This is a genomic window from Goekera deserti (assembly GCF_010685995.1).
In the GTDB taxonomy this organism is placed as follows: domain Bacteria; phylum Actinomycetota; class Actinomycetes; order Mycobacteriales; family Geodermatophilaceae; genus Goekera; species Goekera deserti.
In genome coordinates this window covers 1-57,228 of record NZ_JAAGWK010000022.1, presented here as the reverse complement: position 1 = coordinate 57,228, position 57,228 = coordinate 1, and the positions used below count along the sequence as shown (strand labels likewise).

Annotated in this window: 54 protein-coding genes (1 of these 54 only partly in view); 30 read left to right on the top strand and 24 right to left on the bottom strand. The window is 73.4% G+C overall.

All coding sequences use genetic code 11. The features are described from left to right. Positions 1 to 274, top strand: partial view of a M28 family metallopeptidase gene (locus G1H19_RS15520; RefSeq protein WP_204282687.1) — the end only. Its footprint begins 1,292 nt before the window's first position; the window shows 274 of its 1,566 coding nt (coding positions 1,293–1,566); the start codon falls outside the window, past its left edge; its stop codon occupies positions 272 to 274. A gap of 88 nt (positions 275 to 362) precedes the next feature. Here the strand turns inward: G1H19_RS15520 and G1H19_RS15515 are convergent, their stop codons facing one another. From G1H19_RS15515 to G1H19_RS15505, 3 genes are all read right to left on the bottom strand, one after another. Then, a complete protein-coding gene (locus tag G1H19_RS15515; protein WP_152727341.1) occupies positions 363 to 1,028 on the bottom strand; it encodes a nuclease-related domain-containing protein in 666 nt (221 codons plus the stop codon). 101 nt (positions 1,029 to 1,129) lie between these two features. Continuing rightward, the gene (locus G1H19_RS15510) at positions 1,130 to 2,863 is read right to left on the bottom strand and encodes a putative bifunctional diguanylate cyclase/phosphodiesterase (protein WP_162392367.1); all 1,734 of its coding nucleotides are present in this window, start codon (positions 2,861 to 2,863) and stop codon (positions 1,130 to 1,132) included. A 910-nt stretch (positions 2,864 to 3,773) separates the two neighbouring features. Beyond that, on the bottom strand, positions 3,774 to 4,373 hold the full coding sequence (locus G1H19_RS15505) for a TetR/AcrR family transcriptional regulator (protein WP_202925778.1): 600 nt from the start codon (positions 4,371 to 4,373) through the stop codon (positions 3,774 to 3,776). Between the two features lie 39 nt (positions 4,374 to 4,412). Here G1H19_RS15505 and G1H19_RS15500 point away from each other — a divergent pair, with 39 nt between their 5' ends. Further along, positions 4,413 to 5,102: a hypothetical protein gene (locus G1H19_RS15500; protein WP_152727338.1), complete on the top strand. Its 690-nt coding sequence runs from the start codon at positions 4,413 to 4,415 to the stop codon at positions 5,100 to 5,102. Positions 5,103 to 5,123: 21 nt separating this feature from the next. On the opposite strand, the gene G1H19_RS22675 is transcribed toward G1H19_RS15500, so the two are convergent. Further along, complete coding sequence (locus tag G1H19_RS22675) at positions 5,124 to 5,339, bottom strand: hypothetical protein (RefSeq protein WP_193616464.1); 216 nt, start codon at positions 5,337 to 5,339, stop codon at positions 5,124 to 5,126. A 199-nt stretch (positions 5,340 to 5,538) separates the two neighbouring features. On the opposite strand from G1H19_RS22675, the gene G1H19_RS15490 reads away from it, so the two are divergent. After that, entirely contained in the window at positions 5,539 to 5,886 is a 348-nt protein-coding gene (locus G1H19_RS15490) for a DUF2510 domain-containing protein (RefSeq protein ID WP_152727337.1), read from the top strand. A gap of 269 nt (positions 5,887 to 6,155) precedes the next feature. Here the strand turns inward: G1H19_RS15490 and G1H19_RS15485 are convergent, their stop codons facing one another. From G1H19_RS15485 to G1H19_RS15465, 5 genes are all read right to left on the bottom strand, one after another. Next, a complete protein-coding gene (locus G1H19_RS15485; protein ID WP_202925779.1) occupies positions 6,156 to 8,576 on the bottom strand; it encodes a hypothetical protein in 2,421 nt (806 codons plus the stop codon). A gap of 907 nt (positions 8,577 to 9,483) precedes the next feature. After that, the gene (locus G1H19_RS15480) at positions 9,484 to 9,864 is read right to left on the bottom strand and encodes a hypothetical protein (protein ID WP_162392368.1); all 381 of its coding nucleotides are present in this window, start codon (positions 9,862 to 9,864) and stop codon (positions 9,484 to 9,486) included. Positions 9,865 to 10,492: 628 nt separating this feature from the next. Further along, on the bottom strand, positions 10,493 to 10,747 hold the full coding sequence (locus G1H19_RS15475; protein WP_162392369.1) for a hypothetical protein: 255 nt from the start codon (positions 10,745 to 10,747) through the stop codon (positions 10,493 to 10,495). A gap of 95 nt (positions 10,748 to 10,842) precedes the next feature. After that, on the bottom strand, positions 10,843 to 11,187 hold the full coding sequence (locus G1H19_RS15470; RefSeq protein ID WP_152727335.1) for a hypothetical protein: 345 nt from the start codon (positions 11,185 to 11,187) through the stop codon (positions 10,843 to 10,845). A 293-nt stretch (positions 11,188 to 11,480) separates the two neighbouring features. Continuing rightward, on the bottom strand, positions 11,481 to 12,164 hold the full coding sequence (locus tag G1H19_RS15465) for a nuclease-related domain-containing protein (protein WP_152727334.1): 684 nt from the start codon (positions 12,162 to 12,164) through the stop codon (positions 11,481 to 11,483). A gap of 143 nt (positions 12,165 to 12,307) precedes the next feature. On the opposite strand from G1H19_RS15465, the gene G1H19_RS15460 reads away from it, so the two are divergent. Together G1H19_RS15460 and G1H19_RS15455 are read left to right on the top strand one after the other, a co-directional pair. Beyond that, on the top strand, positions 12,308 to 15,388 hold the full coding sequence (locus tag G1H19_RS15460; protein WP_152727333.1) for a DUF3427 domain-containing protein: 3,081 nt from the start codon (positions 12,308 to 12,310) through the stop codon (positions 15,386 to 15,388). Positions 15,389 to 15,591: 203 nt separating this feature from the next. Beyond that, positions 15,592 to 17,364, top strand: a complete 1,773-nt coding sequence (locus tag G1H19_RS15455; RefSeq protein ID WP_202925780.1) for a DUF2075 domain-containing protein — start codon at positions 15,592 to 15,594, stop codon at positions 17,362 to 17,364. Between the two features lie 37 nt (positions 17,365 to 17,401). Here G1H19_RS15455 and G1H19_RS15450 read toward each other — a convergent pair whose 3' ends face one another. Continuing rightward, the gene (locus G1H19_RS15450) at positions 17,402 to 17,623 is read right to left on the bottom strand and encodes a GIY-YIG nuclease family protein (protein ID WP_162392099.1); all 222 of its coding nucleotides are present in this window, start codon (positions 17,621 to 17,623) and stop codon (positions 17,402 to 17,404) included. A 19-nt stretch (positions 17,624 to 17,642) separates the two neighbouring features. On the opposite strand from G1H19_RS15450, the gene G1H19_RS15445 reads away from it, so the two are divergent. After that, on the top strand, positions 17,643 to 18,119 hold the full coding sequence (locus G1H19_RS15445) for an ABC transporter permease (protein ID WP_235909168.1): 477 nt from the start codon (positions 17,643 to 17,645) through the stop codon (positions 18,117 to 18,119). Positions 18,120 to 18,132: 13 nt separating this feature from the next. Further along, on the top strand, positions 18,133 to 18,900 hold the full coding sequence (locus G1H19_RS15440) for an ABC transporter ATP-binding protein (protein ID WP_152727330.1): 768 nt from the start codon (positions 18,133 to 18,135) through the stop codon (positions 18,898 to 18,900). A 111-nt stretch (positions 18,901 to 19,011) separates the two neighbouring features. Here G1H19_RS15440 and G1H19_RS15435 read toward each other — a convergent pair whose 3' ends face one another. Both G1H19_RS15435 and G1H19_RS15430 read right to left on the bottom strand, forming a co-directional pair. Next, entirely contained in the window at positions 19,012 to 19,398 is a 387-nt protein-coding gene (locus G1H19_RS15435) for a type II toxin-antitoxin system death-on-curing family toxin (RefSeq protein WP_162392370.1), read from the bottom strand. Further along, positions 19,395 to 19,592 carry a ribbon-helix-helix protein, CopG family gene (locus tag G1H19_RS15430; protein WP_152727874.1) on the bottom strand — a complete coding sequence of 66 codons (198 nt, stop codon included), beginning with the start codon at positions 19,590 to 19,592 and terminating at the stop codon, positions 19,395 to 19,397. The genes G1H19_RS15435 and G1H19_RS15430 overlap by 4 nt, the downstream gene beginning before the upstream one ends. A gap of 489 nt (positions 19,593 to 20,081) precedes the next feature. Between G1H19_RS15430 and G1H19_RS15425 the strand changes: the two genes are divergently transcribed. Continuing rightward, complete coding sequence (locus G1H19_RS15425) at positions 20,082 to 20,555, top strand: hypothetical protein (protein ID WP_152727329.1); 474 nt, start codon at positions 20,082 to 20,084, stop codon at positions 20,553 to 20,555. A 40-nt stretch (positions 20,556 to 20,595) separates the two neighbouring features. On the opposite strand, the gene G1H19_RS15420 is transcribed toward G1H19_RS15425, so the two are convergent. Next, positions 20,596 to 21,873 (bottom strand): MFS transporter, encoded by a 1,278-nt coding sequence (locus G1H19_RS15420; RefSeq protein ID WP_152727328.1) that lies wholly within the window; start codon positions 21,871 to 21,873, stop codon positions 20,596 to 20,598. Continuing rightward, on the bottom strand, positions 21,870 to 23,288 hold the full coding sequence (locus tag G1H19_RS15415; RefSeq protein ID WP_152727327.1) for a M20 family metallopeptidase: 1,419 nt from the start codon (positions 23,286 to 23,288) through the stop codon (positions 21,870 to 21,872). Before G1H19_RS15415 ends, G1H19_RS15420 begins: the two co-directional genes overlap by 4 nt. 110 nt (positions 23,289 to 23,398) lie before the next feature. Between G1H19_RS15415 and G1H19_RS15410 the strand changes: the two genes are divergently transcribed. Continuing rightward, a complete protein-coding gene (locus G1H19_RS15410; RefSeq protein ID WP_152727326.1) occupies positions 23,399 to 24,295 on the top strand; it encodes a LysR family transcriptional regulator in 897 nt (298 codons plus the stop codon). Positions 24,296 to 24,326: 31 nt separating this feature from the next. Here G1H19_RS15410 and G1H19_RS15405 read toward each other — a convergent pair whose 3' ends face one another. Next, positions 24,327 to 25,025, bottom strand: coding sequence for a hypothetical protein (locus G1H19_RS15405; RefSeq protein ID WP_152727325.1), 699 nt, complete (start codon positions 25,023 to 25,025; stop codon positions 24,327 to 24,329). 284 nt (positions 25,026 to 25,309) lie between these two features. Between G1H19_RS15405 and G1H19_RS15400 the strand changes: the two genes are divergently transcribed. The 12 genes from G1H19_RS15400 (at position 25,310) to G1H19_RS15345 (ending at position 38,407) form a co-directional block, all read left to right on the top strand. After that, complete coding sequence (locus tag G1H19_RS15400; protein ID WP_152727324.1) at positions 25,310 to 25,567, top strand: type II toxin-antitoxin system Phd/YefM family antitoxin; 258 nt, start codon at positions 25,310 to 25,312, stop codon at positions 25,565 to 25,567. After that, complete coding sequence (locus G1H19_RS15395) at positions 25,564 to 25,989, top strand: type II toxin-antitoxin system VapC family toxin (protein WP_162392371.1); 426 nt, start codon at positions 25,564 to 25,566, stop codon at positions 25,987 to 25,989. Before G1H19_RS15400 ends, G1H19_RS15395 begins: the two co-directional genes overlap by 4 nt. Next, positions 25,986 to 27,446: a DUF2397 domain-containing protein gene (locus G1H19_RS15390; protein WP_162392372.1), complete on the top strand. Its 1,461-nt coding sequence runs from the start codon at positions 25,986 to 25,988 to the stop codon at positions 27,444 to 27,446. The genes G1H19_RS15395 and G1H19_RS15390 overlap by 4 nt, the downstream gene beginning before the upstream one ends. Beyond that, the gene (locus G1H19_RS15385; protein ID WP_152727322.1) at positions 27,443 to 28,675 is read left to right on the top strand and encodes a TIGR02678 family protein; all 1,233 of its coding nucleotides are present in this window, start codon (positions 27,443 to 27,445) and stop codon (positions 28,673 to 28,675) included. The genes G1H19_RS15390 and G1H19_RS15385 overlap by 4 nt, the downstream gene beginning before the upstream one ends. Further along, on the top strand, positions 28,672 to 32,742 hold the full coding sequence (locus tag G1H19_RS15380; protein WP_152727321.1) for an SbcC/MukB-like Walker B domain-containing protein: 4,071 nt from the start codon (positions 28,672 to 28,674) through the stop codon (positions 32,740 to 32,742). Before G1H19_RS15385 ends, G1H19_RS15380 begins: the two co-directional genes overlap by 4 nt. Then, entirely contained in the window at positions 32,739 to 33,959 is a 1,221-nt protein-coding gene (locus G1H19_RS15375; protein WP_162392373.1) for a TIGR02679 family protein, read from the top strand. Before G1H19_RS15380 ends, G1H19_RS15375 begins: the two co-directional genes overlap by 4 nt. Positions 33,960 to 34,847: 888 nt before the next feature. Continuing rightward, complete coding sequence (locus G1H19_RS22670) at positions 34,848 to 35,288, top strand: hypothetical protein (protein WP_202925782.1); 441 nt, start codon at positions 34,848 to 34,850, stop codon at positions 35,286 to 35,288. A gap of 402 nt (positions 35,289 to 35,690) precedes the next feature. Next, complete coding sequence (locus G1H19_RS15365) at positions 35,691 to 35,903, top strand: hypothetical protein (protein WP_152727320.1); 213 nt, start codon at positions 35,691 to 35,693, stop codon at positions 35,901 to 35,903. Positions 35,904 to 36,068: 165 nt separating this feature from the next. Further along, positions 36,069 to 36,647 (top strand): DUF6318 family protein, encoded by a 579-nt coding sequence (locus G1H19_RS15360; RefSeq protein ID WP_152727319.1) that lies wholly within the window; start codon positions 36,069 to 36,071, stop codon positions 36,645 to 36,647. Between the two features lie 77 nt (positions 36,648 to 36,724). Next, positions 36,725 to 37,561: a PKD domain-containing protein gene (locus G1H19_RS15355; RefSeq protein ID WP_152727318.1), complete on the top strand. Its 837-nt coding sequence runs from the start codon at positions 36,725 to 36,727 to the stop codon at positions 37,559 to 37,561. 48 nt (positions 37,562 to 37,609) lie between these two features. Then, complete coding sequence (locus G1H19_RS15350; RefSeq protein ID WP_152727317.1) at positions 37,610 to 38,017, top strand: hypothetical protein; 408 nt, start codon at positions 37,610 to 37,612, stop codon at positions 38,015 to 38,017. 240 nt (positions 38,018 to 38,257) lie between these two features. Further along, positions 38,258 to 38,407: a hypothetical protein gene (locus G1H19_RS15345; RefSeq protein ID WP_162392374.1), complete on the top strand. Its 150-nt coding sequence runs from the start codon at positions 38,258 to 38,260 to the stop codon at positions 38,405 to 38,407. Positions 38,408 to 38,432: 25 nt separating this feature from the next. Here the strand turns inward: G1H19_RS15345 and G1H19_RS15340 are convergent, their stop codons facing one another. After that, a complete protein-coding gene (locus tag G1H19_RS15340) occupies positions 38,433 to 38,966 on the bottom strand; it encodes an NUDIX hydrolase family protein (RefSeq protein ID WP_152727316.1) in 534 nt (177 codons plus the stop codon). A 43-nt stretch (positions 38,967 to 39,009) separates the two neighbouring features. After that, a complete protein-coding gene (locus G1H19_RS15335; RefSeq protein WP_235927932.1) occupies positions 39,010 to 39,609 on the bottom strand; it encodes a LysE/ArgO family amino acid transporter in 600 nt (199 codons plus the stop codon). Positions 39,610 to 39,766: 157 nt separating this feature from the next. Between G1H19_RS15335 and G1H19_RS15330 the strand changes: the two genes are divergently transcribed. Next, on the top strand, positions 39,767 to 39,979 hold the full coding sequence (locus tag G1H19_RS15330; protein ID WP_152727314.1) for a hypothetical protein: 213 nt from the start codon (positions 39,767 to 39,769) through the stop codon (positions 39,977 to 39,979). A gap of 130 nt (positions 39,980 to 40,109) precedes the next feature. Here G1H19_RS15330 and G1H19_RS15325 read toward each other — a convergent pair whose 3' ends face one another. Beyond that, entirely contained in the window at positions 40,110 to 40,703 is a 594-nt protein-coding gene (locus G1H19_RS15325) for a hypothetical protein (RefSeq protein ID WP_162392375.1), read from the bottom strand. 164 nt (positions 40,704 to 40,867) lie between these two features. Here G1H19_RS15325 and G1H19_RS24625 point away from each other — a divergent pair, with 164 nt between their 5' ends. Then, on the top strand, positions 40,868 to 42,901 hold the full coding sequence (locus G1H19_RS24625; RefSeq protein ID WP_152727313.1) for a sensor histidine kinase: 2,034 nt from the start codon (positions 40,868 to 40,870) through the stop codon (positions 42,899 to 42,901). Then, entirely contained in the window at positions 42,898 to 43,527 is a 630-nt protein-coding gene (locus tag G1H19_RS15315) for a response regulator (protein WP_174278070.1), read from the top strand. Before G1H19_RS24625 ends, G1H19_RS15315 begins: the two co-directional genes overlap by 4 nt. A 9-nt stretch (positions 43,528 to 43,536) precedes the next feature. Here the strand turns inward: G1H19_RS15315 and G1H19_RS15310 are convergent, their stop codons facing one another. The 3 genes from G1H19_RS15310 to G1H19_RS15300 all read right to left on the bottom strand — a co-directional run bounded on the left by G1H19_RS15310 (position 43,537) and on the right by G1H19_RS15300 (position 47,888). Further along, a complete protein-coding gene (locus G1H19_RS15310; RefSeq protein WP_202925783.1) occupies positions 43,537 to 45,858 on the bottom strand; it encodes an esterase-like activity of phytase family protein in 2,322 nt (773 codons plus the stop codon). A gap of 91 nt (positions 45,859 to 45,949) precedes the next feature. Next, positions 45,950 to 46,828, bottom strand: coding sequence for a hypothetical protein (locus tag G1H19_RS15305; protein WP_235927933.1), 879 nt, complete (start codon positions 46,826 to 46,828; stop codon positions 45,950 to 45,952). A gap of 112 nt (positions 46,829 to 46,940) precedes the next feature. Then, positions 46,941 to 47,888 (bottom strand): DUF808 domain-containing protein, encoded by a 948-nt coding sequence (locus tag G1H19_RS15300; RefSeq protein ID WP_162392376.1) that lies wholly within the window; start codon positions 47,886 to 47,888, stop codon positions 46,941 to 46,943. 194 nt (positions 47,889 to 48,082) lie between these two features. On the opposite strand from G1H19_RS15300, the gene G1H19_RS15295 reads away from it, so the two are divergent. Further along, positions 48,083 to 48,970: a glucose 1-dehydrogenase gene (locus G1H19_RS15295; protein ID WP_162392377.1), complete on the top strand. Its 888-nt coding sequence runs from the start codon at positions 48,083 to 48,085 to the stop codon at positions 48,968 to 48,970. A gap of 4 nt (positions 48,971 to 48,974) precedes the next feature. Here G1H19_RS15295 and G1H19_RS15290 read toward each other — a convergent pair whose 3' ends face one another. Further along, positions 48,975 to 49,574 (bottom strand): TIGR03086 family metal-binding protein, encoded by a 600-nt coding sequence (locus G1H19_RS15290; RefSeq protein ID WP_235927934.1) that lies wholly within the window; start codon positions 49,572 to 49,574, stop codon positions 48,975 to 48,977. Between the two features lie 202 nt (positions 49,575 to 49,776). On the opposite strand from G1H19_RS15290, the gene G1H19_RS15285 reads away from it, so the two are divergent. The 5 genes from G1H19_RS15285 (at position 49,777) to G1H19_RS15265 (ending at position 55,004) form a co-directional block, all read left to right on the top strand. Then, the gene (locus tag G1H19_RS15285; RefSeq protein WP_152727312.1) at positions 49,777 to 50,190 is read left to right on the top strand and encodes a hypothetical protein; all 414 of its coding nucleotides are present in this window, start codon (positions 49,777 to 49,779) and stop codon (positions 50,188 to 50,190) included. 104 nt (positions 50,191 to 50,294) lie between these two features. Further along, positions 50,295 to 51,104 (top strand): class F sortase, encoded by an 810-nt coding sequence (locus G1H19_RS15280; RefSeq protein WP_235927935.1) that lies wholly within the window; start codon positions 50,295 to 50,297, stop codon positions 51,102 to 51,104. 39 nt (positions 51,105 to 51,143) lie between these two features. Further along, a complete protein-coding gene (locus G1H19_RS15275; RefSeq protein WP_152727311.1) occupies positions 51,144 to 52,364 on the top strand; it encodes an SfnB family sulfur acquisition oxidoreductase in 1,221 nt (406 codons plus the stop codon). A gap of 90 nt (positions 52,365 to 52,454) precedes the next feature. Continuing rightward, the gene (locus tag G1H19_RS22665) at positions 52,455 to 53,096 is read left to right on the top strand and encodes a hypothetical protein (RefSeq protein WP_202925784.1); all 642 of its coding nucleotides are present in this window, start codon (positions 52,455 to 52,457) and stop codon (positions 53,094 to 53,096) included. Between the two features lie 75 nt (positions 53,097 to 53,171). Next, entirely contained in the window at positions 53,172 to 55,004 is a 1,833-nt protein-coding gene (locus tag G1H19_RS15265; protein ID WP_235927936.1) for a glycoside hydrolase family 15 protein, read from the top strand. Here G1H19_RS15265 and G1H19_RS15260 read toward each other — a convergent pair. Both G1H19_RS15260 and G1H19_RS15255 read right to left on the bottom strand, forming a co-directional pair. Continuing rightward, entirely contained in the window at positions 54,982 to 55,662 is a 681-nt protein-coding gene (locus tag G1H19_RS15260; RefSeq protein ID WP_162392378.1) for a GNAT family N-acetyltransferase, read from the bottom strand. The genes G1H19_RS15265 and G1H19_RS15260 overlap by 23 nt on opposite strands. 207 nt (positions 55,663 to 55,869) lie before the next feature. Then, positions 55,870 to 56,199 (bottom strand): HNH endonuclease signature motif containing protein, encoded by a 330-nt coding sequence (locus G1H19_RS15255; protein WP_163638836.1) that lies wholly within the window; start codon positions 56,197 to 56,199, stop codon positions 55,870 to 55,872. Between the last annotated feature and the right edge of the window lie 1,029 nt (positions 56,200 to 57,228).

The window sequence follows — 57,228 nt, the reverse complement described above, 5'->3', positions numbered from 1 at the left end:
CGCCGAGCAGCTGAAGACGCCGGAGGAGGCCGCCCTGTTCGGTGGGACGGCGGGGGTCGCCTACGACCCGAACTACCACTCCCCCGGTGACACGATCGCCAACGTGAGCACCGAGGCGCTGGGGATCAACAGCAAGGCGATCGCCTTCGCCACGCTGACCCTGGCCGACGACCCGACCCCGCTGGTAGTCGGCGACGAGGTCAAGGGCACGAGCCACGCCGCCGGCCACGGGAACTCCGCCGGCCGGTACCAGGGCCACCTCGCCGTCGAGTGACGGTCGGGGCGAGCTGACGGCGGGGCCGGACACCGACGGGTGTCCGGCCCCGCTGCCGTCCGGGGCGCCGTGCGGCGGCCCCGCGGGGTCAGGCCGGCGGCAGCCGGTCGGCGAGGTGGGCGGCGAGCAGGGCCACGGCCTCCGGCGTCAGCGGGCCGCCCACGTTCAGCCGGCGGGCCACGCCGCGCGGCCCCAGCACCGGGACGCCGGCGATCCACTGGGTCGCCCACGGCAGGTCGGCCACGTCGAAACAGAACGCCGGGTACACCGGCACGTCGGTCTCGGTGGGCACTTCGGCCGCCACCAGCCGCAGCGCCTCGGCCTGCCGCTGCAGCGCGGTGAGCAGCGCGGAGCGGTCGCGGCCGCCGACCACCAGGTGCTCGCCCAGCCCGGTGGAGCGCCGCACCCGCACGGGCGAGCCGGTGTACTGCCGCACGTCGACGACGTGCACCCCGCTCGGCGTGACCGCGAGGACGTCGACGACGCCCTCCCGCCCGGCGCCCAGGCTGCGCCGGAACATCAGCCGGACGTCGGGGCCGCACCGGCGGGTCAGGGTCTCCGCGGCGGCCCGCTCGGTGTCGGCGCCGGGACGGAAGACCGCCGTCGTCGCGGGCTCGGCCTCGGGCACCAGCAGCAGGTCGCCGCGGCGGGCGCGCCGGCGCTGCGCCCGCTCCTCGCGGGCCCGCCTGCGCTGCTCGGAGACGCGGTGCAGGGAGGCGGCGGGGGTCGCGGCGCTCGGGCCGTTCTCGATCACCGGACCAGTGAAGCGCCTGTGTGCAGGCGGCGTCTCCACCCGGTAGGAGGAGTGGACGCATCCGTTCGGTGGAGCCGGCTCGCGGATCTGCGGACGACGGGTCAGCCGGTGGCCCGGGTCAGCTCGCCGTCCCGGCGCTCCAGGGTGGCCTGCAGCTCGGCCACCGGCATGGGGCGCCCGTGCAGCCAGCCCTGCTCGAAGGTGCAGCCCACGCTGCGCAGCAGCAGGTCCTGCTCCGGCGTCTCCACGCCCTCGGCGACGACGTCCATGCCGAGCGCCCCGGCGAGGGCCACGATGCTGCGGAGCATCTGGGTCCGGCGCGGGGAGGTGGTGATGGCGGCGATGAACGAGTGGTCGACCTTGAGCACGTCGATCGGGAGGGTGTCCAGCCGGCTCAGCGAGGAGTAGCCGGTGCCGAAGTCGTCGATGGCCACCTTCAGGCCCAGGTCGCGCAGCGCGTGCAGGGTGGCCACGGAGGTCGCGGACTCGGCGTCGAGCAGGCTCTCGGTCACCTCGAGCACCACCTCCTCGGCGGGCCAGCCGGTGTCGGCGAAGACGGCGCGCACCCGGTCGGGGTAGGTGGGGTCGGACAACTCGATGCCGGACACGTTGACCCCGACGCGCAGCCGGCGTCCGGTGGCGGCGTGCAGCGCGGCCAGCTGGGTGCAGGTCTGGCGAAGCACGTGCTCGCCGAGGGCGGTGATCAGGCCGTGCTGCTCGGCGACGGCGACGAACTCCGACGGTGACACCGGCCCGCGCTCCGGGTGGGTCCAGCGGGCGAGGGCCTCCACGCCGACGACGTCGTCGGTGGCCACCTGAAGGATCGGCTGGAAGTGCACGGCGACGTCGCCGTGGGTCAGCGCGACGGCCAGGTCGCGGGCCAGGTCGGACACCTCGCCGCCGTCCAGTTCGCAGCGGCCGCGACCGGCGGCCTTGGCGGCGTACAGCGCCTGGTCGGCGCGGCGCATCAGCTGCGCGGCGCTGTCGCCGACCACGTACTCGGCCACCCCGCAGGACAGCCGGATGTCGGGGTGCAGCGCGCACAGCCGGCGCACCAGCTCCAGGGCGGCGGGCCCGGGGACGCCGGGCAGCAGCAGGGCGAACTCGTCGCCGCCGTGCCGGGCGAGCACGGCCGAGGGCGGCAGTGCGCGGCGCCAGACGTCGGCGACCTCGCGCAGCACCGCGTCCCCGGCGTCGTGGCCCTGCGTGTCGTTGATGGTCTTGAAGTTGTCCAGGTCGAGCAGGGCTGCGGACAGCCGCTCACCGGTGCGCGGCACGGTGACCATCAGCTCGCGCAGGGCGTCGTCCAGGCCGCGGCGGTTGCGCAGGTCGGTGAGCGGGTCCCGGCTGGCGCCGGAGGCGCGGACGACCAGCTCACGGGTGACAACACCCAGCGCGATCATGATCACGTCGAGGGCCAAGGTGGTACCCCAGGACACCGTGCCGTGGGCGAGCAGCGCCGCGGTCACCGCAGGCAGCCAGACGGCGAGGTGCGTGGAGGCGACGAGGAAGCTGAAGAAGAAGTACACGTCGATGATGACGAAGGACATGATCGCCGCGCAGACGACCGCGCTGGCCGGGTCGGGGCTCACCGAGACAGCGGCGAGGATGAGTCCGCCTCCGCCGGCCAGGGGCAGGTGGAAGACGTTCCGACGCCAGCGCAGCCCCCAGCGGTGCGCGACCGCGGCGGCGAGCACCGCGCACAGCGAGAGGCCCGCGAGGACCTCGCGCCCGTACCCGGCCGAGCCGGCACCCAGCGCCACGAGCGAGCCGGTGACGCCACCGAAGAGGAAGAACACGCTCAGCGTGCGCGCCATCACGCGTGGCGTCGCCACGTCGGGGGCTCGTCGTCGGCTCACCGAGGAGGGATCGACGCCCGTGCCGAGCTTCTTGACCGTTCGGCGGAAACGGCCGGATGCGTCACCCACTGCGGGTGAGGGAGGCGCCCGGGAGCGCGGCCGGTCGGCCGGGCTCGGTGGTGTCGACGACCGGCGGACGTGTCGACGGTGGACCGATCTCTGTCGAGGACGTCGCCATGTCCGCTCCCCCATGGGCGCCGGTCGGCGCCCCCCGCCGACCTACCCACCATGTGACGCGGGTCATGCGCCGGTGTCCCGTCCGATCAGGGTGTCCATGGGCTCCTCCTCGCTGGCCGCGTTCCTCAGCCGGGTCCGTCGCACGCCGATCGCACGTGGCCGGTGGTCGTGACCACGACGGTGCAGGTGGGTGACGTGCCGGCCGGCGCGCACGCCGGGCTGCGGCCGACGTACCGCGGCGGCAGGCCCTCCATTGTCCGACCCCGTGCTGCGCGAGCTCACCCGGGAGGTCCTGCCGATGCGGCCGCCCGGCTGGACCACGTCCCGGACGCCGGTGGCACCGCGCTGGGCTACGGCCGGACGAGGATGAACGGGCGGGATCAGGGTTGAGTTCGGGCGCCGACCGGCGGACAGTGGTGGTCACCGCCCGGACGGGCGGCCCCACTGCGTCCGAGGACGCGACACGGGCCACGGCACCTCACGCCGTCCACTGTGGATCTCTGCTGTGACTGCAGCACACCCATCCGTTCGCACCGCACCGTCGTCGGTGGCGCCGTCTACTGCTCGCCGCTGTGCTGGCGGTACGCCGCCGGCCTGAAGCGGCGGCCGGCCGCCCGGCCGCCGCGGCGGTGACACCGCCCCGCCTCGTCGAGCACGTGGCGGGGCTGCCCCGCGGGCCGACGCCGTACGTCGTCCCGGCGCACCGTGGTCAGCGGTGCGCCGGGGCGAGCACCCGCCGGACGGTGTCCAGCAGCATGTCCTGCTCGGCGGCGGCGAGGAAGCCGGTGTCGGTGGCCAGCCGGCCGAGGAACCCGTCGAGCACGACCAGCACCCAGGCGCACAGCCGGGCAGCCGGGACGTCGACCCGGACCTGCCCCGTGGACTGCGCCGCCTGGACCCACGGCAGCAGCCCGTCGGCGACGGCGGCCTCGTCCCGCGCCAGCGCGGCGGCCACCTGCTCGTCGTTCATCACCGCGCCGACGGCCTTGACGAATCCGGCCACCCGCGGGTCGGCGTACCCGGCCGCCGCGTGGATGACGTAGTCGTCGAGCACGGCGGCGTCGGTGCGGTGCTGCTGGGCGGCGAACCAGGCCACGGTCTCGGCCGTGCTCAGCTCGAGGATGGCCAGCAGCACGTCGAGCTTGGCCGGGAAGTAGTGGAAGAAGGTGCCGGAGCCGATGCCGGCGGTGCGGCAGATGGCCGCGGTGGTGGCGCGGTCGAAACCGTCCTCGGCGAAGCGGGTCAGTGCCGCGTCGACGATGGCGAGCCGCCGCGCGGCGTACCGGACCGGGTCGATCGTGCGTGCCACGGCTCGCCTTTCCTGGAGTGGTCGCTCTATCATCCACGCGTGACGTCGCTGCGCTCACGGAAGGCACCCGAGCGGTGGCTGCTGACCTGCGACGGCCGCGAGCACCGGGTCGAGATCACCGAGGTCCGCCTGCGCCGCCGGGTCGGCTGGCTGGTCGACGGCACCGAGGTCGCGGCGACCACGACCAGCGACGAGCACGTCGTCCTCAACGGCGGCGAGCACGGTGCGGTCGGGGTCAGGCTGCCGCGCTTCACCGGTCCCGCCCGGCGCATCACCTGGTGGTCGCCCGACACGAGGCCCGGCGCCGTGGCCGCTGCGCACACCGGTCTCGGCGGCACCGACCTGGACCCCGAGCCGGGGTCGAAGGCGGCCGCTCGGGAGGCGTGGATCCGCGCCCACCCCAACCTGCACGCCGCCCGGCACGCCGGAGGCGCCGTCCTCGGCGTCGTGCTGCCGTTGGTGGTGCTGTGGCTGCTGGCCCAGGTGTCGCTGCCGGCGATCCCGTGGCCGGACTGGGACTTGCCGTCCATCCCGTGGCCGGACTGGGACCTGCCGACGATCCCGCTGCCCGACTGGGACCTGCCCGAGCTGCCCGCGTGGGTGCGGGAACTGCTGGACAAGGCGACGTACGTGGCCCCGGTGCTGGTGGCGTTCGTGGTGGCGCGGGCCGAGGTGAGGCGGCGGCGGGCGCAGGACCAGCGGAAGCAGTCCGCGGAGCGCGGCGCCTGACCGACGTGGCGTCGGGAGCGGTCAGAGCGCGGGCTCGCACGCTCCCGCGCCGAGCTGCGCCAGGCCCGCGAGGTCCCCGGCGGCGAAGTCGTGGACGGCGGACTGCTCCGGGTACATGAGCTCGCCGGGGTCGCTGACGTGCGCCCCGCGCAGTTCAGTCCGGACAATGAGGCCGGGCGCCGAGCGCTCGCCGTAGCGGTCGGACTGGTGGGCTTGCCACTGATTGCTGGAGTGCACGAGCAGCTCGCCACAGTCGGCGAACCGCAGGCTGGCGAAGGGTGACGCGGCCCGCGAGCCCTCTGAGCTGCGGCTCCCATGGCCCCAGCGGACCCGGTCCCCAGGTCACCAACTCGGGTCACTTGAGCGTGTCCAGTGGGCTAGCACATCTGGAGGAAGCAGCACCATGTCGTCTCACACGTAGGAACGAGAGGACACGATGGGCATCCTGCGCAAGACCATGTCGATCAGCACTGCGGGCATGATCGGCTACCGCAGCAAGGGCGAGCGTGCCGTGAAGTACGCCAAGCAGACGCGCAACGCTGCGCGAGTCCAGGTCGTGCAGACCGGCGTCATGATCGAGAACCAGCGACAGATGATCAACCAGAACGATCACGCCAACGTGCGCGAGGCAGTGCGGGACATGCGCGGCGAGCTGGGCGCCCCGGCGCCCGTTCCGGTCGTCGCTCCGCCCGCGGGCTTCTACTCGGACCCGCAGGGAGATGCTTCGCTCCTGCGCTGGTTCGACGGGCTGCAGTGGACCTCCATGACGAGGCCGCGCGACTGATTCTCGCGTCGCGGGGGGGTGACACTTGTCGGCGCGCGTGAATCGGGAGACGGCGGCGTTGCTGGTGCCGCCCGGCAGTACTCGTCGATGGGCGAACCATCGGGCCACGTGCCGATTGCGACTCGGTTGTCGGCTCTGCCCACCCATCTGTGGGCACAAGGGAGGCAGTACACCTGAGGAGCCGTCCGACGTCCCGCAAGTCCATCAGGCGTCGCGACCGGACCTGCGCTCACCGATGCCACGCTGCCAGATAAAAGGTCATCTCTTGGTCACCGTCGTCGCTTCGGTCGCTTTCGTCGCTTCGAGGCGGGGCCCCGCTGCCCGCGTGGCGGTGCTTTCGCGAACGTCTCGTCGAGACTGAGGAGTGGGGACGTCGCGATCTCGATGTCCCGCTCCGGCGATCGCGGTTGGGGTTCGCCGCGATACTGGGACGTCGCGATCGAGCCATCCGGTCGGTAGATGAGGAGCAGTGCCCGGTTGGATGCGGTCTGGTACTGCTTCGCTTCGATGTAGTCGACGAGGTGACCTACCGGCACGCCCGCTCTAGCAACGGCCAGTGTCAGCAACCATGATCCGTAGGGGGTTGTCCCGTGGGTTGTGAGGCTTCGTTCTCGGTCAGCGGTTCGCGCCAGTCGTCGAACCGTTTTCAGCGACTTGCCGATGTGGCGTTGCGAGCTGCGACTGAGGCTCACCAGATCAGCACCCGTTCGTAGCCATCCAGGCCACTGCGCTGATTCGCTCGCCGCGAGATAAGCCTCGACCCACGGTTCTTCTCGGCGCGTCGGCTTCGGAGCGGCCCGGTGGGAAGTGCCTTCTGTCGAGTAGATCCACGCGTCGAGCGGATCGGTCAGGGTTCCGAGGTGGACCCGCCCCTCATCTTCAAACCGTCTGATCTCAGACGGTCGCACCCGCCGCAGAACGGGGACCTGCGCACTAACCTCGTCCGGATCCGGCTCGAAGAACATTCCACCGGTCATGAACCACATCAGCATGTCCAACTCGTCGGCGCCGACGACCATGGTAGCGAGCTTACGGCCCCGCCGTCGTCGCACGTACTCGAGGAATTGAGCGGGATGGTCAATGGTGCGACTGAAGACGATCAGATCGTGAAGACTTACGATCCACGGCACGTCGGTCGTTGCAATGACCCCCTGCTGGGCCAGTTCGTTCATGGCGAGCGACAGTGGCCCCATGTCGTCGAGCATTACGACGACTGAGTGGATCTCCTGAACGGCGGACAGATCGAGCCAACTGCCGTCGCTCGCCCACACGCCATTGTTGGACTTGACGAGCGTCGCCAGGCGGTTCGCCTGCGTGTTGGCTTCCGACAGCGTCTTCTGCAGGTCCGCGGCCAGACGTTGCGCGTTGCCACTGCGCGCTTTCTCGGTAATCGATCCCGCCTTCACCTCGACGCACAGGGCCACGCCGTCTACGATGAAGAGGAGATCGGACTCGAAGGTGCGTCCTTCACCCGCGACCGGCGTGCGCCCACTAGCGAACTCGGCGTGGTCTGCGGGGTCGACGGGGCCGAGGTAATGCTGCCCAGTCCAGCGCGGCTGAGCTCCGCCTAACAGCCGGCCGATCGTCGATCCGGTCATGGTTTCGGAGAAGGCCGCCCGTCGACGCACGTATTTGTCCCAGGCCGGCGCAGCTCTCCCGCCCGCGGCTGCCGCAGCGAGAAAGCCCCTCTCGAGGTTGCGGCGCAGTTCGTCCTCAGCCATGAAGCCATTGAGGATCAGGTATTCGTCACCGTCGCGAATGCTCCCGCCCGGACCGGTGGTCCTCCCGAGACGATATCGGTCGACCATACCGGGTTCGGTCGTCTCGGGTCGAGCAGTTGCAAAGAATTCGAGAATGCGTCGAGCCGAGTCCTGCTCAATACCGGCGAGAGCTGACACATCGGCCGACGATACCGCGCCGAAGAGTCGACACTCGTTCAACATCAGATTGTAATCTCGTCGAGCCGCTTCCGCCTCGAGCTCGGTCGGGTTGACGCCAGACTGGACTAGGTCGCCGATTCGGTCACGCGCACCGAAGAAGCGTTGATTGAATAGCTGAAGGGAAGCTGTTCGGGTTAATCGCATCACATCAACCGTGAAGCCAAGCACGTCAGCCATGATCTTGCTTACTGTGGGGTCTTTGAGCAGTCCGGAGTTCAGCTCTTCGGCAACGGACTGGTACTGACGGCCCCTCACGGAGAGTTCGTACCCCAGGAACTCGCCGGCGAGCGATGCGAGAGGCAGCTTCGACAGGCGACCTCGGAAGACGGCGAGGGTCCGACAGCAGTCGACAATTCTGCCGGCTAGACGCATCGCCTCTGCGCAGTCAGGTTGGCCAGAATTCTGTCCCGTTAAAGGCGTTCTCGGCAGTCCCATTCCAAGGAGGACAAGTGCAATGACATCCTGGGCGGCTTGGGAAGTTTCCACAGTGGTTTCTGATTCATGCGACTGACTGAGCTCCCAAGGGCTGACGGCATGGCGGATGAATGCAAGCGTGTCGAAGGAGTCCCGCCCGCGCAGGAGAACCTCCAGTGCGTGTCGACTCGTTTCAATCTCGCGTTCGATGTTGGCGAGAACGGTCTGCACGTCGGACGCCCCATCCGCCAGGCCCTGCAGCTCGTCCAGCGCGCGCGCCGTCCTAGTGACCAGACCCGGTCCGACGAGCTCGATACGGTGGTTCTCCCGGCTCATGCGCCGAGACTCGCAAGAGGGTCCGACAGTTTCGACCTCGGCGTTGCGGAGGAACCGACAGCCACGCGCCGGCCAGGAACGCCTGAGCCGGTGGTGACGCGCCGTGAAGCGGCGGGCGGCGCCCGGGATGACCTGGAGGAGTCGCGTCCTGCCATCGCGCGCCGCGAGGTCCCTTGCGGTGGTCGGCAGCCGCACGGAACGTCCAACGCCTTTCGAGGTGACCAACGACCATAAGATCCTGAAGGGACGCGATGTCATCTCGACTTCTCACGACTGAGGACGCCGCCGCGTAAATTCAAACAAGCCCGGCCACGGCCTGGTACTGGCGTCACGCCGAGATCGGACCGGCGGGGGTCAAGGTGGGCCGCCGCGTGCTCTGCGAGGAGGTCAGTGCGACCGGTGGTGGGAGACCAAGGGCGCGGCGTCGCCGCACGGCACTCGCTGAGCCGATCGAGCCGCCATCGGCACGTCACTGCCTGCGGAGGGCACTGTCAGCTTGGCTGCCGCACTTCCACCCGGTTTCCCTTAGGTCGGCGACCCAGGGCCTCGTATTCGGCAGCTGCCCAAGCACAGCAGGGTGTCATCCATGCTGTTGCGCCGCGGGAAACGTCGAGTGTCGTCTGCCACTCAGGGGGCCAGGACGTAGATATGCGCGTGTGCTGAGCTGATTCCCCCCGGGTTGGCTAGGCCAGCGCGGGATTGACGTTGGTGCGCCGGTTCACGAAGCCAGCGGGTGACCCCAGTACACAAGCAGGTCTTGGTGGCCGGGCGCATGCGCTAGGACGTACTGGCGGAAGGCATCGACTTCCGCTGCGTCAGATTCGTACCTCTCGTAGAACTGGGTTGCGATCCCATGCGAGAGCCAGTATTCCTCCGTGCTTTGCCACGCGATGGACGTGGCCGCAACTCACGCCCCGAACGGTGCCCCGGCCGGTGGATGTGCGTCACCGAGCACCTGGACGCACCGCTCGAAGGCGGGGAGCTTCATCTGGTCTAGGTAGACGCTGTTGGCCAGGACATTGATCGCCCCGCGTTGACGGCGGAACGACTGGCCGAGCAGCACGACCGGTAACGCGAGCGCCACAGGCAGCAGCCAGGGCGCGACGTCCCAACTAAGTTGGCCGAGCAGCCCCGCCAACGGGGCTGACACGCCGCGCCGAAACTCGCTCTCGGAGTTGAGTCGATCGAACTCCTGCGCCTGCCCGGGCGAGTTGATCTGCAGCTGTGGCGCGACGCCTCCAAGGCGGTGGATGAAGGCGTCCGTCGGGAAGAGCGACGCGATGGACATCGGCGCCCCGACTGCAGCGAAACTTAGCTGCGATGGCGTTGTACAGGAGGCTCGGCGCGCTATCTGACTCCTCCCTGAACGTGCTCCGCAGGCGCCAGCTGAGGTGGACGAGCGGCTGGAGCTGACGACCTGACGGCCGAAGTAGACGTTCAGGGTCATCGACGGGTTGGCGTGACCGAGCTGATCGGCGACCTGCCGCGGGGGTGATCCCAGCCTCGTCGAGCCGGGTGGCCACCGTCTTGCGGAAGGTGTGCGGGGTGACCCAGGACCAGGGCCCCTTAGTGCAGCGCACCCGGCGGCCCGCCGGCGACGTGCTCGTCGCCGGCAGGAAGCCGGTTCCGTCGAATACCTCGCACAAGAAGGAGTCCAGCAGCTGGCGCAGGTCACCGGAGACGCTGTTCGGGTCGCGCAGCGTCCCGGCGAACGGCGCCGGGAAGACCAGCTCGGTGTCCGGCCGGTGGGGTGACGCGAGCCGGCGGCGCACCATCTCGATCGCAAACTCCGGCACCGCAATGATCCGCCAGCCGGCGGCGGTCTTGGTCCGCGGCTGGACGACCATCCCCTGCTTGGGCACCCGCACCGCGGTCGCGATGACCTCCCAGGTGCCGGCGTCCAGGTCCAGCAGCGGTCAACCGGCGGTCTCCGCCGTCCGCAGCGACACCGCCTCACCGATCCGCGCACCGGTCGCGAGCATCCAGTCGACGATGTCGACGACGTCCAGCTCGTTAGCCCGGGCACTCCCCCGGAACAGCTCGACCAGCCGGGTAGTCTGCTCGACGATCAGCGCCCGGGGTGCCTTCGTGGCGGTGGTGTCGATCCGGACGGTGGCGTCGCGCACGGGTTTGGCACCGACGGCGCCGTCGTCGGTGGCCTGGGAGAACATGCCGGACAGGCAGGCGCGGGCGGTTTTGGCCGCACCGGCCCGCTGGCCTTGGCGATCGCGGTGAGCGCGCGGCCGACCCGGCCGTGGGTGGCCTCCTACAGCGTCAGCTGGCCGAAGGCGGGGAGCACCGAGGTGCGGATCACCGAGCGGTAGGTGCGTTCGGTGCCGGTGGACCAGCCGTGGTGCGCCAGCCATGCCTCGACGAGTGCGGACACCCGGGAGCTCGCGGTGATGACCCCGGCTCCCCCGGGCCCGCGGCGGGCGGGCAACTCGGTCTTCAGCGCCCGCTCAGCGGCAGCGCGGCTGACACCGGTCTTGGAGACCAGCCGGGTGCGGCCGTCGAAGTCCCGGAAGCGGGCGCGGGCCTGAATCTCACCGCTGGGCAAGAGCAGGAAGCCGATCTTGCCGAACGTGCCCACCGGCAGCGGTGGTCGTCCCATGCGGCACCTGCCCTCATCGGTTTCCGATGAGTTGATGACGCCTGGTTCGAAGCTCCAGAGCTATATGCCCTGGTCAGAGCTCCCTCGATAGGACTTGAACCCAAAACCCGTCGAGTAGAAGCGTGCTCGATCTCGAATAACTCTTTAGCGCCTCCTGCATTGATCTCCTGATCATGCACGCTCAGGCGCGTCAGTTGGTCGACGATCAACACTTGCTGCGCGTCGCCGAACGAAGCACGGCCTTGGAGTGCCCCAACAGCGTCTCAAGGGGCCCTATCGATTCCCCTGTGGCCTCAGGCGACCGGCAACTGCACTGCAAGATGTCGGGTCATAGACGCGCGGAGTGTAGGTCCCAGCGAGCCAACCGAGTTGAGCCGCTTAGCGAGCCCCTTGGCCCCGAGTACCGCGACCCCTTGCACTTGTTTCGCGAAAAGGGGCAGATCTGAACCTACGAAGCAGAGCGCGAGGTGCAGAGGCACCACGTCGGACCACGGAAGGGTGGACAGGGCATCCCGGACTGCGTCCTCTTGGCGCTTGACTGAGGCGAGAAGCCGAGTCTGGTCTCGACCGTTGACCATCAGCTGCTCGGTGACAAAGCTGATCAGGCCACCCGTGCGCCGCACCCGCACGGTTGCTCTTGCGTACTTCTTCACGTCGATGACATGCACACCGGTCGGGGTCACGGCGAGCACGTCGATGTCTCCGTCCCGACGACCTGCCCCCAAGCTGCGGTTGAAGAGCAACTGCACGTCGGGCCCACACGCGCGTCTAAGCCGCTCGGCGACCAGGGCCTCGCCTTCCGCACCGCTCCGGAAAGCCGAGATGGTGCCCGGCTCTCGTTGAAGCGCCAACATCAGGCCGCCGATTCGGGGGTGCCTGCAGCGGACCGCTTCCTCCCGCGCAAGACGACGGGCCTCATAGGTGCGGAGAAGGGAACCGCCGGGTGTCCCGGGGTCGATCTGAGTCGTGTCGAGCACGCACTGAGTGAACTGGTGGACCGGACGGTGGTCATCACCACGCCGGATGAGATGCTGACGGTTCGTATCAGTGCCATTACTTGGAGCGCGAAATCGGCCCTGGCCGCCGCCGGGGGCGGCGGCTCGGGCAATCGGGGGATCACATGTCGGACGTAGAGCCGGGCATCTACGAGCACCTGATGACGCGGGGGCTCGCCCGTCGACTGGAGGCGGTGGACGGCGAACTCGTCGACCGTGGGGAACTGGATGCCGCGGACTCCCACGTCGCGCTCACGCGTCACCTGTCCGGCCTCGTCGCGCGCGCACTCCGGTCCGTATCCGGGCAGGGCATCAGGGCCCAGGTCGAACTCACCAACCGCATCGCCGACGCAGTGCGACAGGCCTCAGGTCCCGAGCTCATCCCCCAAGATGACGACGTCAGAGCGCCCGGCGAGCAGCTTCTAGCGGTGGCGACGCCGCGGACGACCCCGGCCCCGGCAGTCTTCCCGGTGCGCCCGAAAGTGCCGCTCAGCACCAGTGCGTTGCTGATCAACGGCCGCGGACAGCCCCGCATCGGCTATGAGGTCGAGCGGGAGCTGGCGTCAGCCGACTCGGTGGACCTGTTGTGCGCGTTCATCACCTGGCACGGCGTCCGCGTGTTGGAGCAGGCACTCGACGAGGCACAACGCCGCGGAGTCCGACTGCGCGTCATCACCACCACCTACATGGGCGCAACGGAACGACGTGCCGTGGATCGCCTGGTCGCTGCCGGAGCCGAGGTCCGGATCTCCTACGAGACCCGGACGACGCGCCTGCACGCCAAGGCCTGGCTCTTCCACCGGAAGAGCGGCTTCTCCACCGGCTACGTCGGCTCGTCCAACCTGTCGCGGACTGCGCTCATCGACGGCCTGGAGTGGAACGTCCGGTTGTCCGCCGTCGAGCAGTCACACCTGCTCGAGACGTTCGCCGACACCTTCGAGACCTACTGGCACGACGCGTCGTTCAAGCCGTACGACGGCGACGAGTTCGACCGGGCCCTCGCCGTCGAGCGCAGTGGCCGCGGCGACCAGCCGACCGAGCTGACGTCGCTCGACGTCCGACCGTTCGGCTACCAGCAGGAGATTCTGGAGGCACTGGACGCCGAGCGTCTGGTGCACGATCGGTGGAAGAACCTCGTCGTGATGGCGACCGGGACGGGCAAGACGGTCGTGTCCGCGTTGGATTACAGGGCGCTGCGCGCTGCCGGTCACGCCGAGACGGTGCTGTTCGTGGCTCACCGCAAGGAGATCCTGACCCAGAGCCGCTCCACCTTCCGGCAGGTGCTGCGGCGCGGTGACTTCGGTGAGCTGCTCGTCGACGGCCACAAGCCCACGCAGTGGCAGCACGTCTTCGCCTCGGTGCAGTCACTCGCGCAGCTGGACCTCTCGACGATGCGGCCGGACCTGTTCGACCTGGTCGTCGTCGACGAGTTCCACCACGCGGAGGCGGCCACCTACCGACGACTGCTGGAGCACCTGCAGCCGAAGGTGCTCGTCGGGTTGACGGCGACCCCCGAACGCACAGACGGCACCGACGTCCGGCGCTGGTTCGACGGGCGGATCGCCGTCGAACTGCGACTGTGGGAAGCACTGGAGCAGGGGCTCCTCTCACCGTTCCAGTACTTCGGCCGGCACGACGACGTCCCCCTGGACAGCGTCACCTGGCGCCGGGGCAAGGGCTACGACGTCGGCGAGCTGACCAACCTGTACACCGGCAGCGACGCTCGGGCCCGACTGATTCTGCAGGCGGTCCTGGACACCGTCAGCGCCCCGCAAGCCATGAAGGCTTTGGGCTTCTGCGTCAGCATCGAGCACGCTTCGTTCATGGCCGAGCGGTTCTCGGCCGCCGGCATCCGCAGCCTCGCCGTCACCTCGCGCGACAACTCCGACGCGCGTGCCGCGGCGCTGAGAGCGTTGCGCGACGGGAGCGTCAACGTGCTCTTCAGCGTCGACCTGTTCAACGAGGGCTTCGACCTGCCCGAGATCGACACGGTTCTGTTCCTGCGCCCCACGGAGAGCGCGACGGTGTTCCTCCAGCAGCTCGGACGGGGGCTGCGACTGTCGCCGGGTAAGGCTTGCCTGACGGTGCTCGACTTCATCGGTGCCCAGCACCGCGACTTCCGGTTCGACCGTCGCTTCCGCGCCCTGACCGGGGCGTCGCGCCGGGGGCTGGAGCGTGAGGTCGAGCTCGGGTTCCCCACCCTGCCCGCCGGCTGCTCTGTCCAGCTCGACCGGGTGGCGCAACAGGTGGTGCTGGACAACATCCGCCAGTCCCTGCGCTTGCCCTGGCCCGAGCTGGCGCGCGAGCTGTCCTCTGTGCCCGACACCGGGCTGGCTGGTTTCCTCGACGAGACCGGGCTGGAGCTCGAGGACCTGTACCGCGGGCAGAGACGCAGCTGGGTCGATCTGCGTCGCAGCTCTGGTGTGGAAATCAGCCCGCCCGGACCCGACGACGACCGGCTGCGCAGCGCTTTCGCGCGGATGTTGCACCTCGATGATCTAGAGCGACTGGACCAGCTGGTGCTGGCGCTCACCACGGGACGGATGCCCGAGGACGAGCGCAGCCGCCGCCTGGCCGCGATGCTCCACTTCGGTCTCTGGGGCTCCGGTGAGGCGTTCCAGTCCACGAACTCGACTCTGGAGCGACTGCTCGCCGACCGTGTCCGTGCATCCGAACTGCGCGAGCTCGCCGAGCTCATGCGGACACGCATCCACCGCGTGGCGCCGACGACGCCCGGCGCCCGACCGCTGCACGTACACGCTCGCTACAGCCGAGAGGAGGCACTCGCGGCGTTCGGCATGACGAACCTGGCGGGCACCTTCGGGTCGGGCGTCCGCTGGGTGCCCGACGAGCGGGCCGACCTGTTCTTCGTGACCCTGACCAAGACCGAGGGCCACTTCTCCCCCACGACCATGTACGCCGACCACGCCATCACGCCGACGCTGTTCCAGTGGGAGTCACAGAACACCACCACGGAGACGTCGCCGGTGGGCCAGCGGTACATGCGACACCGGGAACAGGGCAGCTCAGTGCACCTGTTCGTCCGCGAGACCAAGACACAAGACGGCGCACTGGGGGTGCCGCCTTACCTCTACGCCGGCCCGATGAGCTATCAGTCGCACACCGGCAACCGACCGATGCGCATCGTGTGGCAGCTCGACCACGAGCTGCCGGCCGACGTCTTCCACGCCGCGCGAGTCGCCTGAGCACCCACCTCGACGCCGTCTAGGGTGACCGGCGAACGCGGTACGACAGGCTTCCGAACCATGGACATGCCCCCTCCGCACGATGACTTCGTGCTGCCTGGGGACTGTCCTTGTCACTGCTCCGTACGTCTGCCGCCGGCCTGGCGACCCTTGCGGCGTCCGGTCGCCTCGGGTCGACGCTGGCCGATCAGATGCGTCATCGGATGAGCCGCAGCCCGTCGGCGTCCGAGGTGCGCTCGTGGGACGCCAGCCTCGGCGCGCTGGCCGCCGACCTCGCTCAGGCCGACCTCCAGGGCGTCGAGGTCCTGCTCGAGTACCAGCTCCCGTTGTCCAGCAAGCGGATCGACGTCGTGCTCGCCGGCCAGCACCCCCGCACCGGTGGCCCGTCGTACGTGGTCGTCGAGCTCAAGCAGTGGACGGCAGCGACCCTGTTCGAGGGTGATCCCGAGCTGATCCTCCAGCCCAGCTACGGCCCGCGACCGGTACTGCACCCCGTCGCTCAGGTCCGCGCCTACGGCGAGTACCTGCTGGACTTCGTCACCGTGCTGCACGGGACCACCGACGTGCTGTCCGGCGCCGCCTACCTGCACAACGCCACGGACGAGCGGGTCGACGTCCTGCGCAGCTACCCGCAGGACGAGCTCGGGCGACTGTTCACCGGTCGGGACCGTGGCGACTTCCTGACCTACCTGCAGTCGCGTCTGTCACCGGTGAACGCCGCCGTGCACGCCGACCGGCTGTTGCGCTCCCCGCACGCGCCCAGCAAGCAGTTGCTGCGGGTGGCCGCCGAGGAGATGCGCACGCGCGAGCAGTTCGTCCTGCTGGACGAGCAGCGAGTCGCCTTCGACCTGGTGCTCCACGAGGTGGAGAAGGCGCGCCGCGGCGACCACAAGAGCGTCGTCATCGTGGCCGGAGGCCCGGGCAGCGGGAAGAGCGTCATCGCACTCTCCCTGCTCGGTGAGCTCGGCCGCCGGGGGATCAGCGCTGCGCACGCCACCGGTTCGCGCTCGTTCACCCAGACGCTGCGCAAGGTCGCCGGCCACCGCGCTCCGCGCACCGCTGCCCTGTTCCGGTACTTCAACCAGTTCATGGAAGCCGACCGGAACGGCCTCGACGTCCTCATCGCCGACGAGGCACACCGCATCCGCGAGACGTCGGCCAACCGGTGGACCAAGGCCGAGCTGCGCAGCGACCGACGCCAGATCGACGAGCTGATCGACGCCGCACGCGTGCCGGTGTTCCTGCTCGACCAGAACCAGGTCGTGCGGCCCGGGGAGATGGGCACCATCGAGGACATCGAGAAGCACGCCCGCGAGAAGGGGCTCGACGTCCACCACATCGACCTGTCGACCCAGTACCGCTCCGGCGGCAGCGCCCAGTACATCGACTGGGTCGAGAAGCTGCTCGGGCTGCAGGCCGGGGGCCCGGTCGCGTGGACGGGCGACGAGCGCTTCGACGTCCGGACCGCCCCGTCGCCGTCGGCCATCGAACAGGCCCTGGCCGAGAAGCTCGCAGCGAAGGAGAACGCGCGTATCGCGGCCGGCTACTGCTGGCCGTGGAGTGACCCGCAGAAGGACGGCAGCCTGGTACCTGACGTCCGTATCGGGGACTGGTCCCGGCCGTGGAACCTCAAGGGCGACCGCTCGGTGGGAGATGCCCCGCCGGCCGCCCTGTGGGCCAGCGACGAGCGGGGCTTCGGGCAGGTCGGGTGTGTCTACACCGCCCAGGGATTCGAGTACGAGTGGAACGGCGTGCTCATGGGCCCTGACCTGGTGTGGCGCACCGACCGCTGGATCGCCGTCCGGTCGGCCAATCGGGATCCCGACTTCCGCAGCGTGACCAAGGTCAGCGACGCCGACTTCGACCTGCTCGTGCGCAACGTCTACAAGGTGCTCCTCACCCGCGGTCTGCGCGGCGTCTACCTGCACTCCACCGACGCCGAGACCCAGCAGAAGCTCGAGTCGCTCGTCACCTGACGAGAACCGGCCGGGGGCGCGCGGGGCGGCAGCGGCCTCAGCGTTGCGTCCCCTTCGCTGCCTCGCGCCAGCGTCGCCGGGCCTGCCGCACGTACTCGTACGCCGGGTGCGCCGTGTTGTCCGCCTGGTTCAGCGGAGGCTGGAGCTCGTCGATCACCGCGGCCTCCACCGTCCACGGCTCCGGGTGCTCCGCCCACGTCAACCGCAGTGTCCCGTTCATCCACTCCGACAGGTGCGCCTCGTCCTCCGGCACGAGCACCGGGCGGGGGTTCGACCCGATGATCAACCTGTTCTGGCCGGTGCCGGCGACCGCCTGGGTGCCGCTGGTCGCGCTGCTCATCGGCTACGGCGACCAGGCCTCGATCTTCCTCATCACGCTGTCGGCGTTCTTCCCCATCGTGCTCGGCACGATCAGCGGCGCCCGGCAGGTGCCCGAGCGGCTGATCGAGGCCGCCCGCATGCTCGGCACGTCCGGCGTCGGGGTGCTGATGCGCGTGGTGCTGCCGGCCGCCGCCCCGGCGATCGTCAACGGCATGCGGGTGGGGCTCGGGCTGGCCTGGGTGATCCTCGTGCTCAGCGAGACCACCGGCGTCCCGACCGGCCTGGGCTCGACGATCTTCCTGGCCCGCGACGTCGTGCAGACCGACCAGATCGTCGTCGGGATGATCTGCATCGCCGTCGCGGGGTTCCTCTCCGACCGGCTGCTGACGCTGCTGTTCCGCCTCGTGTTCCGCGACCGCCCGCTGATCAAGTAGAGGACGACGAGCCATGGGCCGCACCGCCGACGTCCGCGTCGAGCACCTGACCAAGCGCTACGGCGACGTCGTCGCGATGGCCGACGTGTCGCTGACCATCCCCTCCGGTGAGTTCGTCGCCGTCGTGGGTGCCAGCGGCTGCGGCAAGAGCACGCTGCTGCGCATCCTCGCCGGCTTCGAGCGCGCCACCGAGGGCGTCGTCGAGGTGGGCGGGGTGCCGGTCACCGGGCCCGGCCCCGACCGCGGCGTCGTCTTCCAGGACTACGGGCTGTTCCCGTGGCTGTCGGTGCGGGAGAACGTCGCCTACGGCCCGGCCCGCAAGAAGCTGCCCAAGGCTCAGGTGCGCGAGGTCGCCGACCGGTTCATCGCCGCCGTCGGCCTGACCCGGTTCGCCGACCGCTACCCCGGCCAGCTCTCCGGCGGCATGCAGCAGCGGGTGGCCATCGCCCGGGTGCTGGCCAACGACCCCTCGCTGCTGCTCATGGACGAGCCGTTCGGCGCCCTGGACGCCCTCACCCGGGGCGACCTCCAGACCGAGCTGCGCCGCATCCACATCGAAACCCGGACGACGGTGGTGTTCGTGACGCACTCCATCGAGGAGTCCGTCTACCTCGCCGACCGCGTCGTGGTCATGACCGGCGGCGCCTCGCACGGCGTGCCCGGCCACATCAGCCGGGTGGTGACCGTCGACCTCGCCGACCGGGACGTGACCTCACCGGCCTTCAACGCGGTCAAGCGGGAGATCGCCGAGCTGGTGCACACGGTGCCGGCCGCGGTCTGATCCCCCACCCGAAGAACGCTCGCGGTCGGCTGCACCCGCCGTCCTCGGCGCAGGCGCGAGTACAGCTCTTCGTGTCCGCTGACGCCCAGGAGTGGCCGCTGCTGGCCGGCGTCAGCTCTGGCGCAGCTCCGCGGAGCCCTCTCGGATGCGGGCCGCGATCTGCCCGACGTCGTCGAGTCGGCCGGTCGCGATGTCGATGATGAGGTCGTAGGCCTCATCGTTGGTGAGCGTCAGCCGCCGGCCGTTGACCCCCAGGAACGCGATCAGCCCACCGAGCGCCAGGCGTTTGTTCCCGTCGACCAGGGCGTGGTTGCGGGCGAGGGAGTGCACCAGCGCGCCTGCCTTCGCCTCCAGCGTGGCATACGCGTCGGCGCCGAATGCCGTGGCGCGTGGGCGGGCGGCAGCAGCGGCCAGCAGGCCCGCGTCCCGCAGTTGCACGTGCATGCCCGTGGCCCGATCAGCGACCAGCCGCAGCTCCGCGACGGTCAGGTAGATCACTGGCCGAGCCGCTCCAGCGCCTCGGCATAGCGAGGTAACTCGCTGTCCAGAACGCGGTCCAACAGCTCAGCACGACTGTGCACCTCGACGTACTCGCGGATCGCCTGGCGGGCCACGTCCTGCATGGAACGGTCCTCCAGCTGGGCTTGTCGACGCAGGGCGTCTGCTTCCTCGTCGGTCAGGCGCAGGGTCATCGGCACCCTTGGACGGTATCAGCCATGACACCGCGACGTCGGGGTCGGCGACGAGACGTCCGCTCCTGTGGAGCACGCACCCGGGCCCCGGCGATCTGCTCGTGACCGGTCAGCGTCGTCGTCTCGGGGACGCGGCCCCAAGCCGGATCGGTCATGACCCGCGGGTGCCCCGCCGGCCAGGTGCGCCAACCGGTGGAGCAGCACGGCCTGCGTCGAACGAGTCATCGGGCATCCCGGATGAGTCAGGTGCGCCGTCCTCCCGCGGCGGACGCCGATAGAGCGGTACGAGACCGCATCGCACCGCATCCACGTACCACGGGGGACGACATGACCACACCACCCAGCCAGCCGCAGCCTTGGGACGCGCCGCCGGCCTGGAGCCCGCCCACGGCGCCGATGGCCCAGCCGTCCTGGGCACCGCCGCCCGGCGGCCAACCCCACCCCGGGCACGGCCAGTGGCCGGCACCCACCCCGCCGAAGAAGTCTCTGGTGAAGCGACCCGGCTTCTGGGCGGTGGTCGCGATCGTCGTCGCCATCGGTGCGGCGGGCAACGCCGGCAAGGACGACGCGAGCACGGCCACCGCGCCGGCGCCGACCAGCACGGTCGCGTCGACCAGTGCACCTGCTCCCAGCACGCCCGCTCCCCTGCCGCCCGCGCCGACCAGCCCGGTGGCCGTCGCGCCGCCGACCGTCGTGCCCGCACCGACCACCGTCGCGGCACCCGTCGTCGACTTCCTCATGCCCGACCTGGTGGGCCTGGACCTCCAGACCGCGCAGAACGTGATCCAGACCAACGGCGTGTTCCTGTCGCTGTCGCACGACCTGCTCGGGTCGCGGGCGCAGCTGCTCGACTCCAACTGGATGGTCTGCGACCAGAACATCGCCGCGGGCGAGCGGGTCACCGGCGAGGTCGAGGGCACCATCGACCTCGGCGTCGTGAAGCGCGAGGAGCCCTGCCCCTGATCGCCGCAGCCGGCGCCCGCCCGGCCACCGTCCCCGACCGTCAGTCGCGCTGCGGCTGGCGGTTGCGGCAGGCCCACACCGCGGCCAGGCTCGCCACGGCCGCGACCATGACCCAGAACGCCGGCGCCGCGGCCGTCCCGGTGGCGCCGAGCAGGAACTGCGCCACCAGCGGCGTCGCCCCGCCGAACACGGCGACACCGATGTTGTAACCCACCGCCATCCCGGTGGCACGCACCCGCGTCGGGAACAGGTCGGCCATCAGCATGCCCAGCGGCCCGTAGTAGGCGCCCTTGAGCAGCGCCATCAGCCCGACCACGACCACCAGCACGCCCAGCCCGGGCGTGGAGACCATCAGCGCGAACAGCGGGTAGATGAGCAGCAGCGTCGCCGCCGCGCCGGGCAGCATGATCCGCGTCGGGCCCGACCGGTCCGACAGGTGACCCGACAGCGGTGACACCACCAGCAGCACCAGCCCGCCCACCAGCGTGGCCACGAACCCGGCGGAGTCGGCCAGGCCCAGGGTGTTGATCGCGTACGTCGGGATGTAGCTGATCATGTAGTTCAGGCAGGTGGTCACCGCCAGCGCGCCGATGGTCAGCAGCACCGCCACCTTGTGCGCGGCCAGCACCTCCCGCACCGGGGTGCGCGGCTCGGTGTCGGCCTGCGCCGCGGCGGTCGGCTCGGCCTCGGGCACCCGCCGGCGGATGTAAATGCCCACCGGCCCCACCAGCAGGCCCACCGCGAATGGGATGCGGAAGCCCCACGACTGCAGCGCGTCGTCGCTCATCAGCGTGGTGAGCAGCGTGCCGATCACGGCGGCGAGCAGCGAGCTGACGGCCTGGCTGGTGAACTGCCAGCTGGCCGCGAACCCGCGCCGGTGCGGCAGGTGCTCGACCATCATCGCCGTGGCGCTGCCGAACTCCCCGCCCGCGGCGAAGCCCTGCACCAGCCGCGCCACCAGGATGCCGATCGAGGCCCACACCCCGATCGAGGCGTACGTCGGCATCACCACGATCATCAGCGTGCCGAGCACCATCAGCGCCAGCGAGAGCGACAGCGCCGGGGTGCGCCCCACCCGGTCGGCGTACCCGCCGAGTACCAGTGCCCCCACCGGGCGGATCAGGAACGACACCGCGAACGTGCCCAGCGCGAGCAGCAGTCCCACCGCCGGGTCGCTGTCGTCGAAGAACGCCCGCGACACGTACACCGCGAAGAACGCGTAGACCGCGATGTCGTACCACTCCAGCGCGTTGCCCACGCAGGCCGCGGCGATCACCCGCGTCGGGCTCGGTGCCGGTCGCGTCCGCACGTCGCTCATCGCGTGTCCTCCTGGTCGTCGAGCGGGGACGGCGGCCAGGTCGGCAGCTCCCCTAGGTCCCACCACAGCCCGGCCATGACCAGCAGCGACTCCCGCACCAGCGCCGCGGGCAGGTGCTCGTCCGGCGCGTGCTGAGCGCACCCGGGGTAGGAGTGCGGCACCCACACCGTCGGCAGCCCGAGCACCTCGACGAACGGGTTGTTCGGCAGCGACCCGCCCAGGTTGGGCAGCAGCGCGGGCGCCGTCCCGGTGCTGCGCCGCAGGCTGGCCAGCGTCCACGCCACCCACGGGTCGTCCGGGTCGAGCCGGGTCGGGGCCATCGTGTGCTCCACCTCGACGACGACGTCACCGAAGCCCTCGGCGTCCAGGTGCGCGCGCACGGCGCCGCCCACCCCGGCCACGTCGGTGCCGACGACGCAGCGCAGCTGACAGTGCGCCCTCGCTGACGGCGGGATCGCGTTGACCGGGGCGTCGGGGTCACCGGCGGTCATCGCCAGCACCTCCAGGGTGTTCCAGCCGAACAGCCGCTCGCTCGGCGTGAGCCCCGGCTCGCCCCAGTCGGGGTCCAGCGCGGGGCTGTCCGGGCCCTGGTCGACCGGGACGTCGGCCAGCGCGGCACGCACCGCGTCGGGCAGTGTGGGCGGACGCAGCGCCGGCACCCGCAGCGCGCCGCGGGCGTCGACCAGGCTCGCCAGTGCGTGCGCCAGCCGCAGCGCCGGGTTGACCAGCACCCCACCCCAGTTGCCCGAGTGGTGCGCCTGCGCCCGCGGCTGCACCCGCAGGGTCAGGTTCACCGAGCCGCGGGTGCCCAGGAACACCGTCGGCCGGTCGGCGGCCACCCGTGGGCCGTCCGAGCCGATCAGCAGGTCGGCGGCCAGCAGCTCGCGCTCGGCGGCGCACAGCTCGGCCAGACCCGGGGAGCCGGACTCCTCCCCCATGTCCAGCAGCAGCGTCACGTTGTAGCCCAGCCGGCCTCCGCGGGCGGCGAGCACCTGCTCCAGGGCCAGCAGGTTCACCGTGTGCTGGCCCTTGTTGTCCGCCACGCCCCGGCCGTACCAGCGGCCGTCCTCGACGGTCACCTGCCAGGGGTCCAGCCCGGCCCGCCACTGCTGCGGGTGCGCGGGCTGCACGTCGCCGTGGCCATAGGTGAGCACCGTGGGCAGGCCGGGGTCCTCCACCCGGGTGGCCACCAGGAACGGGTGCCCTGGGGACAGCGGGTTCTCCAGCACCGTCGCCGTGAAGCCCATCGCCTCGACCGCCGGCACGATCTCCTGCGCCAGGTAGGCCCGGAGCGCACCGGCCCGCTCCGGTACGGCGCTCTCGGTCGGGTGAGCCACCCGCCGGCGCAGCTGCTCCAGGAACTGCCCGGAGTCGAAGGTGGCCACGGCGCCGTCCAGGGCTGCACCACGGGTCATGCCCGACGACCCTGCGGCGTCCTCCCGCGCCGGGCAAGACCCCGCCCCCTGCCGATGCGTTGTGCAACCGTTGCCGGCGCGGCAACGCCGCAGCTCAGTAGGGTGAGCCGGTGCCCCTCGTCGACCCGGCGCTCAGCTACTTCCTCGCCGTCTACGGCACGTCGTCGGTCAACGAGGCCGCCCGCCGGTTGTTCGTCGCGGCGTCGGCGGTCAGCCGCCAGCTCGCCCGGCTGGAACGCGAGGTGGGCGCGCCGCTGTTCGAACGGCAGGCCACCGGCGTGGTGCCCACCGCGGCCGGGCACGCCTTCGCCGGCTACGCCCGGCGCGCGGTCGCCGAGGCCTCCGCCGTGGTCGAGGAGGTGCAGCAGCGCCGCTCGACCGGACCGGTGGTGCGGCTGGCCGCCAGCGACGGGCCGGGCCACGACCTGGTGCCCCGCGTCGTCGCCGCCACGCGGCAGCGCTCCCCCGCCGTGCGGTTCGCGCTCACCCTCACCGCGCCCGGGGCGGTCACCCAGCGCGTGCGCGACGGCGCCTGCGACCTCGGGGTCACCTTCACCCTCGCCGCCGACCCCGATGTGCGGGTGCTGCACGCCCAGCCGGCACCGCTGGTCGCCGTCGTGCGCGCGGACTCCCCGCTGGCCGGGCGCGCCTCCGTGGCGCTGACCGAGCTGGCCGGCCACCCGCTGGTGCTGCCGCCGACCTCGACCACCAACCGGGCCCTGGTCGACCTGGCCGGTGCCAGTGCCGGCTGCGTGCTGGAACCCGCCTTCGTGTGCGACACCTCCACCGCCGCACTCCGCTTCGTGCGCGACGCCGGCGGGGTCGCCGTGCTCGGCCGGGTGTCGCTGTCGAGCGCGGCGGACGGGCTGGTAGCCGTGCCGCTGGACGGCGCGGAGCTCTCCCGCCGCTCGCTGCAGGTGCAGGCGCAGGCCGGCCGGCAGCTGCCCCCGGTGGTGCAGCGTTTCGCCGACGACCTGGCCCAGGCCCTGGCCGCGACCGACTGCTGAGCGCCGGCGGCAGGACGCCCGCTGACGACGGTCAGCCGGTGGTCGCCCAGTCGGAGCCGGTGAACGGCGGGGCACCGGGATCCGATCGACCCTCCAGCCGGACCAGCAAGCGCAGACGGGCGCCGACCTCGGGCCCGTTGACGCGCAGCACCATCACCCGAGCGCCCTCGACAGCATGGACGTAGTCCAGCAACGCGTCCGGGACGTACCCGAGGGGCTGACCTCCGCCGTCGACGATCAGCAGGGCGTGCGGGTTGCTGGCGTTCCCGGGCTCGAGCCGGATACCGAGCACCTCGCCCGTGGACAGCCTCCCGGCCCGCTCATCGGCGCCCGGCACGAAGCGCATCCCGTGCACGAGGAATGTGCAGTGCGTGTACCCGTCGGAGGCGACCTCCGGGACGGGCAACAGCATGATGCCGTCGCCGGCCCGCTGACCTCCCGATCGGGCCAGGACCTCCAACGGGGTCACCTCGTCGGAGAGGTCCAGGGCCGCCAGGAACATCGGGTGCTCAGGCCGCCGCGGATCCATGATGCGTTCGGCGAACAGCGGGAAGAGGCCCTCCGACCGGTAGACGCGCCCGCTGTCGGACAACCCGAGGAAGGCGCGGAATCCGTCTCGCTCCACCGCCGATCGCAGGTACTGGAAGGTGTACTCGACCGTGGCGTCCTGCACGGAGGCCCCGAGAAAGCCCACCGGCCGATAGAAGCCGGCAGCATCCTTCTCGGTCACCAGAAGTCGACGGTGAGTGACTTCGGCGGAGGGGCGGGCCGCAGCGACGTCCTCAACAGACATCAAGCACCTTCCTCCGGTTGATCGCCAACAACTGCTCGCAGAAGCTACGAGCACGGGCTGACATTCTCGGGATGCCTGCCAACTGGGCTCCGTAGTCCGCAGGCTCCAGGTCGGACAGCCGGGACCACGCCCTGGCAGGCACAGACCCGGGTGTTCTCCCATGGACATCACTGCTCGACGTGGCTACTTTCAGGTTCACGATCTAGCCACCAGGAGGCGGGATGACATCGGTGGGCATCAAGGAGCTCCGCGACGGGCTGAGCCGGCACCTGGCCGCTGTCCGGGCCGGGCACACGGTCACCATCACCGACCACGGCCGCCCCGTCGCGCGGATCGTCCCGATCGACCAGCCGACGACGCTCGAGCGGCTGATCGCCGAGGGCGTCGTCCGACCGCCACGCACCCCGAAGCGCCCGGCACCCGAGCCACTGGACGTCGGCGTCTCCCTGTCGGACCTGGTCGCCGAACAGCGCAGGTGATCGTCTACCTGGACACGTCTGCCCTCATCCCCCTGCTCGTCGCCGAGCCGGCGAGCGCCGGCTGCCGCCGGATCTGGGACGCGGCCGAGACGGTCGTCTGCTCCGAGCTCGGCTTCGTCGAGGCGGCGGCTGCCCTTGCTCAGGCCCACCGGCTGGGCAGGCTGTCCACAGCCGAGCGCACATCGACGCTGCGCGGACTGGACGAGAGGTGGGACCAGATGGTGGCTCTGCCCGTCGACATGCCGCTCGTCCGTGCCGCCGCTGGGCTGGCGGTCGAGCACGGGCTGCGCGGCTACGACGCCGTGCACTGCGCGATGGCTCTCTCCCATGCCGATGCCGGCATCGTCGCCGTCAGTGGGGACAGGGCACTGCTCGATGCATGGGAGACGAACGGCCTGACCGTCGTGGACACGAACGCATGACAGCACCCGACGACGCCACGACCCGCCTCACGTTGTACCGGTACGTCAGCGGCGCCGAGCAGACCGTCGAGTACCTGGCGGTCATGAGGCTGTTCAGCTCCGGCCTGCTCATCGACCTGTCCGCCACCGAGATCACCGACCGGCTCGGCGGGCAGCTCGACGTCGACACCGTCGAGGACCGCTGCGACCAGCTGGTCCGCTGGGGCAACCTGGTGCGCTCGGTCCGGGACGCCCGGGTGCGCACCATCGCCGACTGGCAGCGCGCCCGCACCCGCTACCAGATCTCCAAGCTCGGGGGCCGGGTCCACCGCCAGGTCGAGGAGCTGCTGGCCACCACCGAGGGCGCCCGCGAGGTGGCCCGCGAGCTGCTGGCCGGCACGGCCGACCGGCTGGTCCTCATCCGCCGGCTGGCCACCGCCGAGCCGGCCGACCCGGAGAAGCTGGCCGCCGAGGTCACCACCCTGTTCGGCAACCAGCGCACGTTCCTGGACAGCCTGGCCGACTTCTACGCTTACCTGGCCACCGTGCTCAGCCGCTACGACCTGGCCGGCGAGGAGTACGCCACCTTCAAGGGCGTGCTGCTGGACTACGTCGACCTGCTCGGCTCCGACGTCGGCCGGCACGCCCCGCTGGTCGTCGACGCCCTCGCCGAGCTGCAGCCGCACCTGCCCGCCGTCCTGGCCCGGCTGGCCACCCTGCCCGGCCTGGCCGGCGGCACCGCCGTCGAGCGGCTGCCGGGCCGCACCGGACGCGACTGGGCCGAGTTCGGCTCCTGGTTCACCGACGGGCACGGCCGGTCCGGGCCCGAGCGGCTTCGCTCGGCCGCCGAGCAGGCCCTCGGCCAGCTGCTGACCAACGCCAAGCGCATGGTCTCCTCCGCCGGCACCGGGCTCTCCCGGCGCGACGACCTGCTGCGGCTGGCGTCGGCCTTCAGCGCCTGCGACGACGAGACCAGCCACCGGCTGTGGGCCTCGACGTTCGGTGCCGCCCCCGCCCGGCACCTGTCCCTGGGCATCGAGGACGATGACGGGCACATCCCGCCGTCGACGTCGTGGTGGGACGCCCCGCCGGTCGACGTCCCGGTGACCGTGCGGGAGCAGGGCGATCGGACCGCCCGGGGTCGCTCGGGCCGGGTGCCCGACCCGGGCCTGGACCGGGCCCGGCTGCTCGCCGAGGCGGAGGCCGAGGCCGCCGCCCGGCGCGCCGCAGCGGCCGAGCTCACCGCCGCCGGGAGGCTGCACGGCGCCCGGCTCTCCCCCGCCGCCCGCGACCTGCTGCTGGACCAGCTCGCCGCGGTCGTCGCCGTCGACCAGCTGCTGACCGGTCCCTCCCGGCGCTCGGACGCCGACCTGGGGCTCACGCTGCACGTCGAGCCCGGCCCGGACACCGTGGTCGACTCCAGCGACGGCCGGACGACCGTGCACGGGCTCTCCCTGTCGATCACGGTGGGCACGTGAGCCGGTCCGCCGTCACCACCTCCGACCACGACGCCGCCGAGCGCCGGACGGCCGCCCGGGCGCTGCTGGCGACCCCCGTGCTCACCACCGCGCGGCACCCGGAGACGATGCGACTGGTCCGCCGGCACGCAACCGGGCTGAGGGTGCTGTTCGCCACCCAGCTGGGCTACCAGCTGGTCGTCGAGTCGACGTTCGCCCGCCTGCTGAAGACCCCGCCCGCACCCGGGTTCCCCGCCGCCCCCGCCCGGCGCGCCGACCGGACCCCGTTCACCACCCGCAGCTACGTGCACCTGTGCCTGGTCGGGGCTGCGCTGCTGGCGCCGTCCTCCGGTGAGCAGGTGCTGCTGAGCTCGCTGATCGAGCAGGTGCGCGCCGACGCCGCCGGCCTGGGCCTGGACATCCCCGACACGCTCGCGGAGCGCCGGTCACTGGTGGCCGCCCTGGACCTGCTGGTCCGCTGGGGCGTGCTCACCGAGACCGACGGCAGCACGAGCAACTGGGCCGAACGCAAGGACGAGGCCCTGCTCACCGTGCACCGCCCGCTGCTGCCCCACCTGCTCACCGGCCCGCTGCCCGCTCAGCTGGACGCGCCGACCCTGCTCGCCGGGACGGCGGACGACCCGCCGCGCCGGCGGCTGCGTCGGGTGCTCGCCGAGCACCCCGTCGTCCCGCGGGAGACCCTGGACCCCGAGACGGCCGACGTGCTGTCCCGGGAGCGCCGCGAGCTGGCCCGTCAGCTCGACGAGGCCTTCGGCCTGGTGCTCGAGACGCGCGCCGAGGGCGTGCTCGCCCACGACCCGGAGGCCTCCCTGAGCGACCTGACCTTCCCCGGCACGGGCACGGTGCCGCAGGCCGCCCTGCTGCTGGTCGAGCACCTGGTGATCGAGCACCTGCCCGACCCCGATGCCCGCGACGCCACCGGTGCGCACCCGGCGTCGGTGGCCGTGCCGTGGGCGGCGGTCGACGCCGGGCTGGCGCACCTGCTCGCCCGCTACGGCCGCGGGTGGGAGCGGCGGCTGCGGGAGGACCCACCCGCGCTGCGCGCCGCGGTGCTGGACCTGCTCACGTCCCTGTCGCTGACCAGCGTCACCGGCGACGGCGTCCTGCTGCACGCCGTCGCGGCGCGCTACCGGACCGAGGTCACCCACCACCGCGCCGCGGCGCGACCCGAGCCGCCACCGGTCGACGAGCCGGGCCTGTTCGACCTCGACCCGGAGGGGTCGGCATGACCGCGCGGTGGCGGCTGCACCGGGCGGGCATCCAGAACGTGTGGCACTACTGGGACACCGAGTTCGTGCTCACCGGTGGCCGCATGGTGCTGCGCGGCACGAACGGGTCCGGCAAGTCTCGGGCCCTGGAGCTGCTGCTCCCCTTCCTGCTCGACGCCGACCGGCGCCGGATGGACTCCAGCGGCTCGGGCCAGGTCGCCCTCGACCGGCTGATGCGGGTGGGTGGGCCGGAGTCCGGCAACCGGGTCGGCTACCTGTGGCTGGAGCTGGCGCGCACCGACGGCCGCGCCGAGCCCACCGGTTTCCTCACCCTCGGCGCGCACCTGCGCTGGTCGTCCGGCGCGGGCACCGTGAAGGTGCACTGGTTCACCACCGAGCGCCGCGTCGGGCACGACCTCCCGCTGCTCGACGCCGACCGGCACGCCCTGCCCCGCGACGACCTCGCCCGCCTCATCGGCCCGGACCAGGTGACCGACTCCGCCGACACGCATCGGGAGCGGGTGCGCCAGCAGGTGTTCGGGCTCACCGACGCCAGGGCCGAGGAACGCTTCGACGGCCTGACCCAGCTGCTGCACACGCTGCGCTCCCCCGACGTCGGCAACCGGATCGACGAGGGCCGGCTGCCCGCCCTGCTCTCGGACGCGCTGCCGCCGCTGTCGCAGGCCACGCTGGACGCCGCCGGCGCCAAGCTCGACGAGATCTCCGAGACGCGCGCCCTGCAGGACCGGCTCGAACGCGGCGTCACCGACCTGGAACGGTTCCTGGCCGCCTACCGCCGCTACGCCCAGGGCGAGCTGGGGGCGGCGACCGCCCGTGCCCGCACCGCGACCCGCGAGCGCGTCCGCGCCGAGCGTGCCGCCCGCACCGCCGAGGAGGCCCGGGTGCAGGCCGAGGCGGACGCGGCCGGCGCCGCCAGCGCCCTCGGCGCGGCCACCGAGCACCTCACCGAGGTCGAGGCCACCCTGCGCGGACTGTCCGAGTCCGCCGAGCACCGTGACCTGCTCGAGCGGGCGCGCACCGTGGCCGCGCTCCGCCGGACCGCGGAAGGGGCAGCCGGACGGGCCGTCTCCGCCCGGGCCGCCGAGGACACCGCCGCGGCGGCCGTGGTGGGCGAGACCCGCGATGCCGCCGAGGCCGCCGCCCGCGCCTCGGGCCAGCTGACCACGCTCGCCGAGCAGTGCGCGGCCGCGGGCCTGCCCGATGCGCTGCCGACCGGGCTGCCCGCGCGGGTGGTCGACGTCCCTGGGGCCGGTGACGCGGTACGCCTCCGTCTGGACGCCGACCCTGAGTCGTTCCGCCGCCCCACACGCGCCGGCCTCGACCTCGGCGACGTCGACCCGGTCGCGGTTCAGGCCGGCGCCAGCGCCGTGCGGCAGGCCGCCGCGGAGCGCCGCCAGCTGCTCGACCTGCGGGTGACGGAGACCCGTCGGCTGTCCCGGCAGCTCGTCGAGGTGCGGGCCGCCGAGCAGCGGCGGGACGAGGCGCAGGCCCGGGTCCGGGACGCCACCGCTCGACGCGGAGCGGCCCGGGAGACCGTCCGGTCGGCGGCCGACGATCTCCGTGCCCGCTGGCTCGGGTGGGTCCAGACGCCGGAGACGACGCTGCACCTCGACGGCGTCGACTGGGACGCGACCGCCGTCGGCAGCTGGCTCGCCCAGCCCGCACCCGACGAGGAAGTGGACGGTTCCGCCCTCGACGGTCTGGACCGGGCAGCCGCGGACGCAGCGCGCGGTGCCACCGAGCGCCTGCTCACCACGCGCACCGAGCTGCGCCAGCAGCGCGCCGGGCTGGAGCGCCGCGCCGACGAGCTGGCCCTCCGGCGAGCGGACCTGCTGGCCGAGAAGGACCCCGAGCCCGACCGGCCCGGGTGGGTCGGCGCACCGAACGGGGTCGCGCTGTGGCGGGTCGTCGACTTCGCGGCCGGAACCGGGCCGGACGACCAGGCCGGCGTGGAGGCGGCGCTGATCGGATCAGGGCTGCTGACCGCCGTCCTCACGCCCGACGGTGCGGCCAGCGCCGGGACGGGTGACCTGCTGGTGGACGCCGCCGGACCTCTCGCCGGGCGCCCACTGACCGAGGTGCTCGTCCCCGACCCGGGCAGTGGTGTGACCGTCGAGCAGGTGACCGCGGTGCTGTCCCGGGTCGCCTGGGACGACCGGTCCGGCACCTGCTGGCTGCACCCCGACGGCAGTTTCCGGCTGGGCGTGCTCACCGGCCGGCATGCGGTCCCACACGCCCGGCACATCGGCTCCACCGCTCGGGCACGGCACCGCAGCGAGCAGCTGGCCGCCCTCGAGCGGGAGCTGCGGGAGGTCGCCGAGTCCGTCGCCGGGGTCGACGACCTGCTCACCGCCCTGGCCGACGACCTGGCCGGGCTCGACCGGCTGGTGGCCACCGCGCCGCGCAGCGGGGACGTGCGCGACGCCCTCGCCCACCGACGCAGCACGGAGCGGGAACTGGACCGGGAGTCCGACGCCGCTTCCCGCCTCGAGCGGGCCGCGGCCGAGGTGCGCGTGGCCTGGGACGCCGACCAGCAGCGGCACGTCGACGCCTGCGCACGGCTCGGGCTGACCGCCGACGAACCGGTGCTCACCGCGGCCCGGGACGGTGCCGGGCAGGCCGTCGCCGCGGCCACCGCTGCGGGGGCGGGCCTCGCCGAGCTGATGCGCGCCCTGGGCCGTGTTGCGGCTGCCGGCGCCCGCGCGGACGCCGCCGCCGCCGAGCGGAGGAACGCCGAGGCCGGGGCCGAGCGGGAGCGCGCCGTCTGGCACGAGGCGGCGACCGCGCTGGCGGCCGCGGAGCTGGCCGCCGGGCTGGACGCGGACACCGCACGCGCGGAGCTGCGGGCCGCCGAGCAGGCGGTCACCGCGGCCGACGAGGCCGTGCGCGGCGCCGAGGCGCAGCGGCTGGCGACCTACCGGACCCAGATCGAGGCCCAGGCGCAGGCGCGCACCGCCGAGGACGCCGCCTCGGCGGCCCGCGCGGCCGCCGACACCGCGGAGCAGTCGCTGCGCTCCCTCGCGGGCCTGCCCGGGTTGGCCGAGAGCGCGGGCCTGGGCAGCGTGCCCGTCGACGGCCCGCTCGTCGACGTGCTGCTCGCCGGGCTGCCCGATCCACTGCCCGAGCCGGACCTCGACGGCTACCAGCGGGCGCTGCGCGAGCTGGACAAGCGGCGCGACCCCGCCGACTACGACCTGCTGACGTCGGTGGTCGACGGGGTCAACCTGGTCGCCATCGCCGAGGCCACCGGACGGCGCACCCTCCCGGCTGCCGTGGCCGAGCTCGTCCGGCGGCGGGACCTGGGTCGGATCGCGCTGACCGAGCGGGAGCAACGGGTGTTCACCACCTTCGTGCTCGGCTCGGTGGCCGACGAGCTGCGCCAGCAGCTGCTGTGGTCGACCCGGCAGGTGGAGCTGATGAACGAGCGGCTGGCGGGCATCCGGACCAGCCACGGCATCGGGGTGGAGATCCGCTGGCCGCTGGCCGACGACGCGGGTGGGACGGCGGCCCGGATCGAGCAGCTGGTGCTGACCCGGGCCTCGGCCCGGTCGGCCGACGCCAACGCCGAGCTCACCGACCTGCTTCGGGCGCGGGTGGAGGAACAGCTGCGCACCGACCCCGCGCAGGGCTACGCCACCGCGCTGCGCGCGGCGCTGGACCACCGGTCCTGGCACACCGTCGACGTGTTCATCCTCGGGCCCGGTGCCGGGGAACGGCGTCGGATCAGCCGCCGTGCCCGCCTGTCCCAGGGCGAGACCCGGGTGGTCAGCTACCTGGCCCTGTTCGCCGCGGCCGACGCGTTCTTCACCGGGCTGCCCGACGACGGCGCGCTGCGGCTCATCCTGCTCGACGACGCCTTCGCGAAGGTCGACGAGCGCACGATCGGTGAGCTGATGACCCAGCTGGTGCGCCTGGACTTGGACTTCGTGATGACCGGTCACGCCCTGTGGGGCTTCGGGCCCGGCGTTCCGTCGCTGGACGTCTACGAGGTGCGCCGGGCCGAGGGCACGTCGGCGATCACCACCCGGGTGCACTGGGACGGCACCACCCGGCACGTGTTCACGTGAGCGAGCCACTGTGGGCGGAGCTGGCCGATCCGGCGCTGGGCCCGGTGTGGTCCGCCGTCCGGCGCCGGGTGGAGGCCACCGGGCTGCGTCCGGTCGGCACGGTCACCGTCGCGCTCGACGACACCGCCGCGGACCTGCTCGGCGGGCTGCTCGGCCGGCGGGTGCTGCCCGGCCGGCGGCAGGTGGTGCTCGCCGACCTCGACGCGGCACTGCGCGCATCGCCGGCCGCGGTCGGGCTGGTGGAGGTCACCGCCCGGCTGCTCGGTCCGCTGCGCGACCGGGTCGCCGAGCGTCAGGTCTCCACCGACGCGCGGCGGGGAGCCGAGCACGGCTGGGCGGCGATGCTGGCGGCGGCCGGGCTGAGCGAGGAGCCGTGGGCACCGGAGTGGACGGCGGGGCTGCGCGCAGCCGGGCTGGTCGGTCCGTCGTCCCAGGAGGCAGCTCGGATCGCGGTAGGCGCCGTGGCGCTGGTGCTCGCGGACCCGTCCCCACGGACCCTCGGGGAGCTGGCTGCCCTCGTCGCCGGCGACGCGCACGGCCTGGACCCCGGCCGGCGGGCCGGGGTGATCGCCCTGCGGGGACTGGCGGCGGCGCGTGGCGAGCCGGCCCCCACCACCGCGGGCGAGCGGACCCGGTCGTGGTCGCTGGCCGGGGTGCGCACCGACGACGTGTCCGGGACGGTCCTCGTCCTGGGGTGGCAACCGCCCGGGGCGGACCGGTGGGCAGGCATGATGCGCGATCGGGCGGACCTCGGGCTGCCGACCCACGTGACGCTGCGGGAGCTGTGTGCCGCGCCCACCCCGTGGGCCGGCGCCGACGACGTCGTGCACGTCTGCGAGAACCCGCAGGTGGTGCAGGCCGCAGCCGACCGGGGGGCACCCGGCCCGCTGGTGTGCCTGCAGGGCAACCCGTCGACCGCCGGCGCGCTGCTGCTGGACGGCCTGCTGGCAGCGGGAGCCCGGGTCCGCTACCACGGTGACTTCGACTGGCCGGGACTGGCCATCGCTGCCCGGGTGCTGGCCCGCGGCGCGGCACCGTGGCGACTCGGCCGGGCCGACTACCTGGCTGCCCTGCCCGACCGCGGCGTCGGCGTGACACTGACCGGCAGCGCCGTCGCCACGCCCTGGGATCCCGGGCTGCAGGCGGCGATGGCCGAGCGAGGTGTGGCGGTGCACGAGGAGGCGGTGCTGACGACGCTGCTCGAGGACCTCGCCTGACCGCTGCCGGGTCGTCGTCGGACAGGCCCGGAGCACGGGACCGGCCCGCCGACCGTGCGATGCGCACACCGCTGACACCGCTCCCTGGGTGCGCGGCGGTGGCCGAGCTGGTGCCGCCGGGCCGACGCGCCTCGCACAGGACTGCACGTGACGACCCGCTGAGCTGAGAGTGCATCGGGCGCCGGCCGGGCGGCGGGTCGACGTCGACGACGCCTGGATCGCGGCCTGGTCCGGCTGCCGTCGATCGTCACGGCACCACGCTGCCCACCCGATGTGCGGACACCGGCGGCCGTACTTCGCACATCACCGGACAAGTGCGGATGAGCTCGTCCGGTGATCGCAGAAGGCGCGGTGTGGCCGTCGATCGGTGGCCGCGGCGTGCCCTGGCGCCCCAGCCTGCCCGACGACGTCGTGCCATGCGCCGTCCGGCTGCGGCACGTGGGCCCTACCGGGCTGCCGTCGTCCCGGATGTCTCGCGGCTGCACCCGCCCTGGACCTCGCGACCGCCCGGGCCGCGGACGAGGCCGTCGCCGAGATCGCCCGCTTCGACAGCCGGATCGGCACGGACCTCGCCGCTTTCGGGTCCATCCTGCTGCGCACGGAGTCCGCGTCGTCGTCCCGGATCGAGCGGCTGACCTCGGGCGCCAAGGCCATCGCCGTCGCCGAGCTGGGCGCGCCGTCCACCCGGAACGCCGGGTCGGTCGTCGGGAACGTGCGCGCCATGCAGGCCGCGCTCGCGCTGTCCGACGCCCCGACCGCCGACTCCGTCCTCGCGATGCACGACGCCCTGCTGCGCGAGGTGGAGCCGGCCATCGCCGGCGCTGGCGCACCGGCCGAGCACTGGCACACGCCCTGCTCCGCCATCACGGGGTCACCCGGTCGGTCACCGTGCCCGTCTCCGCCGGCCTGCTCGCCGACGTCGACGGGGACTTCGCCGCCCTCACCGCCTACCGCGCCGGCGACCTGACACCGATCGTGGACAGTTTCACGCAGGGGACGCTCACGGCCATCACGAACGCGGCGCGCCTCGTCGAGGAGCTGCGCACGATCCGGGCCGGCTGGGACGCCGCCGTGCGCGCCCGCTCCGGTGCCGGCGCCTGGCGGGTGGCCGACCTGCTCGTGCGGCAGCCCGTGCTGGGCGCCGCCACGATCGCCCGGGAGGTGGGCATCCCCGCGCAGAACGCCGTCCGGGTGATCGAGCCGCTCGTGACGGCCGGGGTGCTGACCGAGTTCACCGGCCGACGGCGGGACCGCAGGTGGCAGTCCTGTGAGGTGCTGGACGCCCTGGACGCCTTCGCCGCGCGGGCCGGGCGCCGGACGACGGGCTGACCCGCGGCACGGGCGACCGTGGCGTCGACGTTCCCGCGGGAACGTGCCCGGTGCCGCGCCACAGACCGGATCAGCTCGACGAGGGCGACAGTCGTCTCGGCCCGGAGCTGCGCGAGGGTCGATCCGGGCCTGTGGACAACCGGAGCGGGGACCGGGCCTCCTCGGCCAGAGTGCTCGACCATGACCACGCTCCCGCACCCCACCACCCCCGTCACCTCCGACGCCGAGCTCGCCGCGCGCTGAAAGGGGCTGCTGCAGCTGGACGGTCCGCCGTCCGGGCGCACGCTGTTCCTCAGCTGGCTGCGCGCCGACGGCACCGCCGTACCCCTGCTGATCCCGCTCGAGGACCTGCCCGTCGAGCCGGACCGGGCCGCGCTCGCGCACCTCGTCGAACTCCACACGATGATCGCCGAGTCCGAGGACGTCGACCCGGACGAGCTGCACCTGGCGATGTGCCTGGAGCGGCGTGGTCCGGCCGGTCCCTCCCCCGACGACCACGCCTGGTCCTCGGCGGTCGAGGCGGTGCTGCGGGGCGGGGTCGGTATCGACTGCAGCCTGCACGTCGGGAACGGCCGGACCGCGGTCGCCGTGCTCGGCCGTGCGGACTGGCCGTGACCGGCCGGACGCCGCCCTCCGCTGAGTGGGTGCGGGCAGGGCGCCCGATCGGGTGAACCTGGCGGCGTGAGTCCACAGCCTGCAGGTGAACGGCCCGGACCGAGCGCCGGCGTCCGTAACCTGCCCGGAGGACTGGCCGGAGACCGAGCACCGGGAGAGCACCTGATGACGCAGCGCGGCACGGCACGGGCAGCGGCGACCCTGCTCCTCGGCATCGCACTGCTGGCGGGGTGCTCCACCGAGCAGCAGGCCAGCCAGACCCTGCCGGAACCGACCACCGCCGAGGCGACACCCACGCTCACCGCCCTCGGACCACCCGACTTCCCGATGCCGGCCGAAGCGCGGGAGCAGACCCCGGAGGGCGCGGCGGCCTTCACCACGTACTACATCGAGCTCTACAGCCGCACGCAGCAGACGTTGGACACGCAGTACATGCGGGCGCTCAGCGCAGGCTGTACCTCGTGTGACCAACTGATGAGCTTCATGGACGGCGCAGTGGCTCAGGGCCAGAGCCTTCGAGGCGGTGAGACCGAGGTCATCGCGATGTCCGATCCGGCGGTGAATGGCGCCACTGCCGATGTTGCGTTCTCAGTGGACCAGGCGCCTCTGGACATCGTCGATTCCGCCGGGAACGTGATCGACGGAATGTCGTACGCAGGCTCCAACAACCCGAGCAGCGGCGCCATCCTCGCGTGGGACTCTGCCCGATCCACCTGGATCATGCAGCAGCTGGACATCGGATGAGGCGGCTGCTTGTCGTTGCCACGTTGATGCTTGCTCTTGCAGCATCGGATCCCGCGACGGCGCAGGCGGTTCCACAGTTGCCATGTCCCAATTTCGACTGCCTCAAGAAGCGGGTCACGGGCGGCAGCATCTACCTCTCAGCGGAAGACGTCACGCCCGCCAGCGACGGCATGCGCCGTGCCAGCAACAGTCGCTCTCCTGGCCCGGCCCTCTACCGCTGGCGGTTGGCGTCGCCCTGCCAGATCCGCGACGAGACGGTGGGCGCGTGCACGCCGGCGGACTTCGTCGACTGCCCGGACGTCCCCGACCGCGTCGTCGTCTACTACGTCGTGCAGCGCCAGCGACTGGCCCAGGCCGACGGCACACCCGTCGACGGCACCCTGCCACCCGACGGCGGAGCCCCCGGTACGCCGTACGGCCCTTGGATCGGCGACGGCCAAGGCTGTATCGACGTCACCGACCTCAACCCACCACCGTCCCCCGACGAGGTGTTCCGCTACTTCCAGGAACTCCCCCTACCGGAGCTCACCGCCCAGCAGCAGCCACCCGGCAACGCCCTCGTCGGACTCCCGGTCATCTTCTACACCACCGACCCCGCCACCCAGACCTACACCGTGGACATCCGCGGCTTCACCGTCACCATCCTCGCCACCGCCCGCACCTACACCTGGCACACCGGCGACGGCACCGACCTCACCAGCACCGACCCCGGCGCGCCCTACCCCGACCAGACCGTCACCCACGACTACCGCGCCGGCACCTACACCGCCTCCCTCACCACCACCTGGGGCGGCACCTACACCGTCGACGCCGGCGCCCCCGCCGACGTCCCCGGCACCACCACCACCGACGGACCACCGACCACCTTCACCGTCCTGCAAGCCCGAGCCGTCCTCACCGACCCCTACGACTGACAGCGAGGCGACGACCACCGAGGGCCGGGCGACCGTAGGCTGCGGTCCGTGTCCGTAGCGGTGGCCCTCGCCCGGCTGACGGCTGCGGCGGATGACGGCAGCCTGGCCGACCTGGCACGGGACTGCCGAGCCGAGCTCGTCACCGTCTTCGGCAGCGCCTTGCGGGACGCCGTGCTAGCCAGGGACATCGACGTCGCCGTCTCGTTGCCCCACGGCAGTAGGACCCTGCTCGCGCTGCACGGAGCACTCGCCGACCTCACCGGCAGCGATGCCGTCGACGTGCTCGTCCTGGACGGCGCGGGTCCCACCGCACGCTTCGCGGGCCTCGTCGGGGCCCAACCGCTGTACGAGGCGCGACCCGGCTTGTTCGCGACGACGCAGATGGCCGCGGCGCTCGAGTTCTACGAGACGGCATGGCTTCGCGACCTGGACCTTCGCCGGATGGCTGGTCTGTGACGCCGCGCAGGCTGGACACCGGTGTGGTGCACGCCCGGCTGGCTGCACTGCAGGAGCTGGTCGACGCCCTGCAGGTGATCGCAGATGTCGACGGCCACCGGCTGCGCGCCGACGTCGTCGTCCGCCTGGCCACCGAGCGTGCACTCACCGCCGCGGTCGACCTGGTCGTCTCGGTCTGCGGCCACATCGCCGCGAGCACCGCAGCGATCGTGCCGGACACGTACCGCGAGGTCGTACGTCTTGCCGGTTCGACTGTTCGTGCTGCCGGTGCTGCTCGGCGACGGCACCCGGCTGTTCAGCCACCCCGGGGGCCAGCAGGTGCAGCTCGAGCGGACCCGGCTCACCGAGCTGACCCACTCCACCGCGATGTGGTTCCGCGTCGTCCGCTGAGCAGGGCCCCGGCCACCGGGTCGGCTCAGACCCCCAGGTGGGCCAGGGCCTGCAGCAGCAGGTGGCTCTGCCCGTTGGCCAGCTCGGCGAGCACCGTGGGCTCGCGCACCTCCAGCGGGGAGAACCAGGTGAGCTCCAGCGCGTCCTGCTGCGGTGCGCAGTCGCCCTCCACCGGCACGACGTAGGCCAGCGACACCGCGTGCTGGCGCGGGTCGTGGAACGGCGTGACGCCCGGGGTCGGGAAGTACTCGGCGATGGTGAACGGCTGCGGCGCCGGCGGCACCCGGGGCAGCGCCAGCGGGCCGAGGTCCTTCTCCAGGTGCCGCAGCAGCGCCGCCCGCACCCGCTCGTGGTAGAGCACCCGCCCGCTGACCAGCGACCGCTTGATCTGCCCGTCCCCGCCGACCCGCAGCAGCAGCCCGATCGCCGACACCGTGCCGTGGTCGTCGACCCGCACCGGCACCGCGTCCACGTAGAGGATGGGCAGGCGCTCGCGGGCGGAGTCCATCTCCTCCCGGGAGAGCCATGAGGTGCCCGATGCCGTCGTCAGCTCCGTCATGTGCACTGTCTATCCGACGCCGCGACGCCGGCGGTCCGCCGGGTCAGCCGACCAGCAGCGAGGCCGCGATCCCGGTCAGCAGCACCGCCGTCACCAGGTCCAGCACGCGCCAGGCCGCCGGGCGGCTGAACAGCGGCAGCAGCACCCGCGCTCCGAAGCCCAGCGCGGTGAACCAGACGACGCTGGCCAGCACCGCGCCCGCTGCGAAGGGCCAGCGCTGCTCACCGTGCGCCACGGCCACGCCGCCCAGCACCAGCACGGTGTCCAGGTAGGCGTGCGGGTTCAGCCACGTCACCGCCAGGCCGGTGCCGAGCACCGACCACCGGCTCGCGCCCCCGCCCGCCGCCACCGACGCCACCGGCACCGGCCGGGCCACCCGCCGCAGCGCCAGCACCGCGCACCCGAACAGGAAGCAGGCCCCGCCCACCCGCAGCACGGTGACCAGCCACGGCGCGCCTGCGATCACCGTGCCGGACCCCACCACCCCGGCGGAGATCAGCGCGAGGTCCGACACCGAACACAGCACGACGACGGCGCCCACGTGCTCGCGCCGCAGCCCCTGCCGCAGCACGAACAGGTTCTGCGCGCCGATCGCCACGATGAGCGACAGCCCCAGCAGCAGACCGGGGACGACGGCGATCACGGGTGCCTCCAGACGAGGTGGTGGGGTGGTCCGAACGCTGCTCCGCCGCGCCGGCGCTGCCATCGGCGCAGCCACCTACCGGACCTCGGGGCCAGCACCGAGAACCGGTGTCCCGGCTCGGTCACGACCGGGCCGGTGACTGCCGAGGAGGACGTGCGTGAGAACCCGATTCGGCTCGCACGGGGACGACCCCGCCGCCGACGACGCCCTGGAGAGCTGGATCCGCGACCTCGGCACCGCCGACCCGGACGGCTCCCCGCCCGCCGAGCACGACGCCCCGGAGCACGACTGCGCGGTCTGCTGCGGCACCGCGACCGGTGAGATCTGGTTCGGCCCCGGCGGCAGCCTGCCCGGCCGGCTCAGCGCCTGACCGGACCACCCACCCCGGCCGGCCCCAGCCCCGGCCGACCCCAGCTCCGCGCCGGGTCGGGCTCCGTGCCGGGTCCCGCTCCGTGCCGGGTCCGGCTCCGTGCCGGGTCCGGCTCCGTGCCGGGTCCGGCTCAGCCCACCGGGACGGCGGTGCGGCTGCGCCGGCCGGTGACCAGCGCCCAGCCCAGCACGCTGTACCCCAGCGCCGCGGCCACCTCCAGCACCGCGGCCGGCCAGGCGTCCGTGACCACCGCGACCACCACGACCAGCACCGTCGCCAGTGCGAACGGCAGCGGGAACCAGCGACGCCAGCCGGTCCACCGGCGGGCGGTCAGCACCGTGACACCCAGGCCGAGCAGGCCCAGCTGCTGGGCCAGCCCACCGGCCGGGTTCAGCGGGTTCTCCTCCGCGGCCACCGACGTGAGCGCCTCCACCGGCACCGCCGCGGCCAGCAGCACCCAGCCGGCGGCGAGGAACAGCGGCCACACCCGGGCGACCGGGCCGTCGCCCCCCGGGCGGTCGCGGTACAGGCCGACCGCGAGCACCGCGTGCCCGAGCATCGCCAGCACGATCAGCGTCTGCTCCACGGCCACGTGCGCACCGGGGTCGCCGAGCCGGAAGTCCCCGATCCGCTCCCAGCAGACCATCGCCGCGTAGAGCAGCCCGGCCCCCACCCCGACCCACCCGGGGTCGAGGGCCGGTCGGGCGGTGTGGGGGTCGGTCATGGCGTCCTCCTCGGGCGGTGCCGGCCTCGTGCCGACACCGCCGAGCCTGGACAGCCGGCGGCGCCACCGGCAGGGACCGCGCTCCCGGCCCGACGGGAGGGTCTTCCCGCCGGACCGGGAACAGATCCCTGCCACGGGCGGTCGCGGTCGGCCACGATGACGGCGTGCCCCACCCGACCCCCGATGACGACGACACGCGAGCGCACCGGCGCGCGCCGGTGGCCGCCGCCGCGGTGGCCGGGCTCGACGTCGTCCTGCTGCTGGGCTCGGTGGGCACCTGGCTGGTGCGGCAGGTGCCGCTGGCGCGGCTGACCGAGGACTACCTGATCGGCAACGCCGCGATCGGCACCGGCTTCGCCGTCGGTGGGGCGCTGATCACCCTGCGGGTGCGGCGCAGCGTCGTCGGCTGGCTGATGCTCGGCGCCGGCACCCTGTACCTGGTCGCCACCGCGACCGGCACCTGGCTGTACCAGCGGCTGGACGCCGGCCTGGACGGCGCGGGCACCCGCGCGCTGGCCGCCGTCCACCTGGTGGTGTGGATGCCGGCGATCGCGCTGCTGGTGCCGCTGGCCGTGCAGCTGTTCCCGACCGGCCGCCCGCTGAACCGCGCCTGGACGCCGGTCGCGGTGCTGACCGTCGTCGCCGGCGTCGGCTTCAGCGTCGGCTGGGCGCTGGACCCGGTGCTGATGACCGGCCTCGGCCTGGCCGACGACGGCCCGCTGGTGGACGACGTGCCCCGCTGGGTGCGCACCGCGGTGTCGATCGCCTCGCTGGCCGGCGCCAGCATCCTGGCGTCGCTGCTGGCGCCGGTGGTGCGGCTGGTGCGCCGGCCCGGCGAGGAGCGGCTGCAGGTGCTGTGGCTGGTCTGGGCGGTGGTGGTCGCCCTGGTCGTCGCGGTGCCCAGCTCGGCCGCGGACGTGCCCCCGCCGCTGGTGCCGCTGGTCGTCCCGCTCGTGCCGCTGGCCATGACCGCCGCCGTGCTGCGGCACCGGCTGTACGGCATCACCGTGGTGGTCAACCGCACGCTGGTGTACCTGGCGCTCACCGCCACGCTGCTGCTCACCCACCTGGCCGTCGTGCAGGGAATGGCCGGAGTGCTCGGCAGCGCCGGGGCCGCCCAGGTGCTGGCCACCGCCGTGGTCGCGGTCGGGTTCGCCCCGGTGCGGGCGGTGCTGCAGCGGGCGGTGGACCGGTGGCTGTTCGGCTCCGGCGCCGACCCGTACGGCGCGCTGTCCGACCTGGGCCGCCGGCTGCAGTCGTCGCTGTCGCCGGAGCAGGTGCTGCCCGCGATCGCCACCACGGTCGCCGACGCCCTCAAGCTGCCCTACGTGCAGGTGCGGGCCGGGCGCCCCGGCGACCAGCCGCTGCGCACCGTGGAGCTGGGCACGCCCACCGGGCCCACGGCGGAGTACCCGCTGACCGACTCCGGTGCCGTCGTGGGTGCCCTGGTGGTCGCCGCGGACGCCCGGCCGCGCGGGCTGGGCGGGCCCCGGCACGAGCTGCTCGCCGACCTGGTGCGGCAGGCCGGCCCCGCGGTGCACGCCGTGGTGCTCACCGAGGAGCTGCAGAGCTCGCGGGAACGCACCATCACCGCACTGGAGGAGGAGCGCACCCGCATCCACCGCGACCTGCACGACGGCCTGGGCCCCGCGCTCACCGGGGTGGTGCTCAAGGCGGAGGCGGCCGGCAACCTGGTGGGCACCGAGCCCGCCCGGGCCGCCGTGCTGATGGCCGACGTCAGCAGCCAGACCCGCACCGCGGTGGACGACGTCCGGCGGCTGGTCTACGGGCTGCGGCCACCGGCGCTGGACCGGCTCGGCCTGCGGCCAGCGCTGGAGGGCCACGTGGACCGGCTCGCCGCCCGGCCGGACGGGCCGCGGCTGGCCCTGGAGCTGCCCGCCGACCTGCCGCGGCTGCCCGCCCCGGTCGAGGTCGCCGCCTACCGGATCGTCACCGAGGCGCTGGCCAACGTGCTGCGGCACAGCGGCGCCGGCACCGCCCGCGCCCGGCTGTGGGTGGAGGACGACTCGCTGCACCTGGAGGTGTGCGACGACGGCCCGGCCGGCCCGGCGTGGGTGCCCGGCGTGGGGCTGGTGTCGATGCGGGAGCGCACCGAGCAGCTCGGCGGCGGGTTCTCGGCCGCCGCGTCGCCCTCCGGCGGCGTGGTCACCGCCTGGCTGCCGCTGGCGCTGCGGTGAGCCCGCCGATCCGCGTGGTCGTGGTCGACGACCACCCGATCGTCCGGGACGGGCTGCGCGCGCTGTTCGGCACGGTGGCCGACATCGACGTCGTCGGGGAGGCCGCCGACGCCGAGGGCGCCCTGCGGGAGGTCACCCTGCTGCGCCCCGACGTGCTGCTGCTGGACGTGCACATGCCCGGCGGCACCGGCCTGGCCGCGCTGCCCCGGCTGCGCGCGGCCGGCCCGGAGACCCGGGTCCTGCTGCTCACCATGGACGACGACGCCGAGACCGTCGCCCAGGCCGTGGCCGGCGGCGTGGACGGCTACCTGGTGAAGGGCGCCGGCCAGGACGAGATCACCCGCGCGGTGCGGTCGGTGCACGACGGCCAGCTGGTCCTCGGCCGCACGGTGCGCCCCCGGGCACTGACCCCCGTCGCGGCCCCGTTCCCGCAGCTGGCCGCCCGGGAGCGGGAGATCCTCGACCTGGTCGCGGCCGGTCTCGGCAACCCCGTGATCGCCGAGCGCCTGCACCTGTCGCCCAAGACGGTGGCCAACTACCTCACCTCGGTCTTCGCCAAGCTGGGCGTGACCGACCGCGGTCAGGCGATCGTCACCGCCCGCGACGCCGGGCTGGGCCGGGGCTGACCCGCCCGGTCAGCGCTTCCCCCCGGGCTTCCCGGTGCCGGGGAAGACGTCGCGGGCAGCACCCAGCCGCAGGAACACCGTCTCCCCGGTCGCGTCCTCCACGCCGTCGTTGTCGGTGACCGCGTACACCCGGCCGTCGCCGCCGACGGTGAGGCCCTCCACCTTCTCCTGCACCCAGCCGTTGCCGGCCTGCAGCAGCGGCAGCAGGTCGACGGCCAGCGTCTTGGGCGCGATCGGCAGCGGCGCGCCGGTGGGCACCGGGGTCACCCCGGCCAGCTCGACGGTGTAGACCCGCTTGACCTCGGCGAACACACCGGGCCGGTTGTCCCGCTCGACGACGGCGAGGGTGTCGGCGTCCACCGCGACCAGTTCGGAGACGAACTCGCGCGCCCCGGCCGGCGTCGGCTCCAGCCGGTAGCCGACCCAGGTCCAGGTGCCCTTCACGGTGTCGTACCGGCCGAACCGGGTGACGCCGGACGGGTCGCCGGTCACCGGCACCTGCAGCGCGACCCACACGGTCTCCCGGCCCGGCCCGGCGTCGATCGCCACGCCCTCCAGGCCGTTGGCGGCCACGCCCGCGGCGATCTCGGCCGGCAGGGCCACCCGCTCGACCACGGCACCGGACCGGTCCAGCCGGAGCAGCTCGTTCGGACGCTCCTCGCCGTCACCCTCGGACACCACCCACCAGCCACCGGCCCGCCGCGCGGCGATGCCCTCCAGGTCCAGGTCGTACGGCGCGGTGTCGGTGACCTCGAGGGCGTCGACCACGGTGGCCGGCGTCGTGGTGGTGTCGATGGTCTGGATCTCGGCCGGGGAGTAGTAGCTGTCGCTCACCGCGTACAGCAGGCCGGGTGCCTTCGGGTCGGCGGACAGCCCGGACAGTGCGCCCCACGCGATCGGCGTGCCGTCCTGCTCGACCGAGGCGATGGTCGGGAACACCGGGCCGGGCGCGGTGGAGTAGACGCCCACGGTGGCCCGGACGTCGTCCTCGGGCACGTCGGTCTCGCTGGAGACGACGAACAGCCCGCGGGACGGGATGGGCAGCAGACCCTCCGGGCCGTTGGTGGTGGGCAGCGTCTGCACGTACGCCGGTTCGGTCGGGTCGGTCATGTCGTAGACGGCCACGAAGTTCCCGCGCTCGCTGCCCACGAACGCGTACGGCACGCCGTCGTAGGTGCCGAAGGTCAGCCCCTCGGGCTCCACGCCCTTGTTCTCCGACCGGCTCTCCGGGTACAGCCCCAGCTCGACGGCGAGCTGCTCCAGGGAGTTGCCCGAGTCGTAGACGACGTCGCCGACGCTGCCGGGCTCGGTGGAGAACACCGTCCAGCCGCGGGTGCCGCCGAACAGGTCGCCCTCGTTCGCGGTGGCCACCAGGCCCTCGCCCACCCAGGCGATCGAGTCGGGCTCGCGGGGCAGCTCACCGGTCGAGCCGGTCGGGTCGATCGTGCCGTCCTCGACCACGTCGACGCCCTGGACGGTCGAGGTGCCCGCGCTGAACGCGGTGACCCGGCTGGCGGCCAGCGCCGAGCGGTCGACGTCGACGAGGGCGACGGCGTTGTTCTCCTGCAGCGTGAGCGCGAGCCGGCCGTCGGGGCCGAAGGCGACGTACTCGGGCTCGGGGTCGGTGGCGCCGTAGGCGCCGATCGCGGTGAGCGCGGGCACCAGGTCCACGACGGCGGGAGCCCACTGCGCGACCGGGCCGGTGAGGTCGACGAGCACCAGCGTGCCGGGCGGGGTCTGCGGCAGCCCGCCCTCGACGCCGTCGACGGTGACCTCCTCGTCGCGCTGGTTCTCGATCACGATCGCGGCCAGCGAGCCGTCGCGCGTCAGCGTCACCGAGTCCGGCTGGCCGCCGAGGGCGATGGTGCGCTGCACCGCGCGGGTGGCCAGGTCGACCACGACCAGCCGGCCCGACGGCGCGTCGAACTCACCGTCGGAGTCGTCGACCAGCACGAGCAGCTGTCCGCCGCGGATCGCCACCGACGTCGGCTCGCCGCCCACGTCCAGCACCCCGCGGCCGACCGGGGCGGACGGGTCGGTGATGTCCAGGAACCCGACCAGGCCGTTGGCGGCGTCGGTGTAGACGACGGTCCTGCCGTCCGGGGTGGCCGCGGAGATCTCGGCGACCGCCTCGGCGTCCGGCCCGAGCCCGGAGTTCTGGAACACCGGGTAGGTGGCGGCGCGGGAGAACACCGCGTCCGCGGCGCCGGGGGCCGGGGCGGGCGCCGGCTTCGCCGTGGCGGCTGGTGCACCGATCAACCCCCCGCCGACCAGGGCGGCGGCGAGGGCCAGGCAGACGGACGTGGGACGGCGCGACGCGGTCAGGGGCACGGGGGTGGACCCTCACCGGTCCAGCGGACGCGCAGGTGAACGGCGTGCGTCTCGGGGGCGACGCGGGGGCGTCCTCTCCGGGATCACACCCTCAGGGCGCGGTCCAGCGGGTCGGGTCGTGCAGCAGGGGCTCGCGGGTGCGGCTCATGTCGGCGACCAGCTCGGCCATCGCGCTGCGCACGCCCTCGATCTCCGCGGTGACCCGGACGACGCCGGGGTCGGGGCGACCGGCGCCGGACGCCGTCTCGATGGTCAACCCGTCGACGACGAGGGCGGTGCGCTCCATCCGCTCCAGGTCGCGCAGGTGGCGCAGCTCGACCGAGAGCGCCGCCGCCTGGTCGCGGTAACGGATCAGCGCGTCGGCGCGGGCACCGAGCCGGCCGGCGGCCCGGTCCAGCGCGGCCACCTGCTCGTCGTGGACCTGCCCGGCCGGGCCGGTGGGCCGCCGGCCCAGGGCGAGCCGGGCCGCGTGCACCCGCAACGCCAGCTCCACGACCTGGTCGACCTCGGCGCGGCCGTCGAAGGAGCCCCGGGTGGCGGCGAGGACCGGCGAGCGCCAGGAGTGCTCCCGGATGGTCTCGCCCCAGGCGCGGGTCGCCGCCGCGGCCACCCGTGCCTCCGGGGTGCCTGAGGCGGCGAGCCGCGCCTCCGCCGACTGCGCCCGCACGGCGGGACGGCCGGGCTCCCGGGACCGCCAGAGCAGCACCACGCCGGCGGCGAGCACGCCCAGCACGCCCAGTGCCTGCGCGTCGTCGGACACCGTGGACAGCGGCGAGGTCGCCACCGTGGCGCTGACCATCGCGACCGCCCACTGCTCGTTGCGCTGCAGCCGGCGCCAGGTGCGTCCGCGGCGCTGCAGCCAGGTCGGCTCCGGGCCGGCCGGCTCGGGCTGCCGCAGCACCACCAGCCGGCCGTCGGTGAGGCAGCGGTCGGGCCAGAGGGCGGTGTCGACGTCCAGGACCAGTTGCACGCCCAGCACCTCCGCGCTCCGCCCGACCCACGCGACGCCGTGGGCTCTGCAGTCGTCTTCGGCCACAGCAGCCACATGTTGAGCGCACGCCGCCGATCACCGGCGGCGCCGGTCAGTGCGCGGCGGGCTCGCCCGTCGACCGGGCGCGGGACACCGCGGTCACCACCGCCACGACCAGGGCGCCGACGACGAGCCCGAGCAGCGCACTGGCGAACGTGTTGACCAGCCAGGTCACCACGCCGCCGATCGCGCCGGCGGCCTCGCCCGCGGCGTCCTCCAGGTGGTGCACGACGTCGTAGAGCACGTGCAGCCCCAGCTCGTCCGAGCCGACCAGCAGGATGTGGCCGCCGACCCAGAGCATCGCGGCGGTGCCGACCACGGTGAGCACGGCCAGCAGCCGGGGCATCGCCTTGACCAGCCCGCGGCCCAGTCCCGCCACGGCCTTGCCCGGGCGCTCGGCCAGCTTCAGGCCGACGTCGTCCATCTTCACGATGAGGCCGACGAAGCCGTAGACCAGCACGGTGATCGCCACCGCGACGACGGCCAGGATCACCGCGCGGGAGACGAACGGCTGGTCGACCACCTCGTTCAGCGAGATGACCATGATCTCGGCGGACAGGATGAAGTCGGTGCGCACCGCCCCGGACACCACGGTGTCCTCGTCGGGCATCTCCTCCTCGCCCGCGCCGTGGCCGTGGTCGTGGCCGCTGATCTTCGCCCACACCTTCTCCGCACCCTCGTAGCAGAGGTAGGTGCCGCCGAGCATCAGGATCGGGGTCAGCAGGACCGGTACGAACTGGCTGAGCAGCAGCACCGCGGGCAGGATGATCAGCAGCTTGTTGCGCAGCGAGCCCAGCGCGATGCGCCGGATGATCGGCAGCTCGCGCTCGGCGGCCAGGCCGCGCACGTACTGCGGGGTGACCGCGGCGTCGTCGACCACGACCCCGGCGGCCTTGGCGCTGGCCCGCCCGGCCGCTGCCCCGATGTCGTCGACCGAGGCCGCCGCGGCGCGTGCGATCACCGCGATGTCGTCGAACAGGGCTACCAGTCCACCGGCCACAGGGGGTCCTCCTCGTCGCGCACCAGGCTGTGCGTTCCCTGGTGATCCTCGTCCATCCCGGCCCGTCGTGCGCGGGCGCGGCCTGCGAACCGGGCGGGCCCGTGCGTGGGCCGCCGCCCGAGCGGGCACCGCAGGGACCGGCGTGCCCGGGCAGCGGGCGGCGCCCCCACCGACGAGCCCCCAGGGAGCACACCGTGACCGACCAGCTCACCGACCCCGTCACCCGGTACCCGGGCGGCGGCTACCCCGAGCAGAGCCAGGACGCCCCCGGCCTGGAGAGCGAGCTGCGGCCGGGCGCCGACCACGGCGAGGACAGCTACCGCGGCACCGGCAAGCTGACCGGGCGCAAGGCACTGGTCACCGGCGCCGACTCCGGCATCGGCCGGGCCACCGCGATCGCCTACGCCCGCGAGGGCGCCGACGTCGTCCTGAACTACCTGCCCAGCGAGCAGTCCGACGCCGAGGAGGTGGCCCGCCTCGTCGAGCAGGCCGGCCGGAAGGCGGTGCTCGCCCCGGCCGACATCTCCGTGGAGGAGGAGGCACGCGGCCTGGTGCGCCGGGCCGTCGAGGAGCTGGGCGGGCTGGACCTGGTGGCGAACATCGCCGGCGAGCAGCAGTACGTCGAGGACCTGGCCGACGTCACCACCGAGCAGTTCGACCGGACCTTCCGGACCAACGTGTACGCGCTGTTCTGGATCGTCCAGGAGGCGCTGCCGCACCTGCCGGCCGGCGCCACGATCGTCAACACCAGCTCGATCCAGGCCTACCAGCCCTCCCCCGGCCTGGTCGACTACGCCAGCACCAAGGCCACGATCAACACGATGAGCAAGGCACTGGCCCAGCAGCTTGCCCCGAAGGGCATCCGGGTCAACGTCGTCGCCCCCGGGCCGTTCTGGACGCCGCTGCAGGCCTCCGGCGGGCAGCCCACCGAGAAGCTGCCGGAGTTCGGCGCGGAGACCCCGCTCGGCCGGGCCGGGCAGCCCGCCGAGCTGGCCGGCGCCTACGTCTACCTGGCCTCACCCGAGTCGAGCTACGTGACCGGCGAGACCCTCAACGTCAACGGCGGCATGCCCACCCCGTGACGGGTCAGCCCGGTGGTGACCAGTCCGGGTCGCGACCGGTCTGGCCGAGCAGCCGGCGGAACCCCGGCGCGTCACCGGGCACCGGCACCCGCGGGCCGAACATCGCGGCGAACGCGTCGGGCGCCGCGCTCTCGTAGTCGACCAGGAACGCCAGGCACAGCTGGGTGGCGACCGGGTCCGGGCGGTGCTCCTGCCCGGTCGCCACGGCCAGGTCCCAGCCGTGCACCACCAGCTCGTCCAGCGCGATGAGCCCCAGCACGCCGGCGGGCAGCGGCGCGTGGCCGGGGTGCCCGCTGTCCAGCCAGGCCTCCGGCGCCGCCCAGGCCTGCGCCAGCACGTCCAGCTGGTGCGGCAGCAGCGCCCGCCAGATCGCCGGCAGCGCCGCCGCGGAGCCGTGCGCCGGCCCGGGCATGGGCTGCCCCGCGGCGGCGAGACGGAAGGCGTGGGTCAGGCCGAGCAGGTGGTCCAGCAGCCCGGCCACCGACGTGGCCGCGCAGGGCGTGGGGGCGCCGAGCTGCTCGTCCCGCACGCCGTCGACCAGGCGCACCAGTTCCGCGGCAGGACCGGTGAGGTCCGGCACGTGCCGGCCGTCGTCGCGCACCACGTACCCACCTCCTGGTCCGGCCCGGGCGCCGGTGACCGGGTCAGCGTCCCACCGTCACCGGTCCGCGGACAGGGCGTGTCGCGGGGCGACGCACCGGGGCCAGGTCACAGGCACCTCACGACTCGCCGCCGACCCGGTGCGCCGCTGCCCGGTCCGTGGCTAGGTTCCCCGGGCTGGTCCCACGTCCCCCGGAGGAGAACCCATGCGTCTGCGGAAGCCCGCTGCCGTCGTCGTCCTGGTGGCCGGTCTGTCGGTGCCCCTGGCGGGCTCCGCGTCGGCCGCCGAGCTGGACTGCGGTGACTTCCCGACCCAGGCGGCAGCGCAGGCGGCGCTGGCCGCCGACCCGAGCGACCCGAACCGGCTCGACGCGAACGACAACGGCGTGGCCTGCGAGAACGCGATCTACCCGGGCACCCCGCAGACGGTCCCGGGCACCGCGCAGACGGTCCCGGGCACCTCGCAGGTGGCGGTGCGCCCGGTGGGTGGCGTGGCCGCCGGCGACGGCAGCGCCGCCGGAGGCGGGTCGCTGACCCACCTGGTCGCCGGGGTGGCGTTCACCGGTGCCGCCGCGGCCGCGGTCGCGGCGTCCCGCACCGCCCGCCGCGGCCCGGCCTGACCACCGGCGTGCCACGGGGTTCGACGACCGCCGGCCGGGCCGCGGCCCGGCCGGTCCGCCGTGCACTGCACCAGCGCGACGCGCACCGCACCGAGGTGGTGACGGTGGCCGAGCTGCGCCCGCCCCGCCGGATCGAGGGCAGCTACCCGCCACCGCCGCCGCGCCGCCCGTCCGGCCCGGCCCGCGGCACGACCGCCCCGGGCAGCCGGCACCGCGCGCCGCGGGCGGTGCGCCCGAGCCCGGCCCGCGCCTGGGCCGGGCTGTCGGTGCTGCTCACCGTGCTCGGGTCCACCGCCCTGGTGCTGCCCACCGGGGCCGACCACCCCACCCGGCTGGACCGGCCGGTGGCGGTGTCCCCGGCGGGGGCCACCGCCGCGGTGCACGTGCCGCAGCTGGCCCTGGACCTGCCCGTCACCCCGGACGACGCCGTCGCGCCGCCGCCCGCGCCACCGGCCGGGCCGGCCGCCAGCGTGCCGGTGCGCGTGCAGGTGCCGGCGCTCGGCCTGCGGGCCGACGTCGTCCGGCTCGGCCTGGCCGCCGACGGCACGATGCAGCTGCCCCCGGACGGCGACCCGGTGGGCTGGTTCGAGGGCGGTCCGACTCCGGGCGAGCAGGGTCCCGCGGTGCTGGCCGGGCACGTCGACTGGGCCGGCGACCCCGGGGCGTTCGCCGGGCTCGCCGAGCTCGTCGCCGGGGACGAGGTGGTGGTGGACCGGGCCGACGGCAGCCAGCTGGTGTTCCGGGTGGACCGGGTCGAGACACACCCGAAGTCGGCGTTCCCGACCGAGGCGGTGTACGGCGACACGGCCGGTGCGGACCTGCGGCTGATCACCTGCGGCGGCGCCTTCGACGAGGACGCCGGCGACTACCGGGACAACGTCGTCGTCTTCGCGGCCCTGGTGCCGCCCGGCTGACCTGCCCTGCCGACGGGGACACGGCGCGCGATCGGCATCATGGGCAGCCCCGACCACCCGGAGGACCCGATGGCCCACGTGATCGCCTCGGACGGCGAGGCGCTGCAGGTCGCGCAGGAGATGGCGACGGTGCTGGCCGGCCAGGCCGACGATCGCGACCGCCTGCGCCGGCTGCCCGCCGACGAGCTGGACCGGCTGTCGGCGTCCGGGCTGCTGGGCATCACGGTGCCGCGCGAGCACGGCGGGGCCGGGGTCTCGGTGGCGACGCTCGCCGAGGTGGTGCGGCTGCTGGGCACCGCCGACGGCAGCGTCGCGCAGATCCCGCAGAGCCACTTCGTGTTCCTGGACGCGCTGCGCCGGCAGGGCACCCCGGCGCAGTGCGCGCGCTGGTTCGCCGAGGCCCTGGCCGGCCGGCGGTTCGCCAACGCGCAGACCGAGCGGTCCGGGGCCACCGTCACCGACGACAGCACGGCCCTGGTGCCCGACGGCGCCGGCGGCTGGGTGCTCAGCGGGGAGAAGTACTACTGCACGGGCGCGCTGTTCGCCGACTGGCTGGTGGTGCGGGCGGTCCTCGGCGACGAGCCGGCGCCGCGCCCGAAGGTGCTGGTGTACCTGGAGCGCGGCACCCCCGGGGTCACCGTGCAGGACGACTGGGACGGCATGGGGCAGCGCACCACGGCCAGCGGCACGGTGCGGCTGGACGACGTCCGGGTGACCGGGGACGCGGTGGTGCCCTTCGGTGGCCTGTTCGACGGCCCGACCACCTACGGCGCGCGGGCGCAGGTGCTGCACGCCGCGATCGACGCCGGCCTGGCCCGGGGGGCGCTCACCGCCGCGGTCACCGCGGTCGCCCGGGCCCGGCCGTGGTTCGAGAGCGGTGCGACCACCGCCGCCGGTGACCCGCTGGTGGTCCAGCAGGCCGGCGAGGCGGAGATCACCGTCCGCAGCGCGGAGGCACTGCTGCGCGAGGCCGCCCGGGCCGTGGACGACGCCGAGTCCGACCCCACCGACGACAGCACGGCCCGGGCGTCGATCGCCACGGCCGTGGCGAAGGTCGCGGCCGCCCGGGCCGCGGTGGACGCCGCCTCCGTGCTGTTCGAGCTGGGCGGCACCCGCACCGCGGCCGCCGGGCTCAACCTGTCCCGGCACTGGCGGGACGCCCGCACGCACACGCTGCACGACCCCGCCCGGTGGAAGGTGCAGCACGTGGGGCGGTGGCTGCTGTCCGGCACCCCGCCGCCCCGGCACGGCCAGCTCTGAGACACCGGACGCAGCTCAGCCGGCGGCGTGCTGCAGCACTGCTTCCGGGACGGCGGGTGGTGAGCCGGTACGCGGGAGCTCACCGACTCGGTGCCGGCGCTGCCCCCGGACACGCTGTACGCGGTGTTCGACGGGCTGTTCCTGCAGGCGCTGCTGCGCCGGCTGGCCGGTGACGAGACGGCTGCGGAGGGTCTCCGCACAGCGGTCGCGGCGGTGCTGCCGTCGTTGCTGCGTCCCATCCGACACACGCCGCACACCGGCCCCGCGCGCACCACGGTGCCCCGTAGCGTCCTGCTGGTGACCCGGGCAGACGTCCGGGGTGGACGACGAGGGAGCGACGTGACTGAGCTGGAGCTCACGGGTGAGCAGGGTTCGCAGGAACTCGAGGCCGAGACCATCGCCATGTGGGAGCGGAACATCAAGAAGGCCCGCAAGCGGGGCCGGCCGTTCCTCTTCTTCATGCTCACCGAGGCCGGGATCGACCTGGAGAAGACCCCGGTCATCGACGGTCTGGTCGCCACGACCGTGCTGACGGTCGACACCCGGGACAGCGTGCACGTGTTCTGCGTGCCGAAGCAGGCCGACCACGAGAAGCTGCGCTACGGCACGTCGGTGACCGACGGCGGCGTGCTCACGGTGCGCATCGCCGGGGAGAAGCAGCCGATCACCGTCTACGGGCCGGCCGGGTGGCTGAGCTACGAGCTGGCGTACGGGGCGAGCGTCGAGGGCTGACCCTCGCGGGGTGCGGCGCGTCGCGGGCTGCGGCTCCGGCGCGTCGTGCCCGGCCGGCGGTGGCAGGCTGGGCTGGTGACCGACAGCGACCTGCGCTGGGGCCGGACCCCCGACAGCGCCGTCACCGAGCGGGACGACGACGGCTACGCCGACCTGCGCAGCTACGCCGCGATCGGCGACGGCCGCACGCTGGCACTGATCGCCCGCGACGGGCGGGTCGACTGGCTGCCGCTGCCGGGGACCGACGGCCACCCGGTGTTCGCCGCGCTCCTGGACGCCGCGGACGGCGGCTGCGTGGAGCTGGCGCCGGTGGAGCCGTACACGGTGCGGCGGGAGTACGTCGGGCCGACGAACGTGCTGGCCTCGACCTTCACCACGGCGGGCGGCAGCGTGCGGGTGACCGACTCGCTGAACACCGGGATCTCCGGCCGGCTGCCGTGGACCGAGCTGGCCCGCCGGATCGAGGGGCTCGAGGGGCGGGTGGAGCTGCGGGCCGCAGTACGGCCGGGGACCTGCCTGGGCCAGGCGTCGCCGTGGGTGCACGAGACGGCGCACGGGCCGGTGCTGCGGCTGGCGGACATGACGATGGCGGTGCGGACCCTGGGCGCCGAGGACGTGGTGCCCGGTGACCGGCGGATCGACGTCACGTACGTCAGCTCGCCGGGGTCACGGCAGCTGCTCGGGCTGGTGGGCACGCAGGCCGAGCCGCTGGTGCTGCCGCCGGCCGAGGAGCTCGACGCCGGGGTGGACCGCACGATCGCACGGTGGACGGCGTGGAGCGAGGCGTTCAGCTGGGAGGGCCCGTGGAGCGACGCGGTGCGGCGCAGCGCGCTGGTGCTGAAGCTGCTGCTGCACGCGCCGAGCGGGGCGATGGTGGCCGCGGCGACGACGTCCCTGCCGGAGAGCCTGCGACCGCGGGAGGGGGTCGGCGGGAAGACGTGGGACTACCGGCTCGCCTGGGTGCGGGACTCGGCGTACGCGCTGACCGCGCTGTTCCGGTTCGGGCTGCGGGAGGAGACGCACGGCGCGATCAGCTGGATGCTCGGCTCGATCCGCCGGCACGGTCCGGAGCCGCGGGTCTGCTACACGCTGGACGGCGAGCTGCCGCGGGGGGCGCTGGAGGCCGACGTGCCGGGGTGGCGCGGGATCGGGCCGGTGGTGTCGGGCAACCCGGCCGGTGAGCAGCTGCAGCTGGGGGTGTACGGCGACCTGTTCGCGATCGTCGCGCTGTACGTGGGCGACGGGAACGTGCTGGACGCCGAGACCGGCCGGATGCTGGCCGCGGTCGCGGACCTGACGTGCGACCGGTGGCAGAGCAGGGACAGCGGGATGTGGGAGCTGCCGGAGACCCGGCACCACACGACCTCGAAGCTGGGCTGCTGGGTGGCGCTGACCCGCGCGGTGGAGCTGGCTGAGGACGGGCACATCCCGGGCGACCCGAGCCGGTGGCGCAGCGAGGCGGAGCGGATCCGCAGCTGGGTGGAGGAGCACTGCTGGTCGGAGGAGCGCGGTGCCTACGTCTGGTACCCGGGCACCGACCGGCTGGACGCCTCGATCCTGCTGCACGCGATCAGCGGCTTCGACCGGGGCGAGCGGATGAGCCGGACGCTGGACGCGCTGCGCGAGGAGCTCGGCTGCGGGCCGCACCTGTACCGGTACAGCGGGATGGCCGAGGAGGAGGGCGTGTTCCTGCCGTGCTCGTACTGGATGGTGTCGGCGCTGCAGCTGTGCGGGCGGACCCGGGAGGCGCGCGAGCTGATGGACGCGCTGCAGGACACCCCGAACGACGTGGGTCTGCTGGCCGAGATGCTGGACCCGGCCACCGGGGCGCTGGTGGGCAACCTGCCGCAGGCATTGAGCCACCTGGCGCTGGTCAACGCCGCGATCACGGTGGCGACGACGTCCTGAGCGTGGTGCTGGACGTCGGCCGGCGCGCGGGCGCTGGTCGGCGCATCGCCCACAGCGGCGGGCCGCCGGCGTCGAGGGTGACGGTGGTGTGGACGGTGAAGCCGTGCGCCTCGTAGAACGGGACGGCGGCGGGGTTGGTGGTCTCCAGGTGCGCGTCGAGGCCGCGCCGGTCTGCTCTGTCCAGTCCGGTGACGAGGAGGCGGGAGCCGACGCCCCGCCGGTGGTGGGTCGGCGCGACGACGAAGAAGTGCAGGTAGGCATGCGGGGTGACGGGTGCCAGGTCGGCCAGCACGTGCAGCGCCCGCCCGGCGGACGAGGCGCGTTCGAGGCCGACGAGCGCGGTGTAGAGGCCAGCGGCGCTGGGCAGACCCACAGCACCCGGGACCGGCGCTGCCGGTGACGAGCCGGCCGCCACCGGTGCGTCCTCCGGCCCGGGGTCGGGCAGTCGCCAGAGTGCGACCGCGGCCAGGTCACCGTCGACGAACAGCGGGTCCACCGTTCCGTGCGCGAGGTAGCGCTCGACGAAGAGGCTCAGCCAGGCAGCGGTGGCGTGCTGAGGCTCGTCGACGCCGCTGAACAGCCAGTGGATCAGCGGGTCGGTGAGGTACGCCGTCGCCAGCAGGGTGCGGACGTCCGCCACCAGCGGTCGAGTTCCCATGCCGACGATCCTGCCGGAGCTTCGGCGGCCCGGGGAGGCACCGGGGCGTCGGCACGCGCCCGAGAGCTCGTCAGTCGTCGTCTCGAGCGAGGGCGTTCTCGGGAGCGGGACCCGAGCACGTCCGGAGGTCATGCGCGTCCGGAGGCCATGCGCGTCCGAAGGCCACGTGCGTCAGCAGGCCGTACGGCGTCAAGAGAGCCAGGAGCATCAGAACGGTGGCGGGTCGTCTGCCGGGTCGATCGCGATGCCGGGCCATCGGCTCGGCCCCGCGGCCGCGTGTGTGTCGAGCAGTCCCGTTGGTGTGGTGCTGCGGGTGATGCCGCCGGGGGTGGTGACGGTGAGGGTGCCGTCGGGGGTCATGGTGAACCGCCAGCCGGGGGCGTGGGTCTTGAGCCGGTGGTGCCGGCGGCACAGGCAGCAGAGGTTGGTGCAGGCCGTCGCACCACCCTGGTCGTAGGGGTGGACGTGATCGATGTCGGCTGCGGCGGCCTTGTTGCTGCAGCCGGGGTGCCGGCAGGTGCGGTCGCGAGTGGTCACGTAACGGCGCTGGGCAGGGGTCGGTTCGTAGCGGTCGACCGCCGGTGGCAGTCCGGCCACCGGACAACCGCACGCGCCCACCACGGTGTTGCCGCCGACCTGCCCTCTCGACGGGGAGGCGCCACCCTGCTGCGGACTCCCGTCCTCGCACACGCAACCCTCGTCGCCGACCTCGGCGGGTGGTCGGTGCCGATCCGACGGTCGGTGCCGATCCGACGGTCGGTGCCGATCCGATGGTCGCCGCCGCTGGGATGCTCGCCGGCTGGGTGGCGGGTCGTGATCGGGGCAGCCGCGGTGGGCCAGGCGTTGCAGCTCCGGGCGGGTCAGCGTGGCCAGCAGCGCACCGGTGACGGGGTCGGTGACCGCGATCTGCAGGCTGCCCCCAGCCGGGGCTTGCAGCCCGCCCGGGCAGAGAGCGTCCAACTGCTCCAACAACAGCCGCAGCTGCGCTGCGGTGACCGGGGCACCATCGACCTCCCCCGGCATCACCCGACCCGCTCCACCCCCGCAACCCGCGGGTCGTGCCGCGGCTGCTGATGCACCCGCGGCACGGTCGGTACCACCGAGCCCACCGCCACCCGCGGCGTCCCCTCCAGCTCCAGCCGCTGCCCCAGCAGCCGCCGCTGTGGTGGCGGCTTCGCTGGCGGTCGCGCCGACTGCTGTCGTGCCGCCTGCTGCTGTCGTGCCGCCTCCTGCGGCTGCTCTCGCGCCGACTTCTGCCGCTCCCGCTGCTGCCGCCCCGGCTGCGGCGCCGACCATGACGGCCTCTGTGTCTGCGGCTGCGTCTGCGTCTGCGTCTGCGGCAGTGTCTGTGTCGGCGGCTACGTCTGCTGTCGCGCCGTCCGCGGCGCCGTCCGCGGCGCCGGCGGCGGCCTCACCGGCGGCGGCCTCGCCGGCGGCGGCCTCGCCGGCGGCGGCTGCGGCTGCGGCTGCGGCTGCGGTGAGGCTCGGCAGCGGGGCGTGCACCGTCAGGTGCGCGGTGACCGACGGTCGGCTGGTGTCCCACGGGCGCAGCAACAGGTCCTCGAA

Bases quoted from the DNA above. Each gene is read 5' to 3' on its own strand.
- G1H19_RS15440 (WP_152727330.1), top strand. From the start codon at position 18,133: ATGGGCCGCACCGCCGACGTCCGCGTCGAGCACCTGACCAAGCGCTAC.
- G1H19_RS15325 (WP_162392375.1), bottom strand. From the start codon at position 40,703: ATGACCGACCCCCACACCGCCCGACCGGCCCTCGACCCCGGGTGGGTC.
- G1H19_RS15475 (WP_162392369.1), bottom strand. From the start codon at position 10,747: ATGTTCTCCCAGGCCACCGACGACGGCGCCGTCGGTGCCAAACCCGTG.
- G1H19_RS15470 (WP_152727335.1), bottom strand. From the start codon at position 11,187: ATGGGACGACCACCGCTGCCGGTGGGCACGTTCGGCAAGATCGGCTTC.
- G1H19_RS15460 (WP_152727333.1), top strand. From the start codon at position 12,308: ATGTCGGACGTAGAGCCGGGCATCTACGAGCACCTGATGACGCGGGGG.
- G1H19_RS15420 (WP_152727328.1), bottom strand. From the start codon at position 21,873: ATGAGCGACGTGCGGACGCGACCGGCACCGAGCCCGACGCGGGTGATC.
- G1H19_RS15445 (WP_235909168.1), top strand. From the start codon at position 17,643: ATGATCAACCTGTTCTGGCCGGTGCCGGCGACCGCCTGGGTGCCGCTG.
- G1H19_RS15390 (WP_162392372.1), top strand. From the start codon at position 25,986: ATGACAGCACCCGACGACGCCACGACCCGCCTCACGTTGTACCGGTAC.
- G1H19_RS15365 (WP_152727320.1), top strand. From the start codon at position 35,691: ATGATCGCCGAGTCCGAGGACGTCGACCCGGACGAGCTGCACCTGGCG.
- G1H19_RS15380 (WP_152727321.1), top strand. From the start codon at position 28,672: ATGACCGCGCGGTGGCGGCTGCACCGGGCGGGCATCCAGAACGTGTGG.
- G1H19_RS15275 (WP_152727311.1), top strand. From the start codon at position 51,144: ATGGGCAGCCCCGACCACCCGGAGGACCCGATGGCCCACGTGATCGCC.
- G1H19_RS15485 (WP_202925779.1), bottom strand. From the start codon at position 8,576: ATGAGCCGGGAGAACCACCGTATCGAGCTCGTCGGACCGGGTCTGGTC.
- G1H19_RS15480 (WP_162392368.1), bottom strand. From the start codon at position 9,864: ATGTCCATCGCGTCGCTCTTCCCGACGGACGCCTTCATCCACCGCCTT.
- G1H19_RS15400 (WP_152727324.1), top strand. From the start codon at position 25,310: ATGACATCGGTGGGCATCAAGGAGCTCCGCGACGGGCTGAGCCGGCAC.
- G1H19_RS15360 (WP_152727319.1), top strand. From the start codon at position 36,069: ATGACGCAGCGCGGCACGGCACGGGCAGCGGCGACCCTGCTCCTCGGC.
- G1H19_RS15260 (WP_162392378.1), bottom strand. From the start codon at position 55,662: ATGGGAACTCGACCGCTGGTGGCGGACGTCCGCACCCTGCTGGCGACG.
- G1H19_RS15430 (WP_152727874.1), bottom strand. From the start codon at position 19,592: ATGACCCTGCGCCTGACCGACGAGGAAGCAGACGCCCTGCGTCGACAA.
- G1H19_RS15415 (WP_152727327.1), bottom strand. From the start codon at position 23,288: ATGACCCGTGGTGCAGCCCTGGACGGCGCCGTGGCCACCTTCGACTCC.
- G1H19_RS15455 (WP_202925780.1), top strand. From the start codon at position 15,592: ATGAGCCGCAGCCCGTCGGCGTCCGAGGTGCGCTCGTGGGACGCCAGC.
- G1H19_RS15340 (WP_152727316.1), bottom strand. From the start codon at position 38,966: ATGACGGAGCTGACGACGGCATCGGGCACCTCATGGCTCTCCCGGGAG.
- G1H19_RS15490 (WP_152727337.1), top strand. From the start codon at position 5,539: ATGGGCATCCTGCGCAAGACCATGTCGATCAGCACTGCGGGCATGATC.
- G1H19_RS15285 (WP_152727312.1), top strand. From the start codon at position 49,777: ATGCGTCTGCGGAAGCCCGCTGCCGTCGTCGTCCTGGTGGCCGGTCTG.